The sequence below is a fragment of the Cupriavidus sp. 05N40 genome (genome assembly GCF_056397305.1).
On sequence record NZ_JBFTND010000011.1, the window covers coordinates 1 to 53,730 of the forward strand.

Here is a 53,730-nt window from a genome sequence, read left to right on the forward strand (position 1 = left end):
GAGCAGCGCGAAGACACGCAGCTGGTTCACATAGTCCGGCGGGAACAGCACGTTGACCCGGTTCGAATTGTTCGCGTCACGTTCCACCACCAGGTACTGCGCGAAGAGATCGGCGTTCTCCACGATGCCGTCACGCTCCAGCCGCATGTACGCGGCGATCAGCTCGTTGCGGATGATGGACGGGGTGACGATGGCCTGCCCTTCCCCGAACCGCGTGCCATCGTTGGCCAGCTTGTGACGCCCGAACTTGCTGGTGACGATTGAGCGCAGGTAGCGCACCACGTAGGCCGTGGTGTGCATCGTCTCGCTGTCGAGATACGAGTCGTCGGCCTGCCCGTAGGCGTTCTTCTGGTACGTCGTGATGGCGCGCTCGATGCGCAGGGTGCCATCGCCCGAGGCAAAGGTGGCGATGCCATTGTTGAGCAGCGCCTGACGCTCCTGCAACAGGAACCGCTCGCCGGCCGGCGCCGCGTCGATGCCAAGCAGCTGGCCGGTTTGCGTGGGGCGAGCCACGTCCGCCGAGATAAACACCGCCTGGCGCGCGACGAACGCCGCCGCCACTTCCCATACGGGCGAGGCCACATTGGCCTCGATGCCGCCCATGGTCATGTGCTGATCATTGCGCACCGAACCGGCCGCAACCAGCGCGCCGACCGCGCCACGAATCGCCGTGTAGACGTGGCCGTAGAGTTGCGCCATCCATGCCCAGCGCCCGGAGATGTCGCTCATCCAGTCCGCGCAGGCATTCAGTGTGGTGGAGTCGGTCCACGGTTGGCAGACGAACTCGAACTCTTCGTCACCCGCCCCCGCCAGCACCGCGTCCATGTCCGGATTGCCGGCACCTGACGCCATCGCCGTCACCGTGACGGTCAGGCCCGCCGGCGTGCGCTCGCCATTGGTCAGGCCGGCGCGGTTCATCTCCAGACGGATGTCGTTGCCGGTGGCACCCTTCCACTTACAGGTGACTGTCACGTCGGCGGTCGCCGCCACTGCCTTGGCGGGCATGTTGAGCGCCGCGTTGATGGCGTTGGCCAGCGCAGTGGCGACGGCCGCTGCTGCCATGCCACTGGCCACCGTCACCTGCAGCCGGCGGCCCGCGACATACACCGACAGGATGCCCGCCTCGGTGGCAGTGCCGGCGATCGCGAACTTGCCCGTCGCGGCCACGCCGGACGCCAGCTTGACCGGGAGCATCCAGATCTGCCCCATCGGATCGCCGAGGCGGAATTTGCGGTACATGGCGGAGAGCATGGAGCCCTCGCCCGTGATCGCATCGACGTCCGCCTGGCGCGTCGCCAGATACAGCTTGCCGGCCACCCCCGTCGCGTCGTCGCTGGCCTGCCCGATCAGCAGGCGCTTCATTGTGGCGGAGCCGCCGCCGGCCTGCGAGTTGTCGACCTCGGCGAAGAACAGCGGGACGCGGAGGTCGTTCGGAATGTTGCTGAATGGCACGGACATTACTTGCCCCCCTTACCCGTCTTGCCGGCCGGGGCCACTTCGGCCTCACTGGCTTGGCCCTGGACTTCGGCCACGCTTTCGACGGCGGCCCCCGGCTCGCCCTCGATCGTCACGTCGCCATCGTTGATGCGACGCACCCAGTAAGGAGTGCGGACCACGGCGCGCCCCTCGGGCGGCAGGTTGTCGCGGTATTGCGGATCCGGCACCACGCGCCCCTCAGCCGGGGTCACGTGGACCGTCTTGCGGTCAGCGTTCATGGTCATCCTTCGTCTAGCTCCACGCGGAGCACGGTTTCGATCCGGCCATCGGGGCCGGGCTTGTTCAGGTTGGGATCCGCCATCGGGTCGATGGCGTCGAGATTGATCGTGATGCCCTCAATAGGAGGCAGGCCCGCCAACTCCAGCTCCTCGAAGGTTTCCGGCGCACTCCCATGGCCCAGGGTCCACTCGCACCGAAACGTGAAGCGGTACAACACCCGGCCACGGTCGATCAGCAGCAGCTGGCCGCCGTCGTACATGACGCGTTCGTAGTCGTCGGACGGCTTCCAGCCGGCCAGCGCGCGCAGCAGCTCGGCGCGGATGTCATGCAGTGGATCGGCGACGGACTGACCACGCTCGTCGCCCGTCTTGAGCGCCACCACCACGTCGAACTCGTCGACGATGGCCTGGCGGATGCCGGTCTGCTCGGCGTTGTCACCGGGATCGTCGGCCGTCATCACGACATAGGCGGCCGGCATCGACAGCAGCGCGCTGTCGCGCACCACTTCGAACTCCAAGCCACCGGCCACGCGGCCGCCAAACGTCGGCGCGTAACGGCGTAGCTGGTCGATTACCGGGGAGAGTTTCATGGCAAGAAAAAGCCCCGCGCGCGGCGGGGCTGGTGAGAGGTTGTGGCGTTGTCACTTCACCCGCAGACCAGCCGCGAGCGCAGCACTCAAGAGATTCCGCACCGGCCCCGCCTGGGCTTCCAAGGCATCCGCCATGTAGTTGGCACGGGGCTGGACGCGGTACGGGCCGCTGGACTGGGCCTTGTGGTCCTTTCGCCTGGTCGCACCCCTGCGGACGCCGTAATACAGATAGGCGAAGTAGGGATCGCTCGCCGGCACGTCCTTGCCGGTCTTTGGCTCGATGCGCACCAGAAAGCCGGATCGGCTGACCTTGGCCCGGATGGACTTGGCCAGGCGCCCCGTCCGCCTGGACGGGTAGCCGCCCCCTTTGGATGCGCCCTGCTTCGTCACGCGGCCACGGGCATCTTTCACGACCAGGGCGCCCGCTTGGCGCATGGCGCGCCGAATCTGCTTCTTGTCGAAGTCGATCGAGCGATCAAATCCCTCGAAGCCTTCGACGTGCACATAAAAGCCGGACTTAGCCATGGCGCAGCTCCTCCACCTCGATCATGGTGAAGCGCTTGGCGCCGTTCATATGGGCCGCGCGCTTGACCCGGTAGACCGCGTCACCGTGTACGACTTCGTGCGCGTCGGTGAGCCCATCGAGGTAGCGGACGATCACGCGATGCGTGACGGCCGAGTCGGTGGCGGCGCTTTCCATGTACGTCGCCGCGCTGACGGGCACGACCTTGGCCCAGCGCGGCATCGTGGCCGGAAAGGTCTGCTCCACGTCGACGACGCCGACCGGCAGATCCAGCCGCCGGCGGATCTGCACCCGCCGATCCAGCTCCCCTGCGCCGGGCTCCCGCAAAATGGTGACTTCACTGAGCATCGCCCCTCCTAGAGCCCAATGCCGCAGCGGTAATCCGCCAGCAGCCAGTCGTACATGTTGAAATCGGACTCGGACAAGGTGGTGGCCGACACCTCGCGCTTGGCATACAGCTCGGCGAACAGCATGAGGATCGCCAGGCAGATGTCCTCGGGCACGGTCGCGAAGCCCACATCGAACTCGATCTGGAAGCCGGATCCCGCCGGCCACGCCTTGACGGGCCGCACCAGCAGCCCGCGCGCGACCTCCTCGGTGCGGTACGCCAGCAGCGGCACGGTCTGCCGCGCGCCGCTGGCGTCGAGATACGAGACCGACGTGACCGTCGCGGGCCCGTAGCCGCGCACCAGGATCTCGCCGAGCTGCTCGTCATCGTCGAGCAGCGCCCGATATTGCTGTGCACGCAGCGGCCGACGCAGGTAGGTTTCGGTCGCCCGCCGAACACCCGCGAGCCGAGCCTGCAGGTTGGGATCAGCGTCGATGCCGTCGATCCTCGCCTGCTCCATGGCCTGCGCCAGCGAGACCGGCTCGTCGGCAGGCTCCGTCACGGTCTCGTAACGCATGGTCAGCCCTGGGCGATCGACTCGGCGTAGGCGACCGCCTCTTTCGCGGTGTCGACCACGCCGGCCTTCTCTGCCGCGAGAGCGACGGCCTTGGGCAGCGTCACCACCTGATTGGGCGCACCGTGCTCGCAGTCCACCAGCACGCGTGCCTTGACGGGCACCGCAGCCCTGTCCGCCTTCTTGGCTGCAGCCTCCGCTGCAGCAGCCTGCTCCGCGGCGATGCGCGCCGCCTCGGCGCCGTTATCCTCGACACCGCCCACGGTACCGCCGTTGTCTTCGTTGGTTAGATCGCTCATTGCGACTCCTAAAGCTGGGTTGGTAGGGACGGCCCAGCCGGGCCATCCAGCGCGATCGCCTCGGCTTAGGTGGCCGAGTTCTGGTAGGCCTTGACGGCCAACAGGTCCATCAGGTTGCCGCCGCTGCGCGCCCAGGCCAGGAAGCCAACTTGACCTTTCGACGCATAGGCAGAATCGGCAAAGCGGAACAGCGTCACCTCGAGCGCGTCGCGGATCATGTACTTGTCGTGCTGGCCGTACGAGATCGATTTCGCGTTCGCCGCCATCGCGGGTACGTGGCTATTGAGGGTCACAGGCTTGCCGAGCAGCTCGTCGGGCGCGCCCTTGGTGATGCCGCCCTCGTAACCGGGCGTCCAGATCGGGCGACCGTTGGCGTCCTTGAGCTTGCGCACCACCTTGCGGGTGCTCTGCGCGAACATCCAGCGGGCGCCGGCCTGGTACGCCTCGTCGACCGACTCCTGCAGGTCAACCAGGTCATCGAAGCCCACCGAGGTGGTGCTGCCCGTGGCGCCGGTCTTGCCCACCGCGGCCGCCGTGATCAGGCCCGTCGGCTCGCCGGTGCCGGTACCCACCGTGAACTTGCGGTTGGCCGCGCGCGAGATGCGGGTGGCCATGCGATTGAACGCCAGCGACTCGATATTCAGCGTGCTGTCCTGCAGCAGCTGGATCGGCACCGTGATGATCTTGGAGCCGAACATGTACACGTTGAGCGGTCGCGTGCCGAAGGAAATGTCGGCCGTGCCCGCCTGGGTGTTCTCGGGGACGATTTCGCCTTCCTCGGTGGTGCCGTCCGTGGTCGGAAAGCCCATCGGGTTGCCGGTAGCCGTGCGGATGGTCTCCGCCACATCGCGCATGCCACCATAAGCCGACATCGCATCGATGAAGCGGGTTGCCACGTCGGTTTGCACGGTGTAGCCACCTTCGGCGGGCGTGGTGGTGGACATGGTGTTGCGCACCAGCTGCCATTCGTCAGACGTCAGCGCGGTCGGACCATTGCGCAGCCACTTGTCGAAGAGCGCACGTGCCTTGGCGGTTTGCGGGTCGACCGCCGCTGCCGGCGGCGCAGCACCGCCACGGCCGGGCTCTTGGCCGGTGATCTCGTTAAAGGCGTTGTCGGCCTCGATGTCCAGCAGCCGCTGGTGGTTCTCGATCTCGGCATTCACGGCCTCGATCTGCGCCAGCAGGTCATCGTATTTCTTCTGGTCATCGGTGGACCATTTGGCGTCGCCCTTGCTGGCCAGGATGTTGCGAGCGTCGCGGGCCAGTGCCGCTTTCTTCTCGCGCAGTGCTTGGATCATGTGTTCTCCAGAGATGGAAATGAAAAAGCCCGCCGTGGTTTCCCAGGGCGGGCGGTTTGGCAACGCGAGAGGCGTTACGCGGCTTCGAGCAACCGAAGTCGCCGCGCGTTGCTGGCGGCGATCTCGGCAAGGTCCGGCTCGTTGGCCGGCGGCGCAGTGAGCGCTGCCGGTGCGTTCTGGTAGGCGGCGAGGTTCCATGCCTTGGCGTCGCCGCCCGACTTCGCCGCGGGCACGACGCGGTCGACGAAGCCATGTTCTTTGGCCTCATCGGCGGTGAACCACGTTTCGGCGGCCATCCACGCGACGATCTGGGCCTCGTCTTTGCCCGTCTTGCGCTTGTAGTCGGCCACGATGGTGCCGTCGACCTTATCGAGCAGCGCAGCCATTTCCGTCATGGACGCCTTGTTGCCGATGGCCACCGCCCAGGCGTTGTGGATCATGAAGAACGCGCCCTCGCTGATCTCGACCTCGCTGGCGGCCAGGGCAACGTAGGTGGCCGCGCTGGCGGCGATCCCGTCGATGTGCGCGATGACCTTGCCCGGATAGTTGGCGATCGCGGTGGCCATGGCGCGCCCGTCCATCACATCGCCGCCGGGCGAATTGATGCGCAGATGCACCACGTCGGCCGTCATGGCGGCCAGCGCCTTGGCGAACCCATCAGCGGGCACGCCCCAGTCGCCGATCACGTCGTACAGATACAGCGTGTCGCCCTCGGCGCGAATGCCTGGGCCGGCTTTGGCTTCGTTACGCAGCAGCTGACTAAGCCGGTTCTTGAGTGCCTTCATTTGGCTTATCTCCGTTGGGTTTCGCCACAGGGGCAAAGAGCTTGTCGCCACCCACGATGGGCGGCATGTTCTCGATCGCGCGGACTTCGTTCGGCACCATCCAGCCTGGTGATTGCGTACCACCGAGCGCGGTCTTAAAGAATTCGGCACGGCTTTTCTGATCGCCACGGCGCAGGCCATCGACATTGAATTCACCGAAGTACTTGCTGGTGCGGAAGAGCTTGCGATTGACTTCCTGCTCGTTCCGATTGGTGTAGGGCTGCAGGGTGTACATGACGAAGCCGATCCCCTGCTGCTCGATCCCACTGCCCCAGTTGGTGGCCCCTTCCGGATCGCCGACCATAAAGGGCGGCACGCCGAACGAGCGGCAGATGTCGGCGTTGGACATCTTCAGCTGCTCGATGAGCTGCGCGTCGGCCATCGACATCTGGATGGTCTTGAGCGTCACGCCCTCGGTGAGCACCATGGGCGCCCCGACGTTCTGGTAGCCGCGATACTTGCGCTCAAACTCGCTGCGCATCATTTCGCGCTTGTCCGGATCCATCTTCTTGTCGGTCTGAAAGAAGAATGGCGTGTGCAGCCCCTGACTCATGAACCGCCCACGGAATTCGTCCGTGGTCAGGTTGAAACCGATTTGCTGCTTGGCCGCGTACTGGATCACCGAGAGACTTCGGCGCCCGTCAAAGCCGAAGCCGGGGAAATGCAGCACGTCGTCCTGGTCGTAGCCGCGGCGCACGCCCAGATCCTGCACGTAGTACGCGAGCCGGTCTCCCTTGCGCTCGACCAGCACATCAGCCGGATGATGCGGCACGACCTGAACCGGCGTGCCGGCGCTGTTGCGCCGCAGGGTGGCGAAGCCGTCCCCGTGGAACAGAATCGACTTGATGATGTACTCCCAGAACGTCGCGGCCGAGAAGCGCGGCGTGGGCTGCTCGTTGAAGAGCCACCACAGCGGCGTCTCCCATCGCTGCCGCCCGCCGCCGGCGGTGCGCTCGTAAAAATGCAGAGGCAGGGACGCCATGGCGCCGGCAATGAGCCGCGTGCAGGCGAACACCATCGCCACGCGCGCGGCCGTGTCTTCGGTCACGGCCTTACCCGCCGCCGAGGGTTGCCCGCCGCCGCCAAAGTACTCCATGAGCGTCGGGTCCGACGATTGAACGATGACCGACTGATTGTGAAAGGTCGGCTCCACCCGCCCCGCCGGCGGCTCGTCGGCCGGCGGGGAATCTGACGCCACGCTGGCGCCGCGCAAAAAGTCAAAGAAGCCCATATCAGTCCAAGGTGGCGTAGCCGCTCTCAATTTCGTTGGATTCCGTCACACCGACGAGTCGGCCGACAGCCATCACGCCGGCCACGATGCCGTCGATGCGCCCGGTCGCGCGCTGCTTTGACAACTTCCGGTTGCCCGCCGGGTCTTCCTCGGTGACCGCATTCGCGGCGTTCCATGTCATCACCGGATTCCCGTCGTGCGCCAGCAGCTGGTCGAGCAGAAGCCGCTCGAACTCGTCGACAGCCGGCCCCATGTCTTTGAAGCCCTGCCCGAACTTGTAGAACGGCGGCAGGCTCAGCCCCTCCTGCTCGATGAGCGCCTCGTAATCCTCGACACGCCACCGATCCGCCGCGATCTCGCGCAGATCGAACATCGCACTGACCTCGGCGAGCCGGCGCAGCACAAACAGCTTGTTGATGGCGCGGCCCGGCACCGCCTCTAGATACCCAGCATCCCGCCAGGCCAGATACGGCACGCGATCGCGCTCGGCCTTTTCGTGGAGACCATCACCCGGAAGCCAGAAGTACGGGATGATCCGCGCGATCGGGTCATCGTCGGTCGGGTCCAGCGCCACGACGAGCGAGGTCAAATCCTGCGTGCTGGAGAGGTCCAGTCCGGCGACGCCGGAGCGACCGTAGAGCGACGCAAGCGTCGGCGGCGGCTTGGGCTGGCAGGCAAACCACAGATCGGCACCAATCCACGGCGAAGCGGCCTCCGTCCATTCACAGAAGCAAAGGCGCCGCACGGTCGCCTCTTTGGACGGCATGCCGCGCGCCTGCGTCACCTGTTCGCGCAGGTACTTCATGCCCGGGATGCCATACGCGAGGCTGGGATTGGCTTTGCCCCAGCACGCCTCATCCTTGAACGGATCGTCGCCCTCATCGAGCGCACAGATGAACGCGAAGAAGCTGTCGTCGGACAACGAGCCGGCACTGACCTTGGCGCCGTAGTCGTGGTAATCCCAGCACACCGTGCGCTTGTCGGTGCCGCTATTGGTGATCATGAAGATCAGCGCCTGGCGCCGACTCTTCGTGCCGGCCCGCAGCATTTCGACGACGTGCGGACCCTTGTGTTCGTGCACCTCGTCGAGCAGCGCGATATGCGGGCGCGGCCCCGACTGGCCATCGTCGGCGCTGACCGGCCGGAAGAATGACGACGTGGGCAGATACGAGAGGTTGAATTCCCGCATGGCGCCGCCGGACTTTTCGATCCGACTGGCCAGGAGCGGCGACTGGTCGACCATGGCCACCGCATCGCGGAACAGGATCTGCGCCTGGTCCTTTTTCGTCGCCGCCGCGTAGATCTCGGCGCGCGATTCACCATCGGAGGTCAGCCCATAGAGCCCGATGCCAGCGGCCAGCGGTGACTTGCCGCTGCCCTTTGCCGTTTCGACGTAGGCGACGCGGAAACGCCGGTAACCATCGGACCCCTTCCAGCCAAACAGCGAGCCGATGATGAACGCTTGCCACGGCTGTACGTCGAACGGCTTGCCTTCGTAATCGCCACCGTTCAGGCAGAGTACATCCTCGAAGAAGCCGATGGCGCGCTGGGCCGCGGCGAGATCCCACACCAGCCCGCGAGCCGGCCCCTCCACCAGGTCGCGCAAATGCCGCGAGCACGCGGCGCGCACATGCGGCCCAGCCAGGATCTCACCGGCCACGACCGCATGCGCGTATGCGGTCGTGCGGTCATCATCCACCGAAGTACTTGCTGGCTTTTTCCCTTTCGTCACCACGGAACAACTCCCCTTGGCCGCCCGCCGGCAGCTGCACGCGCGCACGCGCCGAAGGGTTGAGGCCGAACAACGCGCCGGAGGAGCGCATGCGCTCTTCCGCTCGGTTGGCGATCTGCATCCAGACGCTGATTTGCTTGTAGCCGCTCGGCGTGGACTCGATGTAGCCCGCGTCCCGCTTCGCCGACTTGCCGCGCGCGCTGTTCTTCACCTCTTGGATCATGCCGCGGGCGTGCTTCCAGTCGGCATACGCCTGGCAGTACACGGCCAGCTCGCCCTGGTCGAGCTTGTTGATGAGGCCGAGCATGTAGAGGTCCGGCGCCAGCTCGTCCCACACTTCGCGCGCCGCATCGTCGAGCACCTCGGGACATTCGGGCGCATCCGCCACCAGTTCCCACTGCACGCCGGACTGCGTGATTTCGCTCAGCGGTTTTTTGCTTCGGTTGCCCTGGATCAGATGCACCGTCGCGGGCAACGCCTTGCGCCCGGAGTTTGAATTTCCAGCCATCGCTACCTCCCCTGTTTGCTATACCCCCCTCCCATATTTCCCGGTCGTACAAAGAAAGGGAGGCACGCGGTGTGGAAGGGGCGGCGCCAAAAGTTTTTTACCCCCCCACCCCCTCGGGAGGCACCAAAACGGGGCCTAGCCCCCTCGGTTCCAGTGGTGATTGCCGTCCAGCGGCAGGCCGTCGACACCGCAGCCCCGCAGCGTCCCGCTCTTCTCCAGCTGCTGCTTCGCGCCGTCATGACAGGGCTTGCACAGCGACTGCAGGTTCCGCTCGTCGTAGAACAACTGTTCGTCGCCACGATGCGGCGTCTTGTGGTCGACGATGGTGGCCAACGATCGGCGCCCAACCTGCGCGCAGAACGCACACCACGGGTGATCTTTCAATTGGTGGTGCCGGAGCCGAAACCATTGCTTGGTGCCGTACATGCGGCGCCAGTCTTTACGCTCCATGAACACCCCAAAAAGATTGGGCCGGTCGCAACCATGCACGACCGGCCCAACGAAAAGGCCCGCTTTCGGCGGGCCAAGGAGACACCACGACAACAGTGCGCCTGCGTGCTTACCGTTCGGAGCCCCCACTCGCCCGGAAAGCAAAAAGCCCGACCAGGTAAGAACCGGATCGGGCTTGTTTCGCTGCACGCACTGAAACCACAGCGTAGCCGAAATCTACCTAAGGAATCTCACGATTTCAAGAGCAGGTGCAAGGGTGGGTCCTTAACCCTCGGATTCTTAATGAAAAATTCGAGCGCTTTGAAAACCAGCAAATGCACGCGAAATGCCTTGGCGCGGCTCATGCCGAGTTCTTCCGCAGCGAGCCGCACGGGCATGCGCTCAATGTAGACCTTGCCGGCCAACTGGAACCACTCCAGCGGCATCTTGCGCAGCGCCTCGTGCGTGAGGTCGCACACCGGCTCCGACACCGGCACGTAGGCGCGCACCGGCATGGAACGGATCTCCTCAAGGGTGAGACAGCTTGCGCCATAGCCGTTGCGCTGGCCACCGCTCGACGCCCACTCGCCCCACGACTCCAGCCGCTCCACCACCCATGCCGGTGGCTCGTTGCCCGTACCCGATTCTGCGCGCTTTACCATCATGCCCTGCTCCAGTTTGCTCGCTTGCTCGGCGGCGGCGCGACGAGCGTTGCCAGCCTCCCGCGAGGCAGCGGCAGCGGCGGCACGCTCGCCACCTTGGCCGCGTGCACCGCCTCGTTTGCAGCGTGATTCAACCGCGCCAACTCACGCCTCCTTGCCACCTCCGCTGCGTGGACCGGCTCCCAGCCGTCCAGCTGCGCCTGCGTGATCAGCCAGCTGAGATAGCGCCACGGCGCGCGGATGCCGCCGGTCGCACACTCGCCCCGCCACTCGTCCAAAACAAGCTGGCCGAGCTTCGCGCCTAGCGGGCGCAGCCTTCGTGCAAGGTAGGCCCGCTGCTGGCCCGTCATGTCCACCGGCCACGCCAGATGCGCCTGCCACCGAACGAGGGACCTAGCCCCCTTCTCTGATTTCGGGGCCGCAGGCCCTTTCCCACCGCGCTTTGCCGGCTCGTGGCGTTCCTCTGAGAGCCGCTGCGCTTCTGACCCGGCCTGTGTTTCGCCGCCTTGGGTTTTATCGTCCTCTCGCACCGTAGGTGCGTGAGGGTCGATGGCCTTTCCATCCCTTTCGCGCCGTAGGCGAGAAGGGGTAGGGGAAGAGGCTTTTAATCCGGACTCCGGATGTGGGGCGGCTTTCGCGGTTCGGGCTGTTTTCCCGACAGCCTGTTTTCCCTTGTCCTGACTGGCTTGGCTGGCACCTGCCGGGTATGGCGAACCCTTGGCGGCTTTTTTTTGCGCGCAATTATCCGTGTCAGCGAGGAGGCAACGCAGGACCAGCTCACGATGGCCGCCCTCCTTTCGCACCAGGCCAAGGTTCACCAGCTGGTCCACGAGACGGCGAATCTGATCCCGGCTATACGCGAAGAAACGCACGCCAGGCCGCGCAAGGCGCTCGGTCCATTCCTTGATTGCCTGGTAGGAGATCGCGACAGTACGGCCCACCACACCCGTGCGGTAGTCCATGCGCGGGCGAATCCCCATGACGTAGACATTGACGGCATCCRCGCCGGCGCCGGCGAGAGCCTGCAACTCGGCGATAGTGAGCTTGATTGAAGTAGCAGACATGATGAGGTCTTACTGGCGGACTTGCGCCGCCATGGCATTGTTTGCCGCGGCTAGCGGCTTGTCGAAATCGCACAGGTCGTCCCACACGAGCGCAAGATCTGCGCTGCCGTCGTAGGTGGCGACCCAATGCTGCATGGCCTTGTCGACGCGCAACTGCGCCTCGTAGTCGGCATGCCGGATGCTGATGAGACGAAAGACGCGGCCACGACCATGCTTGATCGCAAAGACGCCGAAAGGCTCGCCACCCTTGAGGATGCGCTTTCTGATGCGCGCAAAGACAGAGAGCAACTCGCGCCGCGTGAGAGGCTTGCGCTTGCGCAACAGCGCACGCTGGCGCCCGGCCTGCGCCGAGGACAGCGAGGCCGGCAACAGATCAACCCGGGTCATTCGTCGCGCGCCCCCGGCTGCTGGACCTGCGCGGCCTCGACAGCCGTTGTCAGTTGCACCACCGCTTGCATGACGTCAAACGCCTCTTTCTTGATGCGCTCGCACTCCTTCGCATCAATGACGCCATCGCTCGCGTCTTCCATGACCACGGCCACCAACTCCGCGAATTCTTTCGAGAGGACGCCGACTTTTCGGATGATGTCCTGCGTTGCCGTAGGCCCTGCGGGAATGTCAACCGCCACCATGCCGTGCCGCAGATTCATCGCTTGCAACGGGGCGAACGGCCGCAGTACGTTGGCCTCCTGGCACAACTCCATGATGAGGCTGAATTCCTCGGCAGTGAGGAAATGAGAATAGATGTTCGGCCGCAGCTTGTTGCGCAGGACCGAAGGATCCACGTGCTTGTCCATGCGCCGACCCAGCGCCACCGCCAATCCCTCGACGCTGCCGGGGTAGCGGCGCGCCAAGTTGTACATCGACTCCAATGGATCGATGTCGGAATACTCGTAAGTCACGGTAACCCCCCGCAAAATTGATCGTGTCGCTTAAGCAGCACAATCGGATACTCTTCGTCAAAGCGCGGCGCTACGACCGCGCGCTCAGGAAGAAAACGTGTTCCAACCCAAGCCCAAATTTCTTCGCCGTTTGAATACCGTCGAGAGGCGGCGGAGTACCCCTCGACGTCATTCGGCGCGCTTCCGCGTCGCGCATGGTGCGGCCCTTAGCTTGCCAATAGCCTCAGCCATTCCTCGACAGGAATGAGCCAGAGCCGCGGCTCGACATAGAAAAGCTCTGGCCAGGCTCGCGGCCAATCGGCCCGTAAATCCTTGCGCGTGACCCGCCCCTCCGCGTGTCGCTCAATCAACACACACAGTTCGCACTTGAATCTCCCGCCCGCGCTAATCGCTTTGCGCAGGTAGCCCTCAGAGGTTCCCAGCGCGTTACAGAAGGCAGCGCGCTGCGCCCTATCGAGGCTGTTCAGGTAGGCCAGTAGCTTGTCCATGACGCCGGATATTACCATATTGTAATTTCCGAACAACACTCTTTGGTGTTTTACCTTAAAGTAATTGGTAGGGATAATTGTGGCCTATGACCATCGTTGACATCCGGCGCCAGCGCCTTCAACTCCTGATCTCGCAGAAGTACGGCACCCAGGCTGAATTCATCCGGCAGACCGGCATGAATCAGGGGGAAATTTCCGGCCTTTCGCGCGGCAGCAAGAGCTTTGGCGAGAAGAAGGCGCGACGTATTGAGGAGTTGGCGCACATCCCTCCCGGCTGGCTCGATCAGGCAACCGGGAGCGGAGACTTGCCGCTTTTTGGAAGTGCGGACTCTCCGGCAGACGCTTACAATTTCCCTTCTCTCGGGAACAACTTCGAAACCGGACCTGACATGAGGTCCCGGGCATACCCCGAGATATCATGGGTACAAGCGGGGATGTGGACAGAAATCGCGGATAACTTTGAACCTGCTACTGCGCAGGCCTATCACTACTGCCATAAGGATCTCGGGCCGCAAGGCTTCGTTTTGAGAGTCAAGGGCTACTCAATGACAGCGCCGGCGGGTCAGTCGCCGTCGTTCCCGGAAGGCATGCTGCTCTTCGTCAATCCGGACGTCGAAGCACAGCCTGGCAAGTTCGTCATCGTGCGCCGGAACGGCAACGAGGCAACGTTCAAAAAGCTGACCCTGGTCGACGGGGAGCTCTTTCTCGAGGCCCTCAATCCGGAGTGGCCCAACCGCTTTTTGCGCCTGCAAAAGGACGATCACATTTGTGGCGTCATCATGACCGCCACACTTGAGCTGTAACTCGCAGGGCACACCGTCCCTTAAGCGGCCCGCATTAGCCGCCCAGTAGAGCCGGCCGCGGAGCACCGCTTTTCACCTCAAAACGGACCTGACCAAGGGAGCTGGCCAATACCGTCTGCGCTTGGAGAATGCCTCCAGGACGTCGCACGGGCGAAAATATTACCAAACGGTGTTGACCTGTAATATTACTACTTGGTAATCTCGCCATCGACGGCACCGGCAGGTGCCCCTCGATGGAGAGTTCATGACCCGAAGGAATCGCCTCAAGACCGTGACCGCCCGCCGCGGCTTTCATGGTGGCCTACATTGGCTTACCCACGCCGCCCTGGCGGTGGCCGTCTACGCAGTCCATGCCTGCGCTCTTGAACACGACGAGCGCGCACCCACAGCCGTCAAGAGCGCTCCCAGCGCGGCTTAGGCACATGCCGCCGCTGCCTTTCTCAAAAGTCGCCCTGCTGAAGGAGTTTCGCCGCCTCAAGTGGAGCGGCGTCCCCGAGGAGGCGCTCGAACACACCCCTACCCGCCTCGCCCTGATCGCGTCTGTGAAGACGCGCCTGCGGGCCGAGGCCACGAAGCGCAGCGCCGCTCGCCGGCGCACGCGACCCGCCGACGACTTCAAGCGCCGCCAGGCCAACGACCTCGATTGAAGGACCCACCATGCTGATCGGACTCACCGGCCGCGGTGCCGGCCGGGCTTTCGCCGCCGACTATCTGGCGCGCACGCACGCCTTTGTCGCCGCCCCCTCTGTAACTGACGCTCTCGTCGACGAACTCAGCGCCCACCACGTCCTGGTGTTGGATCTCGCCGGCCCCGAAGACGCCCAAGAGTTGCGCGTGCGCGGCGGCATCGTCGTGCACCTGGTCGACCCGGCTCTGCCGAACTTCGGCCCTGACAACGGCATTGAGCTGCGACCCATCGACCGCGAAATCAACGCCGCGCTCGACATCTGCCGGGCTTGCGATGCGCTCGACGCGCTGGTCGGCGACGCTGAATTCATGGAGGGCTGAACCATGCGCAAATCCCGCAACAAGCCCTATCGACCTCGCCAGCTCCGCGTGCCGATGACAGCGGAGAACACGGCCAAGCTCGAACTGCAGTGGTACGTCCACCTGGACGGCTTTCTGCGCACGCCAACAGCCGATGGTTACAACACCGTGGTGACCATGGTTGCCACCACGGAACGCGCTGTTCACGCCCAGGGAATCGCCGAGTTTGATCCCTACATCCGCTCAGTCAAGCGCGCGCTTTGCAGCATCGTGGATCGCTGCGCCGATGGGACGGACGTCAACATCACCCAGCAGGAACGCGCCACGCTCGCTGCGGGCGCGTCATTCATCGAGGCAGCCATCAAACGCTGCCGCTACGACACGTTTGTCATGGCCCGCGCCGAGACCGCCGCAGAGCGCAGACGCCTCGGCGTGCATCTCACCACCGCCTGACCCCGCCGCCGCAAGAGGATTCCATGTCCACACACCTTCGCAATATCACCCTGCTGTCGACATTCGGCGCTGCTATTTCCGAGCGCCTTGCCAAGTCCATCGTGCCGCTGCACGACCTGCCCGATCACGAACTGGCGCGCCGCCTGGTGGAGAGCATTGGCCACAGCGACGCCGTCGATGTTGGCTTGTTCGCCATGCTCCTGCACAGCCGCGGGATGGATCGCAAAGCGCTAGCCACGCACGCGGTAGCGCCGCTGCTCAATGTCATCCGAAGCGAGATCGCCCAGCTCGAGCGCGCCGAGCTGGAGGAGCGCATTGCGCAGCCTTACGGCTACTGGCTCGACGGCGAGTGGTACGGCTACCAGCCCGACGAGAAGGAACCGTTGCGCCCCGGAGAAACGCGCACGCTTACCCCGGTCTGGACGCACAACGAAGCCGTAACCTTTGTGGGCGTCCCCGTCGACGGCCGCGATGACGTGGAACCGATGCCAGCCACCACCGAAGATGCCGCCCTGCTTCGCCCCTACCTCAAGGCAGGAGACGCGCAATGAACGCGAAGGCACGCCGCAACGCCGAGAGGTTCGGCACCAGCATTGGCGAGCGCCTTCCGGCCGATCACGGCCTGCGCCTCGCCGCCCCCTCACGCGGCGCTATCCGCTCGATCCGCCCACACACGGATGACCTTGCCGTGGACCAGCTCGCCACCGCCATGAAGGCGAAGCTCGCCGCATGCCGTAGCAAAGGCCGGGCGGGCTGGGACAACCCGCTGGAGTGCTCGGTGGAGCGACTCGCCCAGATGATGGCCGAAGCCGTATGCAAGGGCGACCCCATCGACGTGGCCAACTTCGCCGCGATGCTGCATGCCCGCGCCGCGGCGCACCAGGTCGTTGCCGAGCACGCCGCGCGTGCGCTGCTGCGGGGCAACCGCGAGGCCTGCGCCGAGGATCGCGTCAACGCTTGCCGCTATCAGGCCATCCGCGACCTCGATCACAGCGCCGAGCTGCAGGCCGCACTCCGCATTGGCGGCTCCGCCCTGGACTCCGCCACCGACCAGACCATTACCAACGAAGAGAGCGCACACGCATGACCACGTTTCTGTTTCCCGACGAAGAAGAGAGCCACGCCTACTGGTCGACGCGCGAATTCAAGGCATGGGCCGTGACGCTCACGACCGGCCCGGAGAAGAAGCCCACCGCTCGGCACGTCATGTATGTACGGGCTCGCACAGCTGAGTCAGCCAAGTCCTGCGCGCTCGAAAACAACTTCGCCGTGAAAGGCCGGATTCGCGCGCACGCGCGGCTGGCCACCTGGCGCGAGCTTGGCTGCATGAGGGCCGTCGCATGAACCAAAGGACGCCAAGAGACAGCGGGTGGCGGCATGACCGACCGCTACCAAGCGGATATCCACCCGTATCCGCGATTTACCAATGAAGTGAGTATGGAAGTAACAGCACAACGAATCATCGAATTGACCCCGCCAGGCTTGGCGAATTGGAGCGAAAAGTGAACGTCGTCACCAACATTGAACAAAAGGCAGGCACGGCGCCGGCAGTGGCGCCCAAAACGCAGCGCCTTTACCGCGTCCGCGAGGTGATGGGCCAGCTTAGCATCTCCAAGGCAACGGTCTACCGCATGGTGGCCGCTGGTACACTCCGCCTCGTAAAGATCGGCCCACGCTCGAGCGGCATCACGGCAGAGAGCATCGAGGCGCTCCTGCAGGGGTCGAAAGGCTAGCAGAATGAAGTTGGGTAGCTAGATGGGTAGCCAGAAGACATTTTTCAGAATAATCAACCCGGAAAGCCTTACCCATCATAGAACAAGATAAACCATGARAATCGCMWCCTGGAACGTCAATTCGCTCAAGGTCCGGCTGCCGCAGGTGCTGGACTGGCTGATCGAGCAGGAAAAAGCGGATACCCCCATCGACGCCCTGTGCCTGCAGGAGCTGAAGATGCCGGACGACAAGTATCCGCTGGCCGAACTGGAGAGCGCGGGTTTTCACAGCGTCTTCACCGGCCAGAAGACCTATAACGGCGTGGCGATCCTGGCGCGCAACGTGACCATGGCCACGCCCGCCGACGTGGTGCGCAATATCCCCGGCTTCGAGGACGCCCAGCAGCGCGTGGTGGCCGCGACCTATGGCGACGTGCGCCTGGTGTGCGCGTATTTCCCCAACGGCCAGGCCCCCGACTCCGACAAGTTCACCTACAAGCTGAACTGGCTGCAGGCCATGACCGCATGGCTGCGCGGGGAGATGGCGAAGTACCCGAAGCTTGCGCTGCTGGGCGACTTCAACATCGCGCCCGAGGACCGCGACGTGCACGACCCGGCGAAGTGGGAAGGCCAGAACCTGGTCTCCCCGCCCGAGCGGGAAGCCTTCCGGGCGCTGGAAGCACTCGGCCTGACCGATGCCTTCCGCATGTTCGAGCAGCCGGAAAAGAGCTTTTCCTGGTGGGATTACCGCATGTTCGCCTTCCGCCGCAACGCCGGCTTGCGCATCGACCACATCCTGCTGTCGCCGGCCTTGCGCGAATCGTGCAGCGCCTGCGTGATCGACCGGGTGCCGCGCACCTGGGAGCAGCCGTCCGACCACACGCCGGTGGTGGCCACGCTGGGCTGAGGGGGCAACCCCGGGGCGCCTTTCCGGATAGCGGGGCCGGCGGAAGGATTCAGGCTATCGGGGAAGCCACCGGCTCGCGTGAAGGCGCCCGCGCGGCTACACTTGCGACCATGAAACCGGCCACCTTCCGCCACCGCAATCTTCCCCACCTGCTGCTGCAGGCCCGTGAAACGCTGATGGCGGGCTTCCGGCCCATCCTGCGCCAGCACGGCCTGACCGAGCAGCAATGGCGCGTGGTGCGCACGCTCAACGAGCAAGGCGAGATGGAGCCGAACCAGCTCGCCGATGCCTGCCTCATCCTCAGCCCGAGCCTGACGCGGATGCTGTCGAGCATGGAGGAAGCGGGCCTGATCCTGCGCTCGCGCTCCACCACGGACCAGCGCCGCCAGCAGATCTCGCTGACGGACAAGTGCCGCGCCCTGATCGCCGAGATGGAGCCACTGATCGACCGCCGCTACGAGGAACTCGAACGCATGATCGGCGCCGAGCGGCTGGGCAAGGTCTACGGTGCGATCGACGAACTGCTGGAGAGCTTCAGCGACCAGGACCCGCGCGCATGAGCATCGCGGCCCCGGAGGGAAGGCTGGCACGCCTGCTGCCGGCGTGGCGCCACCGCGTAAGCACCGCCTCCCTGCGCGCCGACCTGGTGGCCGGCCTGCTGGGCGCCGTGCTGGTGCTGCCGCAGGGCGTGGCCTTCGCCACGCTGGCCGGCCTGCCACCGCAGTACGGCATCTACGCGGCGGTCATCCCCTGCATCGTCGCGGCCCTGTTCGGCTCGAGCTGGCAYGTGATGTCCGGSCCGACCAAYGCCAAYTCGCTGGCRYTGTTYGCCATGCTGAGYCCGGTSGCATTTGCCGGCAGCCCGGCGTATATCAATCTCGCCCTGGCCGTGACCATCATGGTTGGCGTCCTGCAGCTGGCCGTGGGCACGCTGCGGCTGGGCACGCTGGCCAACTTCATCTCACCTTCGGTGCTGCTCGGCTTTACCTGCGGCGCGGCGACGCTGATCGGCCTCTATGCACTCAAGGACCTGTTCGGCCTGGCCGTGCCCACGGGCACCAGCGCCTTCGGCGTGGTGCGCTTCCTGTTCGACAACGCCGCCACCATCAACTGGAGCGCGTTCACCGTGGCCATGGTGACGCTGGCCGTCACGGTCGCCGTGAAGCGGGTCTGGCGCCGCCTGCCCTTCATGCTGCTAGGCCTGCTGGCGGGCTACGCGGTCGCGCTGCTGCTCAACATGCCGGACTGGAGCCAGGGCGCGCGCCATGTCAATGTGGTGGGGCCGATCCCGTCGGCAATCCCGTCCTTCCATCTTCCCGGCATCGACTGGCATGCCATCCCCGACCTGCTGGGCATTGCCGCCGCGCTGACCATCGTCGCGCTCGGGCAGTCGATCTCGATCGCCAAGGCGGTGGCACTGCGCTCCGGCCAGCATATCGACGCCAACCGCGAATTCATCGGCCAGGGCTTGTCGAATATCGCCGGCGGCCTGTTCTCCGCCTATATCTCCTGCGGCTCGCTCAACCGCTCGATGCCCAACTACGAGGCCGGCGCCCAAACCCCGCTGGCAGGCGTGTTCTCGGCCTTGCTGCTGGTGGTGCTGGTGAGCGCCAGCGCGCCGCTGCTCGCGCAGATTCCGCTGGCGGCGATCTCCGCCATGCTGCTGCTGGTCGCATGGGGCCTGTTCGATTTCGCCCGCCTGCGGCGCATTGCCAGCCTGAGCCGCGCCGAGTTCGCCATCGCCATCAGTACCTTTGCCGCCACGCTCGCCATCCGCCTGGAAATGGCGGTCCTGCTCGGCACCATCCTGTCGCTGGTGGCCTACCTGTACCGCACCTCGCGGCCCGCCGTGCGCAGCCTGGTGCCTGACGCGGATGATCCCGACCGCCGCTTCACCCCGCTCGACGAACTGCGTCGCCCGCAGCCGGAGTGCCCGCAGCTCAAGCTGCTGCGCATGGAAGGCGCGATCTACTTCGGCGCCGTCCAGTACGTCACCGACAGGTTGCACCATGCGCGCACCGCGCATCCCGGCCAGGTCCACCTGCTGGCCATGACCAAGAGCATGAACTTCATCGACCTTGCTGGCGCCGAGATGTGGGAGAGCGAGCTCACCGAGCGGCGGGCCGCCGGCGGCGACCTGTATTTCCACCGTCCGCGCACGCAGGTGCTACAGACCTGGGACCAGACCGGATTCGCGGCCAAGCTGGGCGAGGAACATATCTTCTCCACCAAGCGGCAGGCCCTGCACACCATCATCGCGCGGCTGGATCCGGCGGTGTGCCGTGAATGCCGCGCGCGCGTCTTCGAAGAATGCGCAAGCCGCCCGGGCGGGTCGCTTACCCAGGGGAGAGCCGGCATGAACCGCGAGGACACACCAGAACCAGCGCGGGAACGCGCAGCTTGACGACGATCGGGGATGGAAAGAGAAACGCCGGAGAGAACCCGGCGCCAGGCGGCTAGAAGCCGCAAACACGTGAAGCGGGCGCCCGGGATCGGACCGATGACCGGCCCGGACTGAAACCCGCTTCAGAGCGGCGCCACATGGGCGCGCTTGACTACCACCGGCTGGGCAGCGCCCTGCTCGATCAGCACCACCGCGGCACGTTCGATGGTCTCGCGCCCGGCGCGGAAAGCCTCTTCCAGCGACAGCACCTGGTCGGCGCTGAAGCCTTCCCACAGCGCCTCGCGCGTCACCACGCAAGTCACCGGTTGGCCATCGACCATGGCGTGAAATAGCAAGCCTTCATTGTTGATATCGTAACGCTCTTGCTCTTGGAATTTGATATCCATCGGTAAAGCCCTCCATTGCAAGTGATAATCCATCCTAACATGGGTCGGCCCGACTCGTCCGCAAAGGCCTACGCTTAGCGCGCCCCCAAGCAAGACTGAAGAGCCCGCGAGGAGTTCCCGTGCCATGCGCGGGCCTCTTTGGCCAGCGTTGCCCGCTCACGTCGCGCCGAATCGATCGCATGAAGGCCGCATGCGGTCCGCACGCAGGAAAAGATCACCAAACATTTGACAAACTCAAAAACGATGATAGAATCTTTTTCTTCGTTGGGGCGTTAGCTCAGTTGGTAGAGCAGCGGACTCTTAATCCGTAGGTCGAGTGTTCGAGTCACTCACGCCCCACCAGCGAATTCAAAAAGCCGGAAGCAGAAATGCTCCCGGCTTTTTTCATTTGTCGATACAACCCGGTGGATCAAACTCGGCGGATACGACTCGGCGGACACCCACCCGGCGGATGCTGCCCGCGTGGTCCGTCCATCCGGTGATGGCCACCCGTATTGATATCGCATCAATGTGACACCTGTCATCGGCACCATCGGCCGCCAGGGCATCCGTGCACGCCATCCTCCCGAAGAGCCATTCCGAAGGGCAAAAAAAAGCCCGCGCATCAGCGCAGGCTCGGGAAGGGTCAGGGGCGTTCGGGGAACGTCCCGGTGACAAGTTTGAATACATTGGAGACATGGCGCTGCCCCACTCGAGTGGGGTCGCGCGCACCCGGCAATCCGGCGTGTGTCGCGCCGCGCCTGCGGCACAGGCTCAGGCCGCCTCGCCCGCGCGCTCGAACAGCGTGCGCGCCAGGCTGCGGTGCCGCGCGAGCACGCGCGGCAACTCGACGCTCAGCAGCTCTCCGCCGCGCACCACGACCCTTCCGTTGATCACACTGGTGGCGACATTGCCGGGCGTGCAGAACACCAGCGCCGCCACCGGATCGTGGCCCGCGCCCGCATAGGCCACCGCATCCATGTCGAAGGACACGAAATCGGCCGACATGCCTGGCGCCAGCGCGCCGATATCGTCGCGGCCCAGTACCCGCGCGCCGCCCAGCGTGGCGATCTCCAGCGCTTCGCGCGCGCCCATGGCCGCCGGCCCGTAGCCTACCCGCTGCAACAGCATSGCCTGGCGYGCCTCGCCCAGCATGTGCGCGCCGTCGTTSGASGCGCTGCCGTCCACRCCCAGSCCCACYGGCACSCCSGCGTCGCGCATCKYCCGSAYCGGSGCRATGCCCGASGCCAGCCGCATRTTSGAGCACGGGCAATGGGCCACGCCGGTGCCGGTCCGCGCGAACAGTGCGATGCCCTCGTCGTCGAGCTTCACGCAGTGCGCGTGCCACACGTCGGCGCCGACCCAGCCGAGCTCCTCGGCGTACTGCGCGGGAGTCAGGCCGAACTTCTCGTGCGAGTAGGCGATGTCGTTGTCGTTCTCGGCCAGATGGGTATGCATCGACACGCCATAGCTGCGCGCCAGCAGCGCCGACTCGCGCATCAGGTCGCGCGAGACGGAAAACGGCGAGCACGGCGCCACCACCACGCGCAGCATGGCGTGGCGCGAGGCATCGTGATATTGCTCGATCAGCCGCCGGCTGTCGGCGAGAATGGCGCGCTCATCCTCCACCACCGAATCGGGCGGCAGGCCACCCTGGCTGCGGCCCACGCTCATCGAGCCGCGCGCGGCATGGAAGCGCATGCCCATCTCGCCCGCGGCGGCGATCGAGTCATCCAGGCGCGCGCCATTGGGGTAGAGGTAGAGATGGTCGCTGGTCGTGGTGCAGCCCGACAGCATCAGCCCGGCCATCGCGGTGCGCGTCGAGACGTCGATCATCTCCGGCGTCAGGTGCGACCAGAGCATGTAGAGATTGCTGAGCCAGGCGAACAGCTCGGCATCCTGCGCCGCCGGTACGGCGCGGGTCAGGCTCTGGTACATGTGGTGGTGCGTGTTGACGAGGCCGGGCGTCACGACGTGGCCACGCATGTCGAGCACCTCGGCGCGCCCCTGGTCGATCAGCTGGCGATACTGCGGCGGCAGGTCCGCGCTGGCGCCCACCCATGCGATCGCCGGGCCTTGCGCCACCAGCGCGCCGTCCGCAATCTCGCGGCGCTGAGCGTCCATGGTGACGAGCACATCGGCGTGGAGCAGGATCAGGGTCATGGCGCAATCTCCGGTTCGGGAACAAGGCAGGCCCGCGCAGTCTACGGCGCGCGCCGCGCCCGGCAAAGCATCGAATTTCGCCCACGCTGTGCGCAAAAAGAGCACAGCGCCGGCCGCGCCCGGGAAGGCACCAGAAAATGCCTGAAGGCGCTAGCGCGCAGCGTCGAACACGGCCGCCAGGCCCGCGCCGATGCAGTCCGCCATCAGGCCGGCTGCCGCGCCGAGCGGATTGCGCGCGCGCGCCACCAGCCGCAAGGTCTGGCGCGGCAGGTTGCCATCGCGCAAGGGCAGCCATGCCAGCGCGCCGCGTGCCCGCTCGTCCAGCACATCGAGCGGGTTGAGCAAGGCGATGCCGGCGCCGAGCATGACCAGGCTGCGCATCAGCGCCGTCGACGTGGTCTCCGTCACCGGCGACACCGCCAGCCCCGCGCGCGCGAAGCCCTCGTCGAGAATGCCGCGCAGCGACATCGACGGCGCCGGCAGGATCACGGGCCAGGCCAGGCATTCGGCCAGTAGCGCCGACGGCTGCGCCGCCAGCGCGTGGCCGGGCTGCACCACCACCCCGATCGGCCAGTCGCTGCCGGCGAGGATGCGGAACGCCGCCACATCCGGCATGTCGTAGCCCAGGCCGAGATCGGCATCGCCACGCTCGACGGCGCCGACGATCTCCGCCACCGGAAGATCGAGCAAGCGCACCAGGATGCCCGGATATTGCTGGCGAAAGCCATGCACCAGCGATGGCATCAGCGAACCGGCCAGGCCCGCCGTGGTGGCAACCGTGACTTCGCCCTGGCGCACGCCCTTGACGGCCTCGATCCGGCTGCGAAGCAGTTCGTGTTCGCGCAGCGTCTGCCTTACGTGCGCCAGCACCATCTCTCCCAGCGGCGTGAGCCGCAGGCGCTTGTTGATGCGTTCGAACAGGGGCGCGCCCAGCTCGGCCTCCAGGTCCAGGATCTGCCGGTTGATCGCGCTTGGCGCCACATGCAGGTGCAGCGCGGCCTGGCGGATCGAGCCGCGGCTCACCACCTCGTCAAGGTAGCGCAGGACTCTGGCGTGCATGCAGGACTCTCCGGTCTGGATCTGGGCGGGAAGGCGGGAACGAGCGCATTGTAGCCGCTGGCCCTCCCGCTCCCCGGCATCGCCGGCAGGGCGCCCCCCCCACTCCGTCGGCGTTGCGCTGACACGTTTGTCGGACAGCGCCCGCATGCCAGGGGCGGCTGCGCACGGGACAATGGCTGCGCATCCCGGCGGCATGGAGTACGCTGCCTTGAAGGATACGGATGCCGGCGCCGGCCGCCGGCGCAAAGGTGCGGCCCGCTCCGCCCGATCGACTCCTGCGGCGCCCGGTGCGCCGACCGCCATGACCGCCAAGACCAGCAAGCCGAAATCCGCCCACGGGGCCGGTGCGAAGCACAACGCAAAGCCGGCTGCCAAGGCGCTGCGCAAGACAGCGCGGAAACCCGCGGCCAAGCCCGCCAAGCCCCGGCCTCCCGCCGCCGACAAGCGCGAAGACGTCTTGCTGCGCTGCCGGAACCTGAAGATGGCGCGCTCCGCCCACGCTTACGTGCGGGGCAACACGCGCAAGTTCTACGAATGGCTGGAAGCCAAGCAGCCGCACACGCTGCCCGAAGGCCCCGCGATCTGGATCTGCGGCGACTGCCACGTCGGCAACCTCGGCCCGGTCGCGGACATCCAGGGCGACGTCGCCATCCAGATCCGCGATCTCGACCAGACCGTGATCGGCAACCCGGCGCACGACCTGATCCGCCTGGCGCTGTCGCTGGCCACCGCCGCGCGCGGCTCCGACCTGCCCGGCGTGATCACCGCGCGCATGCTGGAGAGCCTGGTGGTCGGATACGAGAGCGCCTTCGACAATCCGGACGCCGCGGCCGGATTGGTATCGCGCCGGCCCGCCGCGGTGCGCACCGTGATGCGCCTGGCGCTCGGGCGCAAGTGGAAGCATCTCGCACGCGAGCGCCTGCAGGACACCACGCCGGCCATCCCGCTCGGCAAACGGTTCTGGCCGCTCGCAAAGGACGAGCGCGAAGCGATCCGCGCACTGTTCGAACGGCGCGAGATCGCGCACCTCGCCACGCTGCTGACCTCGCGCGACGAGGGCGCGCGCGTGGAGATGGTAGACGCGGCCTACTGGGTCAAGGGCTGCAGTTCGCTGGGACGCTTGCGCTACGCCGTGCTGCTGTCGGTAGGCAGCCAGGACAGCCCGAGCCCCGAAGTCTGCCTCATCGATATCAAGGAAGCCGTGAAGGCAGCGGCACCGAGCTACCCGAAGGTCAGCATGCCGCGCGGCAACGGCGAGCGCGTGGCCGAAGGCGCGCGACATCTGTCGCCTGCGCTGGGCGACCGCATCGCCTGTTCGACCCTGCTCGACAGATCGGTCTTCATGCGCGAACTGCTGCCGCAGGATCTCAAGCTGGAGATCGACACCCTGCCACAGGAAGAGGCCAGCCGCGTGGCGATGTACCTGGGCGAGGTGGTAGGCAACGCCCACGCGCGGCAGATGGACCTCTCCACCCAGCGCGCCTGGCTGGCCGAACTCGCACGTAACCGCTCGAAGCAACTCGATGCGCCATCATGGTTGTGGACCAGCGTGCTGGATCTGATCGCCAGCCACGAGGTGGGCTACCTCGAGCATTGCCGCATGTTCGCACTCGATCAGGCCACGCGCGCCTGAGCACGCGCGTCGCCGCCGTCGACGAGCCGCGCGCCGGGACACGGCGAGGCCAGGCGGGGCGATCCGCAACTGCGCCTGCAATGAGACCCGAGACAAAAAATCATCGAACGTTTGACAAACTCAAAAACGATGATAGAATCTCTTTCTTCGTTGGGGCGTTAGCTCAGTTGGTAGAGCAGCGGACTCTTAATCCGTAGGTCGAGTGTTCGAGTCACTCACGCCCCACCAGCGAATTCAAAAAGCCGGAAGCAGAAATGCTTCCGGCTTTTTTCATTTCCACCCCTGGCATTGTTTCGAGCCCCTCCCTTCGCTCCTCGCTCGCACATTTCCCCATTCTTCCTTGTTCGCATCGCCCGCCAGGCGCATGCGCCTCGCATGCCGGATGCCCGGATGGCAAGCTGATACCGGGTTGATACCGATTCCGCCGGCCACGCTTTCACGGTTGAATTGCGCCTGAAGCACATCGCGGAACATGGTTCCGCATTACGGAACCATTCCGGTCGCTTCGCAAAACCCGTGGCAGCTTGCGCCCGCTGCCCGGGACCTCGCGGCAAGCCGGCAGGGCAGCAAACAAAAACGACGGGACAGCCGGCGCAGACCGCCACGCCCGCACCCTGGCCGGACCGCAAGCAGACCTAGAATCTTCGGAGCCTCTCTTGAAAGCAGTCTTGAAAGTCAGTAGCGCAGCTTGTCTGGTCCTCGTTGGCCTGTGCCAGGGCGCCTTTGCACAAACCTACCCCACCAAGCCGATCCGCCTGATTGTTCCGTTCGCCGCGGGCGGCACCACCGACATCGTGGCACGCTCGGTAGCCGACGGCATCGGGCGCGAGCTCGGCCAGCCGGTGGTCGTGGAAAACCGTGGCGGCGGCGGTGGCGTGATCGGCGCCGACGCGCTGGCCAAGTCCGCACCGGACGGCTACACGCTGGGCATCGCCACGGTCAGCACCATGGCGACCAACCCGGCCACCAACGCCCGCAACCCCTACGATCCGCTCAAGGACTTCGCGCCGATCACCAACCTGGTCAACGTGCCGAACGTGYTGACGGTCAATCCGAAGGTGCCGGCCAAGACCCTGCAGGAATTCGTCGCGCTGGTGAAGGCCAATCCCGGCAAGTACAGCTACGCCTCGGCAGGCAAGGGCAGCATCTCGCATCTGGACGGCGAGCTGTTCAAGTTCCTGACCAAGACGGACATGGTCCACGTTCCCTATCGTGGATCGGGCCCTGCCCTGAACGATACGCTGGCGGGCCAGGTCAGCGGCCAGTTTGACAACCTGCCGTCCTCGATGCCCCATATCCAGGCTGGCAAGCTGCGTGCCCTGGCGGTGGCCGCGCCCAAGCGCGTGGAAGGCCTGCCTGAAGTGCCGACCTTCGCCGAAGCCGGCATGAAGGACATGAACAATATGGCCTGGTACGGCCTGGTGGCGCCCGCCAACACGCCTGCGGCCATCGTCGCCAAGGTGCATGACGCCGCCGTGAAGACCCTGCAGGATCCCAACGTCAAGCGCCGCCTGGCTGAAAGCGGGGCCTACCCCGACGGCAATACGCCGCAGCAATATGCCGCCCAGATCAAGCGTGAACTGGAACTGCGCAAGAAGATCGCGCACGACCAGAACATCACGCTCGAGTAAGCACCGGGCGAATCCGGCCATCCCCGGCCGGATTCGCTGCATGCCCGCTCTGCGCCCGGGCCCGTGCGGGCCCGCGAGGTGGCCTTTCCGCCGCCTCCGCCGCCCTGCCACGCCCGCCCTCCCTGYCATACCTGTCCGCGCTTGATCTAGCGCACGATTCCTGCCTGTATTCGATGTTTCAATACAGGGGGAAGAAAGATTGACTTCGCAGGGTCCTCCCGAGTCGGTAAAGTAGCCGGGTCAGACAAGCAGTTCTACGGCCATGCCCCCTGCCCGTGGCCAATACTCACGAGGATGAAAATGCGCAACAAGACCGTATCCGCCCTGATCATTGCAGCCATGACCGCCTTTGGCGGCGCGCAACTGGCGCATGCCCAGAAGAACTACACCGATGGCGGCGACCTGTATGGCGGCAGCCATACCAACAAGGTGGACCCCAACAAGAGCGCCGCCAAGTCGGGCAAGTTCGACCCCTATACCGATGGCGCCAAGAAGTCGACCAAGTCCAGCCTGAACGCGGACGGCACCAAGGGCGCCAAGAAGAAGGCCGATCCCTACACCGATGGCGCCAAGTCCGGCAAGTTCGATCCGTACTCGGATGGTGCCAAGTCGGGCAAGCCCGATCCCTACACCGACGGCGCGAACGCCGCGCCCAAGCAGTAAGCCTGCCTGCCCGCCTCCGGCGGGCATTGCCGCGGTTGGTGCGCTAGCGCACCGTCCGCGCGCGCTGCCGGCAGCAGCATCGGTACAGCACACCGCAACTGCAACGCCCGCTTGAAACGCCGCCATGCGGAAGACGCCGCACGGGGAAACGCGGGATATATCCCGGCATGAAACAGATAGCCGCCGACAGCCTCGGGCGCTGCGCGGCTTCATGCTTCCGGTACCGCCTTTCATTGCTTGCCAGTTATTGCACCCATCTCCTTTCGGAGACCATCATGCTAGACGTGCTGATACTCATGGCTTCCTCCCTGGTGCTGGCGGTACTGATCTTCAAGGGATAGGAATACTTCGGGAAATTCCCGGCCCCGCGGGGCCGGCGGCAGATGGGGAAGGCACGGAGGCGGCGCGCGCATCTTCCCGCCGGATCACGCTGCTGCCCGCGTGCCGACGCCACCCATGGTGCCTTCCTCGCGGAAGCGGGCGTGCCATGCCAGCGCTTCTTCGATCAGGTGCGGCGTATGCCCGCCGCGCCGTCCGGCACGCGTCACATAGTCCTGCAGCAAATCGCGGTAGAGCGGATCGGCGCAGTTGGCGATGATCTGCCGGGCCCGTTCGCGCGGCGCCAGGCCGCGCAGGTCGGCAAGGCCGTGCTCGGTCACGATGATGTCGACATCATGCTCGGTGTGGTCGACATGCGAGACCATGGGCACGATGCTCGAGATCGCACCGGCCTTGGCCACGGACTTGGTGACGAACACCGAGATATGCGCGTTGCGCGCAAAATCGCCCGAGCCGCCGATACCGTTCATCATATGCGTGCCACCCACATGGGTGGAATTCACGTTGCCGTAGATGTCGCACTCCAGCGCCGTGTTGATGGTGATCAGGCCGAGCCGGCGCAGCACCTCCGGATGGTTGCTGATCTCCTGCGGGCGCAGGATCACGCGCGCCTTGTAGCGCTCCAGGTCCGCCAGGAAGCGCGCATAGACGGGGCTGCTCAAGGTGACCGACGATGCCGAAGCAAAGCTCAGCCGCCCGGCGTCCAGCAGTTCGATGGTGCTGTCCTGCAGCACTTCCGAATACATCTTCAGGTCGCGGAACGGCGAATCGATCAGGCCGTGCAGCACCGCGTTGGCAATGGTGCCGATGCCGGCCTGCAGCGGCTGCAGCGCCGGCGCCAGCCGGCCCGCGCGAACTTCATGCAGGAGGAAATCGTTCAGGTGCCCCGCGATCTGCCGGGTTTCCTGGTCGRGCGGCAAGGCGTTGGACGGGCTGTCGTCCTTCTGCGTGATCACGATCGCCGCGATCCTGGCCGGGTCCACCGGGATATACGGCAGGCCGATGCGCTGCTCGGCCGCGATCAGCGGGATCGGCTGGCGGTACGGGCGCGGCGTGGGCAGGTAGATGTCGTGTAGGCCTTCCAGCCCGGCCGGCATATTGAGATTGATCTCGACGATGACCTTGCTGGCCAGCATGGCAAAGCTGGCCGAATTGCCCACCGAAGTGGTCGGCACGATGCCGCCGGTTTCGGTGATGGCGACGGCTTCCACCACCGCCACGTCCACCGGCGCGATCTGGCGGCCGCGCAGCTGCTCCACGGTCTCCGACAGATGCTGGTCGATGAACATCACTTCGCCCGCATTGATCTTGCGCCGCAGCGTCGGATCGACCTGGAACGGCAGGCGCCGCGCCAGGACATTGGCCTCGGACAGGATCTTGTCGGTGTCGTTGCCCAGCGAAGCGCCGGTCATCAGCGTGATGCGAAGCGGCTCGGTTTGCGCGCGCCGGGCCAGCGCTTCGGGCACGGCCTTGCAGTCGCCCGCGCGGGTGAAGCCGCTCATGCCGACGGTCATGCCATCGCGGATCATCGCTGCCGCGGCTTGCGCCGGCATGACCTTGCCGAGGAGGCTGTCCAGCCGGATTCGTTCCTTGTACATCTTATGTCTCCATGAAACCTGTCCCGGCAGATTGCGGCGTGGCACTAGCCGCGGCAGGACCTGGCGCCCTGCCCTGCTAGCGTCTCCTACCGGCCGGTAAGGTGCAGATAAGCAGTGTAGCCAGAGCAGACATATTCCATCACCGATATAAAATCATGAAAACCAGTCGCAAAATTCATAGAACCTCCAGCGCCGCCGGACCTTGTCCGATCATCGCGCATGTGCCTCGCACTTGGCGCGCGGCCCGCTTCTTTATGCTCTACAGTAGTTAGCAAGCTCATGCCGCCCCGCAGATGGCGCCGCCAGAATGGCGCCGCGCGGGATACCGCCGGCATGGACCTGCCAAAACTCAAGCCGTCTGGGGGAGACACCATGCTGGCGGAAAGCGAAACGCGACTGGCCCAGTTGCTGGCCGACCTGATGCAATTCGCCCAGGGCCGCCTGCCCGGCGAGATGTTCGTCAAGGTGGAGCCCTTCCTGCGGCACTACTACGACCTGACCGACACCGAAGACCTGCTGCAGCGCGACGTGGCCGATCTCTACGGCGCGGTGATGGCGCACTGGCAGACCGCGCAGCGCTTCGTGCCCGGCAATGCCCGGCTGCGGGTGTACAACCCCAACCTGGAGCAGCACGGCTGGCACTCCGACCACTCGGTGGTCGAAATCGTCAACGACGACATGCCCTTCCTGGTGGACTCGGTCACCATGGAGATCAACCGGCTCGGGCTGGCCCTGCATTCGGCCATCCATCCGGTATTCCTGATCTGGCGCAGCGCCGACGGCACCATTGCCAGGGTCGGCCTCGGCGGCGAAGGCGACGCCGGCGACCTCGCCGCCGGCAACGGCGCCGCCTCCGGCCCGCGCCTGGAATCCTTCATTCATTTCGAGGTAGACCGCTGCGGCGACGCCGCCACGCAGGAAGCCCTGCGCAGCGGCATCGCGCGCGTGCTGGGCGATGTGCGTGCCGCGGTGGAGGACTGGCCCGGCATGGCGGCCACCGCGCGCACCACCGTGGAGATGCTGGCGCAGGGCCCCGAAGGCAGGCAGCCGGAGACGCAGGAGGCATGCGCCTTCCTGCAATGGATGCTGGACGATCACTTCACCTTCCTCGGGCAGCGCGACTACGAACTGATCACCCGGGACGACCGCTTCTACCTGCGCGGCGTGGCCGGCTCCGGCGCCGGCATCCTGCGCGAGAGCCTGCGCCCCGAAGAAGCCGGCGCGCTCACCGAACTGCCCGCGGCCGCCAGCAGCGTGATCGAAGGCAGCTCGCCGATCTTCGTCACCAAGGCCAATTCGCGCGCCACCGTGCACAGGCCCGGCTACCTCGACTACGTCGGCGTCAAGCTCAGCGACGCCAGCGGCAAGATCACCGGCGAGCGCCGCTTCATCGGCCTGTACACCTCCAGCGCCTACATGACCTCCAGCGCGGAGATCCCGCTGGTGCGCCGCAAGTTCGCCAATATCCTGGCGCGCGCGGGCTTCCTGACCAAGGGCCATCTCTACAAGTCGCTGGTGACCATCCTCGAGCAATACCCGCGCGACGAGCTGTTCCAGGCCGACGAAGACGAGCTGTTCGACATCTCCCTGGGCATCCTGCGCCTGCAGGAACACCAGCGCATCCGCCTGTTCGTGCGCCGCGACCGCTTCGACCGCTTCGTCTCCTGCCTGGTGTTCGTGCCGCGCGACAAGTACAACACCGACCTGCGCCAGCGCATCCAGAAGCTGCTGATGACCGCCTTCCACGGCAATAGCTGCGAGTTCACGCCCCAGCTGTCGGAGTCGCCGCTGGCGCGCATCCAGCTGATCGTGCGCGGCGAGCCGGGCACCATGCCCGAGGTCAACCCGGACGAACTGGAGGCGCGCATCGTGCAGGCCGCGCGCCGCTGGCAGGACGACCTCGCCGCGGCCTTGCTGGACAGCAACGGCGAAGAACAGGGCAACCGGCTGCTGCGCCGCTACGGCGACTCGTTCCCGGCCGGCTACCGCGAGGACTACCCAGCCCGCACCGCGGTGCGCGACATCGAACTGATGGAAGCCGCCCAGGCCAGCGGCAGCGTGGCAATGAACCTGTACCGGCCGATCGAGGCCGCGCCCGGCGCGTTCCGCTTCAAGGTCTACCGCGCGCGCGAGCCCATCGCGCTGTCGCTCAGCCTGCCGATGCTCGAACACCTCGGCGTGCGCGTGGACGAAGAGCGCCCCTATCTGGTGGAGCCGAGCGGCGCGTCGCCGGTGTGGGTCCACGACTTCGGGCTCGAGATGGCCGACGGCGTCGCCGCCGGCGTCGACCTGGGCGCGGACATCGCGCGCATCAAGGCGCTGTTCGAGGACGCCTTCGCGCGTGCATGGAGCGGCGAGATCGAGAACGACGATTTCAACCGCCTGGTGCTGCGCGCCGAACTCGCCGCGCGCGACGTGACCATCCTGCGCGCCTATGCGCGTTACCTGCGCCAGGTCGGCTCGACCTTCAGCGACGCCTATATCGAGCGTGCCCTGACCGGCAATCCGGCGATCGCCGCACAACTGGTGGAACTGTTCGTGGCGCGCTTCGACCCCGCCACGGAAACCGGCCGGGCGGCGCGCTGCGAGAAGCTGCTGCACGCCATCGGCGCCGCGCTGGACCAGGTGCCGAACCTGGACGAAGATCGCATCCTGCGGCTGTTCCTCGGCGTGATCAACGCCACGGTGCGCACCAACTACTTCCGCCATGGCGCCGACGGTGGTCCGCGCCCCTGCCTGTCGTTCAAGTTCGACCCGTCCAGGGTGCCAGGCCTGCCGGAGCCGCGCCCGATGTTCGAGATCTGGATCTACTCGCCGCGCGTCGAGGGTGTGCACCTGCGCGGCGGCCCGGTGGCCCGTGGCGGCCTGCGCTGGTCTGACCGGCGCGAGGACTTCCGCACCGAGGTACTGGGCCTGATGAAGGCCCAGATGGTCAAGAACACGGTGATCGTGCCGGTGGGCAGCAAGGGCGGCTTCGTGGTCAAGCGCCCGCCGCTYGCCACCGACCGCGACGCGGTGCTGCAGGAAGGCGTTGCCTGCTACCAGACCTTCCTGCGCGGCCTGCTCGATGTGACCGACAACCGCGTCGCCGGCACGCTGGTGCCGCCGCCCGAAGTGGTGCGCGAGGACGGCGACGATCCCTACCTGGTGGTGGCCGCCGACAAGGGCACCGCGAGCTTCTCCGACTACGCCAACGCCATCTCCGCCGAGTATGGCTTCTGGCTGGGCGATGCGTTCGCCTCGGGCGGCTCGGTCGGCTATGACCACAAGAAGATGGCCATCACCGCGCGCGGCGCCTGGGAATCCGTCAAGCGCCATTTCCGCGAGATGGGCGTCGATATCCAGTCCACCGATTTCACCGTGGCCGGCGTCGGCGACATGTCCGGCGACGTGTTCGGCAACGGCATGCTGTTGTCGCCGCATATCAAGCTGGTGGCGGCGTTCGACCATCGCCATATCTTCCTCGATCCCTCGCCCGACCCGGCCGTCAGCCTGCGCGAGCGCCAGCGCATGTTCGCGCTGCCGCGCTCGAGCTGGGCCGATTACGACATGAGCCTGGTCTCCGCCGGCGGCGGCCTGTTCCCGCGCACGGCAAAGACCATCGCGCTCACGCCCGAGGTCCAGGCCTGCCTCGGCATCAGCGCCACGGCGCTGTCGCCGGCCGAGCTGGTGCACGCGATCCTGCTGGCGCCGGTCGACCTGCTCTACAACGGCGGCATCGGCACCTACGTCAAGTCCAGCCACGAGACCCACCTGCAGGTGGGCGACCGCGCCAACGATCCCGTGCGCGTCAACGGCGCCGAGCTGCGCTGCAAGGTGGTGGGCGAAGGCGGCAACCTCGGCTTCACCCAGCTCGGCCGCATCGAGTTCGCCCTGAACGGCGGGCGCATCAACACCGATGCCATCGACAACTCCGCCGGCGTGGACTGCTCGGACCACGAGGTCAATATCAAGATCCTGCTGGGGCTGGTGGTAGCCGATGGCGAGATGACCGAGAAGCAGCGCAACAAGCTGCTGGCGGAAATGACCGACGAGGTCGGCCTGCTGGTGCTGGAGGACAATTACTACCAGACCCAGGCGCTGTCGGTGGCCGGCCGCTGCGCCGCCGCGCTGCTCGACCAGGAAGCGCGCCTGATCCGCTGGCTCGAACGCGCCGGGCGCCTCAAGCGCGCGCTGGAATTCCTGCCCACGGATGACGAAGTGGTGGAGCGCAAGGCAGCCGGACTGGGGCTGACATCGCCCGAACGCGCCGTGCTGCTGGCTTACAGCAAGATGTGGCTGTACGAGGAACTGCTGGCCTCGGCCCTGCCCGAGGATCCGCTGGTGGCGAGCCTGCTGCCCGCGTATTTCCCGCAGCCGCTGCGCGCGCGGCATGGCGAAGCCATGCTGCGCCACCCGCTGCGGCGCGAGATCCTGTCCACGCACCTGACCAACACCCTGGTCAACCGCATCGGCGCCACCTTCGTGCACCGAATTCTGGAAGAAACCGACGCGCGCCCCGCGGACATCGTGCGTGCCTGCCTCATTGCGCGCGATGTCTTCGGCCTGGATCCGCTGTGGGCCGAGATCGATGCGCTCGACAACCGCGTCGACGATGAGGTGCAGGCGCGCATGTTCGCTGCCGTTGGCCGACTCCTGGAGCTCGCCAGCCTGTGGTTCCTGCGCCACCCGCAAGCCACCCGTGTGGGCGGCGGCGAAAGCGCCGGCTACGCCCAGGCCGCCGCCTGGCTCACGCCGCAATTGCCGGCGCTGCTGGCCGCGCCGGAAGCGGYGGCGCTGGCCGAACGGCGCCAGGGCCTGAGCCAGGCCGGCGTGGACGACGCACTGGCATTGCGCGTGGCCGCCGGAGAAATCTCCGCCGCGGCGCTGGATATTGCGGACGTGGCTGCCACCACGCAACGCGACCTGGCGCTGGTGGCCGCCGTCTATTTCGCGCTCGATACGGAATTCAGTTTCGGCTGGCTGCGCGAGCGCGCCCAGGCCCTGCCAGCCGACAGCCACTGGGACCTGCTGGCGCGCACCACCGCGCTGGAAGACCTGGGCCGCCTCAAGCGCGCGCTGACCGTAAGCGTGCTGGCGCAACCGATCGAACTGGATACCGTGGAGAAGCTGGTCGAAGCATGGCGCAGCGGGCGGCAGGGGCAGATCGAGCGCTTCTCGCGCATGCTGGCGGACCAGCGCGCGTCGGGCGCGGCCGGCTTGTCGATGCTGTCCGTGGCCATACGCGAGATCGGATTGCTCGAGCGCAGCCAGGCTGGCGTCTGCTAGGCGACAGGAGATCACGGCACGCGGTGGCGAGCACGGGGGCTGGATAAGGGAACTGGAGCGATGCGCCGGCGTCCGGGGACCACGGTCGCCATCAGGCCATCAGGGAATCAGGCAATCGCCACCGCGGAGGCGCCAACCGGATACGCGATGAACAGATCCCTCAAGGCGGCGATCGTTGCGGCGATCGCCGTTGCCGCCACCAGCTATGCCAGCCCGTACTGGACGCTCTACCAGATGCGCACCGCCATCGAGACGCGCGACGCCGACAAATTCTCACGTTACGTGGACTATCCTGCCCTGCGCGAGAGCCTGAAGGGGCAGCTGACCGCCTCGCTGCAGCAGAAGCTCGGCAACGCGCCTGTGCTGCGCGATACGCCGCTGGCCGGCATCGGCCAGGCCATCGGCCTTGCCGTCATCAACACCATGATCGACACGATGGTGTCGCCGGCCGGCGTGATGGCGCTGATGGCCGGCGAAAAACCAGCCGCCGCGCCGCCGCGCGCCGCGCCCTCCGCATCCGCGCCCGCTCCGCAACCAGGCGAGACGGGCAAGCAGGAAAAGCCGGATGCCGCCAAGGATGCGCTCAGGTACGCGCTGTCCTACCGCGGCCTGAACGCCGTCGAGGCATCGGCCACCAAGGACAACGGCGAACGCATCGTCATCGGCCTGACGCGCACGGGGCCCTGGACCTGGAAATGGAGCAGCATCGCGCTGCCGGAATTCGCCAAGCCCGGGCCCTAGGCTTCAGCGGCCCCATTTCGCCTCGAGCAATACCGCCGCCTTGATCGCCGCGACGGTGTCTTCCTCGGTCTTGAAATCGCCCAGCAGGCGCTTGGACTTGCCGCTCAGCACGGCCGCCTGCAACGCCTTTCCGGAGGCTCCGGACGTACCCGGGCTCCAGCAATAGCGTGCAGTCCAGGTGCCGTCCTGCAGGCGCTCGGCCACCCAGATGACGCGAAAATCCTCGAACACAACCCCGAAAGGTTCGTCTTCGTCCATCACACATACCTCCACTGCTCGCGATCGCTCCCCTCGGACACCGTGGCCTGCGCATGCGGCCGGTGCCGGCGTCGCCCGGACGGAATCGGCTCCGGCGCGGGCAATGCGTCGCCGTCATGCGGYGAACTGTTCGTGCAGGGCCACAGCGCCCCCGGTTTTCGCGTGATGCTAGCACGCGGCGCGGGCCTTCTGCCACCGCGCCGGCCGCCTGCGGACAACCGTTGCGACGCCTCTCAGGCCGCCGGGATATCGTGCGTGCCGCGTGCCAGGAGATCGTCCGGGCCGTCGCCCAGCACGCGTGGGCGGCGAGGCTGCAGCTCCAGCCCTAGACGGATCAGCAGCTCGAACGCGTCGGCCAGCAGATGCTGCTGGCGCGGCAGGAGGCTGGCATAGGGCATGTCATAGATAGACTGGTGAGCACCGCGCGTGCCCTTCAGGCCGCGGTCGCGCGCCATATCGGACAGGAGCGCGGCAAAGCCGTGCAAGTCTTCGGCGGCCAGGGCTGAATTGAGCACTGCCGCCAGCACGTTGGGCGGCGAAGAACCCCAGCCCATGGCGTCGGAGTTGGCCGCACCGTCTTCGGAAGCATCGAATGAGTTCATACCCGCATTAACGACCGCGAGACGCCGCCATGTAGGCCATGACGCAAAACTTCTGGCGACTGGTGCGCCGGCGCTCAATCCGCCGCATAGGCAACATGGTCCACCGTCGCGTCGATCAGGCGGCATGCGCGCGCCTGGGCCCGGTCCGCCACCTCCAGCAGCCCGCCTTGTTCATGCCCCACCCACGATTGCAGCGGCGAGGGGTTGCGCACCTCGCCCTTGCCCTCGCGCACGATCGAAGCGCTCACAAGGCAATCGCGCTCCTGCTGCTGCACCGAAATCAGGACCACGTAGCCGCGATAGTGCAGCGTTCTCGATTCACTCATGATGTCTCCCCCGTTGCAGCCATCGTAGCATGCCGCAGCGCAGCGACGACACCCCGCACAGGGAGGCTCCGGCTCAGGCACGCTCCTGCGGCCGGTCGTGCGGACGCCGGCCCATGCGCCAGACATTGGGCGGATCGCCATGGGCGGCATTCTGGAACATCCACGCGCCGCACACCGTACAGCGCCAGGGCCGGTCAACCCAGCGCGAATTGATCTCCATGCCCAGCGCGCCCGCGCCGGACGCGGCCAGGTTTTCATGCGGCTGCACGGAGACCGGCGCGCCGACGAGCAGATGGCAGGGATCGCAAGCCTGCATGCATTACTCCAACAAGGCCGTTTCCGGCCGGATCACGAATCGCCGCCAAAGGGATCGGCTTCGGCCCGGGCCGGGAGTTCCGCCAGGTCGAATTCGTCGCGCGCCTTGTCCACCACGGCGCGGATGCCCTTCTCGTACCCCGCGGCGTTGCCGAATCCCTTCATGTCCCAGTTGCGCCCGCGCGCATCGCGCGCGTGCGGCTGCGGCGCGGGCACGCGGATCTTCGCGCCGTCCTCGATGATGTCGTCGATGCGCTGGATGCGCCGGCTCACCTCATCTTGCAAGGCGCGCGCGGCGCGCTCGCGTTTGGCCATTGTCCACTCCTGTCACTGCGCCTGGGAAAAAAATCGGGGAAACGCGGGAAAACGTGGAAAACGTGGAAAACGTAAAAACACGTGGAAAAACGCAAAACCCGCGTAAGCGCCAGGGCACAAACGTCTCATCGACAAGACAATGAAGCGGCCTGGCGCCAGAGTTGATTGTAGAGTCAGCGCCTTGCCACTACAAACCCGATCGGCCCGCATGCGTGGCCGGGCAATGGCGCAGCCCGCCCGCGCACGGCCTCACAACAAGGTACGCAATGGCGTGGCGGCGTCGGCGATGCGGGCCCTGTCCAGCACTTTTCCCGCGGCGATCAGGCGGCGGCAGGCGGCAATATCGCGGCCACCATTCACGCTGGCGACGGCTTCGAGCTTGTCGTCTTCGCCGAACGCCAGGACGCTGAACGACGTGCCGGCCGGGTTACCGCGCACCGTGATGGTTTGGCGAGCGCCGAAGACGCCGAGCGTCTGCAGATTGCAGTCGTATTGATCGGACCATAGCCACGGCGTTTCGGCGTAGCTTGCCTCGCCCCCCAGCATGTTCGCCGCGGCGACGGCCGGCTGGTTTTCCGCGACCTGCCAGGACTCGATGCGAATGTGCCGGCCCAGCAGCGGATTGAAGTGGTTCGTCACCTCGCCCGCCGCAAAGATCGAGGGATCGCTGGTGCGGCATTGCGCGTCGACCAGCACGCCATTGTCGGCGGCAAGCCCCGCGGCCTGCGCCAGTTCCAGGTTCGGCACCACGCCGATGCCGACCACGACCGCATCTGCCTCGATCTCGCCGCGATCGGTTTCGACCATAGCCGTGCCGCGCGCCCCGCACCGGATGCCAAGCGCCTGCGTTGCCACGCGCATCTCCACCCCGCGCGCCGCATGCAGGGCAAGCATGAAGGCGCTCACCTGCGGCGGCATCGAGCGCTGCAGCAAGCGGCCGGCCGGCTCGACCAGCGTTACCTTGCAGCCGCGCGACACGGCCGCCGCGGCCACTTCGAGTCCGATGAAGCCGCCGCCCAGGACGACAATCCGCCGCCCCGCCGCCAGCGCCGCGCGCAATCCGCGCGCGTCCGCAACCGTGCGCACGTAGTGCACCGGCGCATCGCCGGCCACGGGGCCGGAAAAACGCCTGACGCGCGACCCCGTCGCCAGCAGCAGGCGCGCGTAGCCGATCCGCGAGCCGTCGTCGAGCCGCACTTCGCGCGCGGCGCGGTCGATCGCCTGCACACGCACGCCGAGCCGCATTTCGATGCGCTGCTGCACATACCAGTCCGCCGCACGGATGAAGGCCCGCTGCTCGCCAGCGTCGCTGGTCAGCGCATCCTTGGACAACAACGGGCGGTCATACGGCAGTTCCGGCTCGTCGCCGAGCATCAGCACGCGCACGCCGGGCGAGATCTGCCGCAACGACTCCGCCGCGCGCCGCGCCGCGTGCCCGGCGCCCACGATCACCATCGCTTCATTCGACATGGATCTCGACGCTCCCCTCGTTGACGCGCACCGGGTAGGTGCGCACCGCTTCGGTGATCGGCGCGCAGCGCGGCGCACCGGTACGGATGTCGACCAGGCCCTGGTGCAGCGGGCACTCGACGCAATCCCCATCGACGAAGCCCTCCGACAGCCGCGCGTGGCCGTGCGTGCAGAGGTCATGGATGGCGAACAGGCCCTGCGCCAGGCGGAACACGGCGACAGGCTGCTGCCCCGCCACTACGGCAACGGGTTCGCCTTCGACGAAATCGTCGGGAGAGCCGACGGCATACCACTGGGTCATTGAATGTCTCCCTCAGGATGAATACACAGAGTGAATACACGGAGCCCGCATGCAGGCTCCGGGATGGCGGCGGGCCCTCGCTTCCCGGCCCGCCAGCTCAGATCGGATAGATGATCGAGTTGGGGATCATCTCGCTGTCGAACACGCACAGCCGCGATTCGAACTTCAGCCCCGCGCCGGTCAGGCGGATCACATCGATATAGCGGCCTACGTTGAACACCGTCGACAAGCCGTCCGGCTTGGTGCGGAACACCGCATAGTTGGCCTCCGACTCGATCCGCTGCGCGTCAGCCTTGAGGATGCGCGGCATGCCGACGACGTGCCGCTGGTAGTACGGATCATGGAAGATGGTCTCGGTGGCCCCATAGATACGATCCTTGAGCATGCCGCGGCTCTCGAACGACAGCGTGGCCAGCGGCAGGCCTCGCTCGTGGTTCTCGCGCGGCTGGAGCTTGTACACGCAATCCTCGGTAAAGAACTCCGGCCAGGCTTCCCACGTATTGCTGTCGAGGGCCGCGGCGTAGTCCGCATAGAGCGCCAGTACCTTGGCATAGGTTTCGAAGTCGAGCATGGTTCAGGCCTCCATCACGCGGCGCCAGTAGTCGTACATGCCGCGGATCAGCGTTTCGGTCACCATGTGCTCCGTATCTCCGATCTCCCGGCCGCCCAGTTCCGCCAATGTGTGCTGCTGCGGCTTCTGCTCGAAGCCCTCCTGCGAGAACTCGATGACCTCGCCGTCGTCGGCCGACACAAAGCCGGCGGGACCGAACAGGTTGGCTTGCCGCAGGCGGCGGCGCGTCATCTCGGCGTCGTCGTGCTCGAAACCGAAATGGGTCCAGACGAAGTTGAATGCGCCGTGCCCGGCGGGCTGAATATGCCGCGTGGATACCGAGTTGACCTGTTGCTGCACGATCAGGCTGGGAAACAGGGTCATCATGACCGCCGTCGGCGCGCCCCACCATGCTTCATGCACGACGTCGAGGAAGCGGTCGTCGTGCAGGCTCATCTGCTCCTTGAAACTCGACACGCCCGCCGTGACGTCGCTCTTGCCGGCGCTGCCGCGCGTGGAGATCATCGCGGCATGCCGGAAATGCTCGTCCATTTTCAGCTGGGACCGGTTGTCGGCGCGCCAGAGCCCGAACGTGACGAACCACGTGTGCAGCAGCCCGGGGTGGTAGGGATCCTTGATGTTCTCCTGCATCAGCTTCCAGTTGCCCGGAATCCGCTGGCGGCTGTACCCGAGGATGGTCAGCTTGCGGCCATCGAAGACGCGATCGAAGTACGCGAGGATCGTCGGGCCGAGATACGCCTCCAGCGTGGGCATGTCGTGATCGAACGAGGCGAAGATCACCCCGTTGCGGCGCGCCACGCTGAGCCTGGTCAGGCCGTGCTGCTTCGGATCGAAGTCGGGCGGCATGCCACCGTTGACCTTGCCGTCGAGCCGCACCCCGCGCCGGAACGGCACGCCGACCAGGTTGCCCTTCAGATCGTAGTTCCACTGGTGATACGGGCACGTGAAGTCCTTCCGGTTGCCGAACTTCTCGCGACAGAACTGCACGCCGCGATGCGCGCAGACGTTCTCCACCACATGGACTTCGCCGTCCGCGGTGCGGCTCACTATCACCGACCTCTCGCCGATCACCGTGCGCTTGAAGTCGCCCGCCGCCGGGATCTCGGCCTCGAGCCCGACATAGCACCAGTGGCCCGAGTAAAAAAAGCGCTCGAGTTCGCGCTGGTAGATGGCGTCGTCGGTATAGGCCTGGAACGGCACGCGGCTCGAGCCGTCGTCCTGCCATCCCGCCTTGCTGAATACGAGAGGTTGCTCGCTCATCGCTTTGTCTCCATGGTGGGGTCGCGTTGTTTGTGGGTATCTTGCCGCCGCTGGTAATATTAATAAATGGAAGAAAGGTGATATGCGATATCACCTGCAGTGATAAGACTGAAACACACCCACCCACCCACACCCCAACACACACCCATGGACCTGCGGGAAATCGACCTGAACCTGCTGGTGGTCTTCAACGAACTGCTGCAGGCGCGCCGGGTATCGGCGGTGGCGGATTCGCTCGGCACCTCCCAGCCCGCCATCAGCAATGCCCTGAACCGCCTGCGCAAGCTGCTGGGCGACGAACTGTTCCTGCGCACGTCCAGGGGCATGGTGCCCACGCCCTATGCGGAGAGCCTGGCCGGACCGATCAGCGACGCGCTCGCCGCCATCCACCAGACGCTCAATGCAAGGACCACGTTCAATCCCGCCTCGAGCACGCGCGCGTTCACGCTGGCGATGACCGACATCGGCGAGATCTATTTCCTGCCCGAACTGATGAAGACGCTGTCCGCTGTCGCGCCCGGCGTCACCATCAGCACCGTGCGCAATCACACGGTCAATCTGCGCGAGGAAATGGAAAGCGGCCGAGTCGACCTGGCGATCGGCTTCCTGCCGGACCTGAAGGCCGGCTTCTTCCAGCGGCGCCTGTTCCGGCAGCGCTATGTCTGCCTGTTCCGCCGAGGTCATCCGCTCGCGCGCGAAGGCATGTCGCTGCGCGCGTTCAGCCACGCGGAGCACGTGGCCATCGTGGCCGACGGGACCGGCCACGGCGTGGTCGACGAAGTCATCCAGCGCGCGGGGGTGGCGCGCAAGCTGCGCCTGCGCGTACCGCACTTCGTCGCGCTCGGCCATATCCTGCAGACGAGCGATATGGTGGCGGTGGTGCCCGAAGCCTACGCGAACCGCACCTTGCAGCCGTTCGGGCTGGAAACCGCGCCCAGCCCGGTCAAGATCCCGGACATCGTGATCAATGTGCTATGGCATGCGAAGAACAATCGCGAGCCGGGAAACCAGTGGCTGCGGCAACTGATCTTCGACGGGTTCTCGCGATAGCGTGGGGGGGGCGGGCCGTCGCGTCGCGGCACTACGTCCGGCCCGRCTTCATGCGCGCCAGCACCGCCGCAAGCGTGCGCGCGCCGGCGTGGATCTTCGCGGCATCGACCGAGGCGAACCCCAGGACCAGGCCCGGCGGCGCGGGCCGCTCGACCGCGTAGTACGACATCGGACGCACTTCGAGGCCGGCTTCGGCGGCCAGCCGCGCCACCATCGCGTCATCGGTGCCGGGCGGAAGGAACGCGGGCGCATCGAGGCCCGCCAGGATCGCGGGCAGATGCAGCGCGCCATGCAGGTGGCGGTCGGCCGCGATGCGCAGCGCCTGCGCGCGTTCGCCGTACAGCAAGCGCATGCGCCGCATGTGCCGCCCGAAATGCCCGTCCGCGATAAACGCGTGGAGCGTGGCCTGCGGCTCCAAGGGAATATGCCGCGCGGTCAGCGACAGCGCACGCGCAAACGGCGCGACGAGGTGATCGGGCAGCACCGCATAGGCGATGCGCAACGCCGGAAACAGGAGCTTGCTGAAGGTGCCGCAGTAGATCACGGAGCCGGCCTGGTCGAGGCTCTTCAATGCCGCCAGCGGCGGGCCTTCGAAACGGTACTCGCTGTCGTAGTCGTCTTCGATGACGATCGCTCCGGCCGCGCCTGCCCAGGCGAGCAGCGCCAGGCGCCGCTCGAGCGCGAGCGGCGGCCCGAGCGGCGCCTGCCGGCCCGCGGTCACATAGGCCATGCGGGCACCAGGCGCGCTTGCCCGGCCGGCGGCGACATCCAGGCCGCCCGCGTCGACCGGTATGCCGGCCACGGCCGCGCCCGCAGCCTCCAGCACCATGCGCGCGCCGGGATATCCCGGGTCCTCCATCCACACCGCGTCGCCGGGGTCGAGCAGCAGCCGGGCGGCGAGGTCGAGCACCTGCTGGACGCTGCCCACCATCAGGATATTGTCGGCGGTACAGGCAATCCCCCGGGCAACGCGCAGATTGTCGGCGATGGCCTCGCGCAGCGGCCGATAGCCCTGTGCTTCGCCATCGCCCAGCAGCGCACCGTGCCCCTGGCGCGCGCGTTTGGCGGCAATGCGCGCCCAGATCTCGGACGGAAAAGCGCGGAGATCGGGTTGACTCAGCCGGAACGCGGGCGCCTGCAGCGCACGCCCCTCCACGCGAAACGGGCTGCGCGCAAGCCGTTCGCCGCGCATCGACAATGCGGCGGGCAGCGGCGCGGACGATGCCGGCGCACCGGCACCGCCCGAGCGGCGGCGCAGGTCGTCCGCGCGCACGGCCGGCGCCGGGCGCCGCTCGGGCAGCTCGGCCGCAACGAAGCTGCCCCTGCCGACCCGGGCCGACAGATAGCCCTCTGCGGCCAACTGCGCGAACACGCCGATCACCGTGCCGCGCGACACGCCGTAGCGGCTCGCGATGTCACGCGTGGGCGGCAGCCGCGCACCGGGTGCGAGCCTGCCCGCCAGGATCGCGCTGCTGATCTCGGTGTACAGCCAGCGCTGCAGCGACGCACCCTCGGGACGCGCCGCGATTGCCAGCTCGATGTCTTTCGCGTGTCGCAAGAGCTCCCCCCTTGGTTTGAATTGGTACAGTTAAAAATCCCGAGAATGGATCTTTCTCCAGACCAATATCACTCCTATGCTCCTGCAGCAAGACCCATCCCTGGAGCATCTCCATGACCCAAAGCGTATTCCTGGCTGGCGCCACGGGCGTCATCGGCACCGTACTCGCGCCACTGCTGCTCGAAGCCGGATACATCGTCCATGGCAGCACGCGGCGCGCGGACCGCGCCAAGGCACTTGAAGCGGCCGGTGTGATCCCGGTGATCGTCGATGTCTTCGACGCGGCGGCGCTGAGCGCAGCGTTCAAGCGCATCCGCCCCGCCGGCGTGATCCACCAGCTCACCGACCTGCCGCGCGGTCTCGATCCATCGCAGATGGCGCAGGCCGTGGTCAACAACGCGCGCATCCGCGATGAAGGCACCCGCAACCTCGTGGCGGCGGCCAGGGCAGCCGGCAGCAGCAGCCTGGTCGCGCAAAGCATTGCGTGGGCCTACCGGCCCGGCACCCGCCCCTGCGGCGAAGACCATCCGCTCGACACCGACGCGCAAGGCAACCGGCGCATCAGCGTGCGCGGCGTCGCAGCGCTCGAAAAGCACGTGCTGGAGGCGTCCGGCCTCACCGGCACGGTGCTGCGCTACGGCCAGCTCTACGGGCCCGGCACGGGCGCCGGAGAACCATGGGGTACCAGTCCGCTACACGTCGCAGCGGCGGCCAGCGCGGCGCTGCTGGCGCTGCGGCAGTCGCCGGGCGGCATCTTCAACATCACCGAAGACAACCCGGAAGTCAGCAACGACAAGGCCAGGCGCGTGCTGGGCTGGTCCCCCGAACAGTGCGCCCCGTCGAGGCACTGACCGGCACGCTCCGCCGCGGCGAAAGAAGGGTTACACCCGATTCCGCCCACTAGATGCTGCGAAGCACAATGAACTGATGCCGGGTGTCAGCCAATCCCGGCACGCTGTTGACGCCACCGGGCTTGCGAGGGCCCGGCGGCTTTTCTTTTCCGGTGCGCTGGCACGCAGGCGCCCGTTCCAGGCTTGTTAGCCACCTGTGCTGGTGCCGTTGTCGGGTGCGGCCTACTATCGCTCTTGCCAGGTATCGCCTACAACGGCAGTACCGCACTGGGAGACTGCCATGGATTCAAAGCCGCAACGCAACGTACATGTCATCCCGCATGCCGACGGATGGGACGTGGTCCATGAGGGGGCAAAGGGCGAAAGAGCGCACTTCCTCAGCCAGGAAGAAGCCGTGGATGCGGCCACCGAGATCGCAAAGCGAGACAAAGTGGAATTGCTGGTACACGGCCAGGACGGCCAGATCCGCATGCGCAACAGCTACGGCCACGACCCCAGGAGCGTCAGGGGGTGATCCTGTCCCGGCTGCCGGCATTTCACAATCGAGCACGACGATGACGATCGCTTGACGGTCGCCTGACGATCGCCTGACGATCGCCCTATGCGCCGTTGGCCAGCCCGCGGGCGTCCAGCAGCCAGACACAGGCGGCTCCCGGGACGATCTCAGGGATTGCCGGCCTTGACGCTGCCAGCCAGGTCGCCGGCACCGGGATCTGCCCGGCCTTCGTCGATCAGCTTCTCGGCGTAGTCGCGCGCGTGGTGCCACGCTTCGCCTTCGGAGAAGTACTGCCCGGGCACGCGTTCATGCTCGAATATCTTCACCGCGGTGCCATCGGGCGCTTTCGCGCAGATCGTCACTTCGCCCTGCCATGGCCCGCCGATTCCCAGCGACGTCGCGGCCGCGTCATACCAGTGATCCCTGTAGTAAGTGAAGCCTTGGAGATCCATTGCCTTCTCCGGTCGTTCAAGACCATCGTAGCATGTGCAAACGGTATCGGAGACTCGCTTCGGGCAGCCAGCGGCATGAAGCTCCACCCCGCAGATCGCAAGTCCACCAAAGCGGAACGCGTTCGCGCCGCGCCGAGGGCGGGCCACGATCTCTCTGCATCCGGCATACCGAGCCCCAGGGCTGCGCACACTCCATCCAACGCATCCGACGTGCATGCCGGATATTCGCGACCGGACATCGAGCCCTGCAGGTGGCAGGCGCGCATGCCGACCGTGCGACCACCGAGGGCTAATCAAGCAGCGCGACGTCCCGGTTTCCAAGGTCCGCCTTCACCTTCCTGCCGCGTGATATTGGATGTCATCCAAATAAGCCGCTGGAAATCGCTGCCCTGCGCAGAAAAGAAAAAACCCGCTAGACGTTAATCTAGCGGGTTTTTTTGATACTGGTCGGGGCGAGAGGATTTGAACCTCCGACCACCTGCACCCCATTTCTATACGCAAACATTACGGATCAATGGGTTAGGCGATTTCGTCTAACTATCTGCTTAAATTTTTGGCATGACGGCATGCGGCTTTCCGGGTGGAATCCGGGGCAAGTTAGACGGATTTCGCTCGATTTTCGGCAGACGAGCCCGAGTTTGCGATCGCCGGCCTGTGGCGCGACTGGGTCGAAGAAGGCGGCAGCCAGCTGTTCAGCTTCACCATGCTGACCATCTATTCGGACAAGCACCCGCTGATGAACCGCTTCCACGCCCCTGGCAAGGAAAAACGGATGATCGTGATTGTGCCCCGCTCGGAGTGGGATGACTGGCTGACCTGCCGATATCCGGAGCGGGAGCGCAGCTTCATGCGGCCCTACCCGCCGGAGCTGATGGTTGCGGAGGCGGCGCCGCGGGCGTAGCCCCCCAACTTGTAACGTGGTGTAACATTGCGGCACCCCTTGCGCACGCCCATGACAACCACCAAAATACCCCCGCAACTTACCACTGTGGTAAATTACTGGCCAGAGCAACCCACGGTTGCGCCGGTTACCGATGCGCAGCGTGCCCTTGGACACACCCCCATCTACAAGCTCGCGGCCTTACAAGAGTCAATTAAGTCACCTAGAGATCTTGTTTTGGCCACTCGAAAATGCAGAGAGGACGTGGCTGCAGAGCTTTTGTGGACGGTAACAGACGTTCATCGGGAGTTACTTGGACTAGTCTCTGGTGAGTATGTGAACTCCGCCTGGTGTCAGACTGGCTCGAAGTGGTGGTGTCCCTGCGACGCATACGTCGTGAAGCAATGCGAGACTGGAAACGAGGGGCAGTATAAAGACGTTTATCTAAAATTTGGCCTGGGTCCAACCGGTAAACTATTGCTAGTCGTGTCATGTCATCCAGCAATTTATTAGGACAAACATGAAACAGCACGAATGCCCCGCGTGTGGCGAACACGCCCTTCGAGAACTGCGGCAGCACGCGTCGTTTGAGTTTGAGGGCAAGGCGCTCGCATACTGCAGCCTTGCAACTGAGTGCCAAACCTGCGGCCTCGAATTCGTCGATGATGAGCAGTCGAAGACGAATAAGCGAGCGGTGGTTGCCGCACGATCTGCGGCCCTTCGAATTCCGTCGACTCTAGCACTCAGAAATTGGCGGAAAAAATGGGGGCTTAACCAGCGGCAAGCGGGAGAGTTGCTAGGCGTCGGACCGACAGCATTCTCGAAGTACGAGAACGATGATCTTGTTCCCTCCGCCCCAACAGCCCGACTTTTGTATCTTGTCACTCAGAGTGACATTGCTGTACAGAAGTTAGCGGCCCGCTATGAAATTGACTTACCTGTCGAAGGCCTGGAGGCAAGCGCCAGTGTGTCGCACCAGCCGGTTGCTGCTGAGGAAAAGACTAGTGATCGCATCCGCCACCTAGCTCAACCAACAGCGCAGAACCGCGGAGAATCAAGTCAACGCTCTGTGTGGAGCGCACAGTTCCGTAAGCAGCGAGTCTCTGTCACACGTAGGAAATTGTATGAAATTACGCCTGAAGGAATTAGCCTTTGATAAGGTAAGCGTCGAACTTTCTGATGAGTTTGACCGCGAGGCGTATGAGGGCGGACGTCATCGAGCACCTCTCGCCAATGACTTCGAAGGCGCGGACATTCACTTTGGATTCAGCGCGCGCATTCTTGAAATGGAAGATGCGGGGAAGGGTTTCGACGAGCATCATATCCCGATCGATGTCGACTTGCTGATTGAGGGGAAACCGAAAAGCGAGAGTCAGTTCCCATATCAATTTTCAATTCAGGCATCCGGTCTCTTTGTGCTATTTGAAGCGGATGAGACCTCAGAAGACGAGAAGATTCGCTTCGCTCAGGAGCGCGGCGTACGCCCCCTCCTAGCTGCAATCAGAGAAATGCTTGCGAGCATCACATCGCGATCATATTGGGGAAGCATCTTGATTCCGGAGGTCAACCTTTCCATGATGGTCCGGAAAGCGTTTGATCTAGAAAGATCAAACACCGATGGGCATAGAGTCCGAGAGATCGCTGACGACACAACTAGCCGAACCGTTGCCTGATGATGACGATGACCGCCCTCCTGGCAAGCGAAAAAGTGCCGCCACGGCAATCCATCACGGCACCACGCTCTCAAGGGCAACCCAACTTAGTGCGCCAGCTGTAGTGTCGCTCTCAGCGAGTCATAGGCGCGCTCGCAGGCCTGCCCTGCGATCCGGGCGGCGTCAGCGTACCCAGCCAGGATTCCCGCGCGCTGGTCAGCCCGGCTGAGCACGTCGGCAAGCACTCCGAGGGGATAGTCGGCTGCCGAGCCTGCGCCGGCAGCGGCGGAATTGCCGGTGGCGCGACTGGCGGCGAGTAGCTCGGCGACCCGCTGGCGCACGCGGCTAGAAACATCGTTGGCAGCAGCAGCGTCAGCGCGCGCGCTCTCCAGATCCTTCGTCGCAGCATTGGCAATCTCCGTTTGTGCCGCGGTGCGGCGTTGTTCCTCGATGCGCGCGTCGTCCACTGCCTTGACCTGGGCGCGTGCCGCATCAAGACGCACCTCCGCCAGCTCAGCGCGCGCCGTGTCGCGCTCGCCTCTGTAGACCCAGACCGCCCCGCCGGCCAGCGCCAGCGCGATCGCCGCTACGGCACATAGGACTTTCGTTTGCACGCTCATGCCAGCACCCCGCCCGCCTGGACATACACTCCGCGCAGATAGTCGAGCGAGTGCTCGTTCTGGCCATAACCCGCGCCCGGCAGGCTGGCCCAGATGTTCCGCACGCGCGACACTGCCTCGTCGAAGCGGCCGGTAGCGATCAGCTGCAGCGCCAGGCGCTCGCGAATCTGCTGCACGGCGATGCGATCCTGCGACGCCGGGCTGAAGTCCCGCAAGCCTAGCAGCTTCTTGTACGGATCGAAGTACCGCGCCAGCAGCTGGTACCTGCCGGCCGCCGTCGAGGACAGCCCTGGACGGATCTGCACCAGGCGGCGCGGGTGATCCCCGTAGCTGCTGAACAGCATCGGCGCCGCCGGCGTGCTGCCCACCAGCACGTTGTAGCCGTTGTCGGACTTGGCCAGCAGCCTGCGGCCCAGCTCGGACACGGCGAGGGTGTCGAGGAATGGCCTGATGTTCGGAGTGTCCATGTCAGCCATGCTTTCCCCCCGCTACTGCGTCGCGCACGTCATCGACCACCTCGGCCAGATCCTTGTCGCGCCGACGCTCAATGAAGTTGAACAGCCAACGTACCACCGCCCAGCCCGGCAGCCCGCAGCCGAAGACGAGGCCGAACAGCGCCACCAGGCCAATGTAGTCGCCAGTCCAGGCATGCAGGCCAAAGTGCTGGACCACCGCCGCCCCGCCGCCGACGCTCGACACCACGGTCGAGATGAGGGCGACGGCCCATTCCGCCGTGCTGCGCGGGCGCATCATGATCATGACGACGATGGTCGCCAGGCCACTCGCGCCTGCGGCCACGCCGGCGGTGCCACCGATGGCCTTGAATGCGGCGGCGCCCGYCGCGCCCGCTGCGGCACTGCCGCTGATTGGTTCGGACATATGGATCCCCGGAAATGAAAAAAACCGCCCTAACAGCGGAATGAAGAAAGCGATTGAAGGCTAGTTAGAATTGCGATGTAACGGGCCCGGATCAACCGCAGACAAATGGATGGGAGATATGGAGTGAACGAGCACAAAAAATCCACACCGAAGTTGCACTCCGAGAGGATTACGGTAACCAAGGCGGAAGCGGCTGAGCGGCAGCTCGTGATGGCAATCGATTTGYGGTTTCACGATAGAGACATCCTCGCGGTCCACACCCTTGCGTCAGCGGCCTACCACATCCTGCGCAAGCTGAACAAACATCGGCAAACGGGGTTCGTAGGTGCCCGCGACGCGCTGGTGTCACTCGGGAAATCCAAAGCCGAGCAAACCGAAATTGCGGACGTACTGAACCACCCGGCGAATTATCTAAAGCACGCCGACCGTGACGCGGACGAGTTGCTTGACTACAACCCCGACATGACTTTTCTTCTCTTGGTCGAGTGCTCTCAATCCCTTCAGTCATTGAACGGGCGCCATCCGCCTGAATGCAACGCTGTAATGATGTGGCTAGCTATTGCCTATATAAAGGTCTTCAACAAACGCCACCCCATCTTTGTTGCGACTGAGGGCCCCGTTGAGGAACTCACAAGGGACGGCATTCCCCCAAAGCTGGAAATGCTCGAACTGGCCCGAACCGCAGGGCGAAAGGAAGAAGCTACGCCCACACCCGATATGGCGTCCCCGGCACAGGGGTAACAACGAATCCGGCCAGCGCTGCCTGCTCGCCGACGGTCAGTGGCCGCTCCAGCCGCAGATTCACATGCCAGCCGGGCAGCGCCGTCGGCGGCGTGACCACGTTGCCCTCGGCATCCCACTCGCCACCCTCGTAGATCCTGCCGATGGTCGACAGGTTGACGCCCTCGGCCGGGACGCGGCGCGGCTCGTCGTCCTCGTCCTCGATCTCGATCGTCAGGCCAGCTGCCAGCAGCGCGGCTCGCGTGGTGTCGCGGTCGGGGCCGCGCAGGTAGTAGTCGTGGAACATGGGCACCTCAGATGGACAAGGACGGCAGGGCAGCATCGGCCCCCGGCGTTGGCAGGATGGTGAGTCGACGCATACACGAGCCGAGCGCGTCATCAAACTTCCCGAGCACCAACCGGGACAGGCCCGGCACAGGCGTGTAGGCGATCGACGAAGTGGCCGCACCGTTGACGGACATCGCCACATCGGTAGCACTCAGACGCATTGCGACCTTTGCAAACGAGCCGGCTGCAGGGAGCACCGGGAAATAGCTCAGGCCCGGACCATCGACGCCTGCCGTACGCGGCTGGAAAGTCAGGCGACCATTGGTGTTGTTCACGAATAGCCCAGCTCGATTTGCCGAAGTTCCAGCGTCGAACTGGAAGAGCCCCGGCCATTTCCCGCTGACTAGCGGAGGCACGATGAATTCAGCAATGACCGTGCAACTGGCAGGGTTGATGCCGACCGCCGAGAGAACGGTGCTGATCGCACTGTCGGCGGCGCGCGTCGTGGCGACGCCAGCTGTCGCTATCGGGGACCCCACGGACGCGGCCTGCTCCAATAGGAGCAAGCCAATCCTCAGCGTGAAATCAACGGCGAGCCCGCTGGAATATGTGAACACGGTACCATGACGCACGAAGCCAATGTCCGAGCGATTCGTCACGCGCACGGTCCCCTGCCCGGCCTGTCCAACGGTCCCCGTTGTAGGGACGGTGAACAGCGGGCCGTCGACGGTCCCTAGGAACGATCCGCCCGAGTTGTGCTGATAGAGCCCGTACTTGACGCCGATTCCACTGAGAGAGCCCGCGATCAACCGCATGAAGCCGGATACTGCCCAGGACTGGCCGTTGATGGCCGCAGCGTTCGCGTTGTCCGGATAGAACGCGCCGATTGTGTCGCCTGTGGTCCCTTGCCAACGGATGTCGATGCACGCCATACCATCCTCGACAACCGTGCCAAGGATCGTTCGCGTCAGGCCCAACAGGCCAGCAGTGTTCCAGTTGGTCGGCAGCGTTCCGGGCGAGCCAGCCACGGCACCGGCCATGGTGTTATTGCGAATCGCGTTCGTCCGCTGCTCTTCCATCAACAGCCCGCGCGCGGCAAGCGTGATCGGGTCATAGTCGAAGCGCGGGGCGTTGGCGGCCGACTGCACCAGCAAGCCGCCGGCGCTGAAACTCCAGCCGGCCGACGCGCGAGTGAAAGCGACGACATCAGAGAGGGGTGCGTTACCGAGCATGGTGCCGTTCCAGATCTTGTAGAGCTGATTCACGAAGTCGAGGGACATCGAGCCCTCGGCGTTCAACTGTGCGAGCCCCTGTGCCGCGCGACGCTGCATCATCTGCACCGCCGCGCGCTCTCGCTGCGCCTGAGACATCCTCGCCATGGGTCAGGGCTTCACCGGCCAGACGGTGTCGCGCGGGAAGCCGGCCTGCGCCGTCAGCGCGCGCAGGGCCTTGCGGTACTGGCTCAGCGCCTTCAGCAGCGTCTCGTCCGCCGGCTCCAGCTCGCCGAGCACGAAGCCATCCATCAGCGGCGCGATCCGGCCATCCGCCTCGACCAGCAGGGCATCGCGCTGGGCGCGCGCGGCGGCGGCCAGCTGCTCCGTCTCGAGCGCAACGTCGAGAGTCCATTCCTCGTCCACCCACTTGTGCGCGGGCGACGGCGGCGGCCCGTCGGTCAGGAACGGCGGTAGATCGCCCAGGCCGGAATACTCGGCGCCCAGCTGGAACAGCGAGCCGTCGGCCGTGCGATACAGCGGCACGGCGCGATAGTCGGGCGCCAGCGTCCAACTGCCTTCCGGCCAGTTCTGCGGCGCGTGGCCGGCGGCGTCACGGTAGATCGGTACCGCGCGCTCGGTGCGCGCCGGCGGCGGGGTCGGCGTAGCCCAGCCCGACACGATCGGATCGTCTTTGTCGAGAGGGTTCTCGTCGGCCAGGCCGTTGCACAGGAACTCGCCCGTGGCGGGGTGATAGTTGAAGATTTCCATGGGTTCCTCAGTACTTGATGCAGGCCAGCAGGCCAACGTTGCGCGGCCGGATTTCGCTGCCGGCACCCACAAACCCCTGCACGCCGCCGGAGAGCGCCGAGCCAACAGAGCCGGAAGCGGTAGTGCCGACAGCTGCGGTGCGGAACGTCGCGCTGAGCACGGCGRTGCCGTACAGAGGCGACACGCCTGCGCCGCTCGCATACAGCGGGTAGACGCCACTACCGTCCATCGCGAGCGGCAACAGATGGTTGTGGTCGCGCAGCTGCATGTCCTGCCAGCTGCCGAACGTGCGGCCCGAGTCGGCACCGCGGCCATCGTCCCACCCGCGCAGGAACTCGCCCCGCAGCTCGGGGAGGTTGAAGGTGGTCGAGCCGTCCCCGGCGCCGAACGTCGTGCCGATCTCCGCGAACAGGTCCGCGAAGGTGTTGCGCGACACGGCACCACCGTTCGCCTTCAGGAAGCCCGAGGGCGCCGCGCTCTTCGAATGGAAGACGATCGAGCCGGGCAGTAGGTGCCCGAAGTTCTGCACGCCCAACAGCCCGATGGTCACCCAAGCGGTGTTCCCGGCGTTGCGCATGCGCATGAGGCCCGCGCCCGTGTCCGCCCAGAACTGGTAGGGATAGGTCGTTGTGGGCGCCGACGAGCCGGACTGTTGCGACGCCTGCGCTTGTAGCGCGCCATTCAGGTCGGCGCGAAACGACGCCCCGGCCTGGTTGTCGATCACCAGATCGTTTTGAGACATGTGGCCCTCTCGAAGTTAGTAGCCGACGGCATCCCAGTCGAACCGCCGGGAGACTGCCGCGCCTGCGCTGCTGAAGAAGTTGACTGTGAAGCCGCTCGCGCTCTTCCCCGTCACGGTGAAGTAATCGCCCTGCGCCATGTTCTGAGCCGTGATGCCCAGCACCGGGACCACGCGGAAGGGCTTGCTGAAGGTGATGTTCTGCGGCCCGGCCGCCGACATGACATCGCGCCCGGCGTCGCGCCGATCAGG

Annotated in this window: 65 protein-coding genes, 2 tRNA genes and 1 pseudogene (1 of these 68 only partly in view); 27 read left to right on the forward strand and 41 right to left on the reverse strand. The window is 65.7% G+C overall.

The window, feature by feature from the left end:
- The 18 genes from AC1DO7_RS04225 to AC1DO7_RS04310 all read right to left on the reverse strand — a co-directional run.
- Positions 1 to 1,458, reverse strand: a 1,458-nt coding sequence (locus AC1DO7_RS04225) for a phage tail sheath subtilisin-like domain-containing protein (RefSeq protein WP_477115826.1), incomplete at its 3' end; no start/stop codon positions are given.
- A complete protein-coding gene (locus AC1DO7_RS04230) occupies positions 1,458 to 1,715 on the reverse strand; it encodes a DUF2635 domain-containing protein (protein ID WP_441616195.1) in 258 nt (85 codons plus the stop codon). The genes AC1DO7_RS04230 and AC1DO7_RS04225, both read right to left, overlap by 1 nt.
- 2 nt (positions 1,716 to 1,717) lie before the next feature.
- Positions 1,718 to 2,305: a phage tail terminator protein gene (locus tag AC1DO7_RS04235; protein WP_441616196.1), complete on the reverse strand. Its 588-nt coding sequence runs from the start codon at positions 2,303 to 2,305 to the stop codon at positions 1,718 to 1,720.
- 51 nt (positions 2,306 to 2,356) lie between these two features.
- Entirely contained in the window at positions 2,357 to 2,830 is a 474-nt protein-coding gene (locus tag AC1DO7_RS04240; protein WP_441616198.1) for an HK97 gp10 family phage protein, read from the reverse strand.
- Positions 2,823 to 3,176 carry a phage head closure protein gene (locus AC1DO7_RS04245; protein WP_441616200.1) on the reverse strand — a complete coding sequence of 118 codons (354 nt, stop codon included), beginning with the start codon at positions 3,174 to 3,176 and terminating at the stop codon, positions 2,823 to 2,825. Before AC1DO7_RS04245 ends, AC1DO7_RS04240 begins: the two co-directional genes overlap by 8 nt.
- 8 nt (positions 3,177 to 3,184) lie before the next feature.
- Complete coding sequence (locus tag AC1DO7_RS04250; RefSeq protein ID WP_441616202.1) at positions 3,185 to 3,733, reverse strand: head-tail connector protein; 549 nt, start codon at positions 3,731 to 3,733, stop codon at positions 3,185 to 3,187.
- A 2-nt stretch (positions 3,734 to 3,735) separates the two neighbouring features.
- Positions 3,736 to 4,029, reverse strand: coding sequence for a hypothetical protein (locus AC1DO7_RS04255; RefSeq protein ID WP_441616204.1), 294 nt, complete (start codon positions 4,027 to 4,029; stop codon positions 3,736 to 3,738).
- Positions 4,030 to 4,094: 65 nt separating this feature from the next.
- Positions 4,095 to 5,327, reverse strand: coding sequence for a phage major capsid protein (locus AC1DO7_RS04260; RefSeq protein ID WP_441616206.1), 1,233 nt, complete (start codon positions 5,325 to 5,327; stop codon positions 4,095 to 4,097).
- A 74-nt stretch (positions 5,328 to 5,401) separates the two neighbouring features.
- Entirely contained in the window at positions 5,402 to 6,112 is a 711-nt protein-coding gene (locus AC1DO7_RS04265) for a head maturation protease, ClpP-related (RefSeq protein ID WP_441616208.1), read from the reverse strand.
- A complete protein-coding gene (locus AC1DO7_RS04270; protein WP_441616210.1) occupies positions 6,087 to 7,382 on the reverse strand; it encodes a phage portal protein in 1,296 nt (431 codons plus the stop codon). Before AC1DO7_RS04270 ends, AC1DO7_RS04265 begins: the two co-directional genes overlap by 26 nt.
- Position 7,383: 1 nt before the next feature.
- Positions 7,384 to 9,117, reverse strand: coding sequence for a terminase large subunit (locus AC1DO7_RS04275; RefSeq protein WP_441616212.1), 1,734 nt, complete (start codon positions 9,115 to 9,117; stop codon positions 7,384 to 7,386).
- Complete coding sequence (locus AC1DO7_RS04280; protein WP_441616214.1) at positions 9,074 to 9,622, reverse strand: P27 family phage terminase small subunit; 549 nt, start codon at positions 9,620 to 9,622, stop codon at positions 9,074 to 9,076. Before AC1DO7_RS04280 ends, AC1DO7_RS04275 begins: the two co-directional genes overlap by 44 nt.
- Positions 9,623 to 9,757: 135 nt before the next feature.
- Positions 9,758 to 10,072, reverse strand: a complete 315-nt coding sequence (locus tag AC1DO7_RS04285; RefSeq protein ID WP_441616216.1) for an HNH endonuclease — start codon at positions 10,070 to 10,072, stop codon at positions 9,758 to 9,760.
- Between the two features lie 230 nt (positions 10,073 to 10,302).
- Positions 10,303 to 10,716 carry a hypothetical protein gene (locus AC1DO7_RS04290; RefSeq protein WP_441616218.1) on the reverse strand — a complete coding sequence of 138 codons (414 nt, stop codon included), beginning with the start codon at positions 10,714 to 10,716 and terminating at the stop codon, positions 10,303 to 10,305.
- Positions 10,713 to 11,777, reverse strand: a complete 1,065-nt coding sequence (locus AC1DO7_RS04295) for a hypothetical protein (RefSeq protein ID WP_477115827.1) — start codon at positions 11,775 to 11,777, stop codon at positions 10,713 to 10,715. Before AC1DO7_RS04295 ends, AC1DO7_RS04290 begins: the two co-directional genes overlap by 4 nt.
- 9 nt (positions 11,778 to 11,786) lie before the next feature.
- Positions 11,787 to 12,164, reverse strand: coding sequence for a hypothetical protein (locus tag AC1DO7_RS04300; protein ID WP_441616222.1), 378 nt, complete (start codon positions 12,162 to 12,164; stop codon positions 11,787 to 11,789).
- Positions 12,161 to 12,679 carry a phage regulatory CII family protein gene (locus tag AC1DO7_RS04305; RefSeq protein WP_477115828.1) on the reverse strand — a complete coding sequence of 173 codons (519 nt, stop codon included), beginning with the start codon at positions 12,677 to 12,679 and terminating at the stop codon, positions 12,161 to 12,163. The genes AC1DO7_RS04300 and AC1DO7_RS04305 overlap by 4 nt, the downstream gene beginning before the upstream one ends.
- Before the next feature lie 206 nt (positions 12,680 to 12,885).
- Positions 12,886 to 13,167, reverse strand: coding sequence for a Cro/Cl family transcriptional regulator (locus AC1DO7_RS04310; protein WP_441616226.1), 282 nt, complete (start codon positions 13,165 to 13,167; stop codon positions 12,886 to 12,888).
- Between the two features lie 86 nt (positions 13,168 to 13,253).
- On the opposite strand from AC1DO7_RS04310, the gene AC1DO7_RS04315 reads away from it, so the two are divergent.
- The 12 genes from AC1DO7_RS04315 (at position 13,254) to AC1DO7_RS04370 (ending at position 20,433) form a co-directional block, all read left to right on the forward strand.
- Positions 13,254 to 13,970, forward strand: coding sequence for a LexA family protein (locus tag AC1DO7_RS04315; RefSeq protein ID WP_441616228.1), 717 nt, complete (start codon positions 13,254 to 13,256; stop codon positions 13,968 to 13,970).
- A gap of 422 nt (positions 13,971 to 14,392) precedes the next feature.
- The gene (locus tag AC1DO7_RS04320; RefSeq protein WP_441616230.1) at positions 14,393 to 14,617 is read left to right on the forward strand and encodes a hypothetical protein; all 225 of its coding nucleotides are present in this window, start codon (positions 14,393 to 14,395) and stop codon (positions 14,615 to 14,617) included.
- Between the two features lie 10 nt (positions 14,618 to 14,627).
- A complete protein-coding gene (locus tag AC1DO7_RS04325) occupies positions 14,628 to 14,978 on the forward strand; it encodes a hypothetical protein (RefSeq protein WP_441616232.1) in 351 nt (116 codons plus the stop codon).
- A 3-nt stretch (positions 14,979 to 14,981) separates the two neighbouring features.
- Positions 14,982 to 15,410 (forward strand): hypothetical protein, encoded by a 429-nt coding sequence (locus AC1DO7_RS04330; RefSeq protein ID WP_441616234.1) that lies wholly within the window; start codon positions 14,982 to 14,984, stop codon positions 15,408 to 15,410.
- A 23-nt stretch (positions 15,411 to 15,433) separates the two neighbouring features.
- Positions 15,434 to 15,961: a hypothetical protein gene (locus AC1DO7_RS04335; RefSeq protein WP_441616236.1), complete on the forward strand. Its 528-nt coding sequence runs from the start codon at positions 15,434 to 15,436 to the stop codon at positions 15,959 to 15,961.
- Positions 15,958 to 16,497, forward strand: coding sequence for a hypothetical protein (locus AC1DO7_RS04340; RefSeq protein ID WP_441616238.1), 540 nt, complete (start codon positions 15,958 to 15,960; stop codon positions 16,495 to 16,497). The genes AC1DO7_RS04335 and AC1DO7_RS04340 overlap by 4 nt, the downstream gene beginning before the upstream one ends.
- Positions 16,494 to 16,754 (forward strand): hypothetical protein, encoded by a 261-nt coding sequence (locus AC1DO7_RS04345; RefSeq protein ID WP_441616240.1) that lies wholly within the window; start codon positions 16,494 to 16,496, stop codon positions 16,752 to 16,754. Before AC1DO7_RS04340 ends, AC1DO7_RS04345 begins: the two co-directional genes overlap by 4 nt.
- 33 nt (positions 16,755 to 16,787) lie before the next feature.
- Positions 16,788 to 16,916, forward strand: coding sequence for a hypothetical protein (locus tag AC1DO7_RS04350; protein ID WP_441616242.1), 129 nt, complete (start codon positions 16,788 to 16,790; stop codon positions 16,914 to 16,916).
- The gene (locus tag AC1DO7_RS04355; RefSeq protein ID WP_441616244.1) at positions 16,913 to 17,143 is read left to right on the forward strand and encodes a helix-turn-helix transcriptional regulator; all 231 of its coding nucleotides are present in this window, start codon (positions 16,913 to 16,915) and stop codon (positions 17,141 to 17,143) included. The genes AC1DO7_RS04350 and AC1DO7_RS04355 overlap by 4 nt, the downstream gene beginning before the upstream one ends.
- A 94-nt stretch (positions 17,144 to 17,237) precedes the next feature.
- A complete protein-coding gene (xth, locus tag AC1DO7_RS04360) occupies positions 17,238 to 18,029 on the forward strand; it encodes an exodeoxyribonuclease III (RefSeq protein WP_477115829.1) in 792 nt (263 codons plus the stop codon).
- Positions 18,030 to 18,139: 110 nt separating this feature from the next.
- Entirely contained in the window at positions 18,140 to 18,589 is a 450-nt protein-coding gene (hpaR, locus tag AC1DO7_RS04365; protein ID WP_441616248.1) for a homoprotocatechuate degradation operon regulator HpaR, read from the forward strand.
- Positions 18,586 to 20,433, forward strand: a complete 1,848-nt coding sequence (locus AC1DO7_RS04370; protein ID WP_441616250.1) for a SulP family inorganic anion transporter — start codon at positions 18,586 to 18,588, stop codon at positions 20,431 to 20,433. Before hpaR ends, AC1DO7_RS04370 begins: the two co-directional genes overlap by 4 nt.
- Before the next feature lie 122 nt (positions 20,434 to 20,555).
- Here AC1DO7_RS04370 and AC1DO7_RS04375 read toward each other — a convergent pair whose 3' ends face one another.
- Entirely contained in the window at positions 20,556 to 20,819 is a 264-nt protein-coding gene (locus tag AC1DO7_RS04375) for a DUF1488 family protein (protein ID WP_441616252.1), read from the reverse strand.
- Positions 20,820 to 21,085: 266 nt separating this feature from the next.
- On the opposite strand from AC1DO7_RS04375, the gene AC1DO7_RS04380 reads away from it, so the two are divergent.
- Positions 21,086 to 21,161: transfer RNA gene (locus AC1DO7_RS04380), tRNA-Lys, on the forward strand.
- Positions 21,162 to 21,572: 411 nt separating this feature from the next.
- On the opposite strand, the gene AC1DO7_RS04385 is transcribed toward AC1DO7_RS04380, so the two are convergent.
- Complete coding sequence (locus AC1DO7_RS04385; RefSeq protein WP_477115830.1) at positions 21,573 to 22,961, reverse strand: 8-oxoguanine deaminase; 1,389 nt, start codon at positions 22,959 to 22,961, stop codon at positions 21,573 to 21,575.
- Positions 22,962 to 23,111: 150 nt separating this feature from the next.
- Entirely contained in the window at positions 23,112 to 24,020 is a 909-nt protein-coding gene (locus AC1DO7_RS04390) for a LysR substrate-binding domain-containing protein (RefSeq protein ID WP_441616256.1), read from the reverse strand.
- Between the two features lie 301 nt (positions 24,021 to 24,321).
- Here AC1DO7_RS04390 and AC1DO7_RS04395 point away from each other — a divergent pair, with 301 nt between their 5' ends.
- The 5 genes from AC1DO7_RS04395 to AC1DO7_RS04415 all read left to right on the forward strand — a co-directional run bounded on the left by AC1DO7_RS04395 (position 24,322) and on the right by AC1DO7_RS04415 (position 28,288).
- Entirely contained in the window at positions 24,322 to 25,653 is a 1,332-nt protein-coding gene (locus AC1DO7_RS04395) for a DUF2252 family protein (protein ID WP_441616258.1), read from the forward strand.
- Between the two features lie 152 nt (positions 25,654 to 25,805).
- Positions 25,806 to 25,881, forward strand: a tRNA-Lys gene (locus tag AC1DO7_RS04400).
- 428 nt (positions 25,882 to 26,309) lie between these two features.
- A complete protein-coding gene (locus AC1DO7_RS04405; RefSeq protein ID WP_441616260.1) occupies positions 26,310 to 27,284 on the forward strand; it encodes a Bug family tripartite tricarboxylate transporter substrate binding protein in 975 nt (324 codons plus the stop codon).
- 300 nt (positions 27,285 to 27,584) lie between these two features.
- Positions 27,585 to 27,947 carry a hypothetical protein gene (locus tag AC1DO7_RS04410; RefSeq protein ID WP_441616262.1) on the forward strand — a complete coding sequence of 121 codons (363 nt, stop codon included), beginning with the start codon at positions 27,585 to 27,587 and terminating at the stop codon, positions 27,945 to 27,947.
- Positions 27,948 to 28,114: 167 nt separating this feature from the next.
- Positions 28,115 to 28,288 (forward strand): hypothetical protein, encoded by a 174-nt coding sequence (locus AC1DO7_RS04415; protein ID WP_441616263.1) that lies wholly within the window; start codon positions 28,115 to 28,117, stop codon positions 28,286 to 28,288.
- Between the two features lie 84 nt (positions 28,289 to 28,372).
- On the opposite strand, the gene AC1DO7_RS04420 is transcribed toward AC1DO7_RS04415, so the two are convergent.
- Positions 28,373 to 29,884: an acetyl-CoA hydrolase/transferase family protein gene (locus AC1DO7_RS04420; RefSeq protein ID WP_477115831.1), complete on the reverse strand. Its 1,512-nt coding sequence runs from the start codon at positions 29,882 to 29,884 to the stop codon at positions 28,373 to 28,375.
- Between the two features lie 372 nt (positions 29,885 to 30,256).
- On the opposite strand from AC1DO7_RS04420, the gene AC1DO7_RS04425 reads away from it, so the two are divergent.
- Positions 30,257 to 35,152 (forward strand): NAD-glutamate dehydrogenase, encoded by a 4,896-nt coding sequence (locus tag AC1DO7_RS04425; RefSeq protein WP_477115837.1) that lies wholly within the window; start codon positions 30,257 to 30,259, stop codon positions 35,150 to 35,152.
- 147 nt (positions 35,153 to 35,299) lie between these two features.
- Entirely contained in the window at positions 35,300 to 35,893 is a 594-nt protein-coding gene (locus tag AC1DO7_RS04430; RefSeq protein ID WP_441616267.1) for a DUF2939 domain-containing protein, read from the forward strand.
- A 3-nt stretch (positions 35,894 to 35,896) separates the two neighbouring features.
- On the opposite strand, the gene AC1DO7_RS04435 is transcribed toward AC1DO7_RS04430, so the two are convergent.
- From AC1DO7_RS04435 to AC1DO7_RS04475, 9 genes are all read right to left on the reverse strand, one after another.
- Complete coding sequence (locus tag AC1DO7_RS04435; protein ID WP_441616269.1) at positions 35,897 to 36,151, reverse strand: hypothetical protein; 255 nt, start codon at positions 36,149 to 36,151, stop codon at positions 35,897 to 35,899.
- Positions 36,152 to 36,384: 233 nt separating this feature from the next.
- A complete protein-coding gene (locus AC1DO7_RS04440; RefSeq protein WP_441616271.1) occupies positions 36,385 to 36,753 on the reverse strand; it encodes a hypothetical protein in 369 nt (122 codons plus the stop codon).
- A 74-nt stretch (positions 36,754 to 36,827) separates the two neighbouring features.
- Positions 36,828 to 37,079, reverse strand: coding sequence for a hypothetical protein (locus AC1DO7_RS04445; RefSeq protein ID WP_441616273.1), 252 nt, complete (start codon positions 37,077 to 37,079; stop codon positions 36,828 to 36,830).
- 73 nt (positions 37,080 to 37,152) lie between these two features.
- Positions 37,153 to 37,395 (reverse strand): hypothetical protein, encoded by a 243-nt coding sequence (locus AC1DO7_RS04450; protein WP_441616275.1) that lies wholly within the window; start codon positions 37,393 to 37,395, stop codon positions 37,153 to 37,155.
- Positions 37,396 to 37,427: 32 nt separating this feature from the next.
- On the reverse strand, positions 37,428 to 37,709 hold the full coding sequence (locus tag AC1DO7_RS04455) for a hypothetical protein (protein ID WP_441616277.1): 282 nt from the start codon (positions 37,707 to 37,709) through the stop codon (positions 37,428 to 37,430).
- A 249-nt stretch (positions 37,710 to 37,958) separates the two neighbouring features.
- Positions 37,959 to 39,179, reverse strand: a complete 1,221-nt coding sequence (gene andAa, locus AC1DO7_RS04460; RefSeq protein WP_441616279.1) for an anthranilate 1,2-dioxygenase system ferredoxin--NAD(+) reductase — start codon at positions 39,177 to 39,179, stop codon at positions 37,959 to 37,961.
- Positions 39,169 to 39,480, reverse strand: a complete 312-nt coding sequence (andAb, locus tag AC1DO7_RS04465) for an anthranilate 1,2-dioxygenase ferredoxin subunit AndAb (RefSeq protein WP_441616281.1) — start codon at positions 39,478 to 39,480, stop codon at positions 39,169 to 39,171. Before andAb ends, andAa begins: the two co-directional genes overlap by 11 nt.
- Positions 39,481 to 39,577: 97 nt before the next feature.
- Positions 39,578 to 40,051, reverse strand: coding sequence for an aromatic-ring-hydroxylating dioxygenase subunit beta (locus AC1DO7_RS04470; protein WP_441616283.1), 474 nt, complete (start codon positions 40,049 to 40,051; stop codon positions 39,578 to 39,580).
- Between the two features lie 3 nt (positions 40,052 to 40,054).
- Positions 40,055 to 41,311: an aromatic ring-hydroxylating dioxygenase subunit alpha gene (locus AC1DO7_RS04475; protein ID WP_441616285.1), complete on the reverse strand. Its 1,257-nt coding sequence runs from the start codon at positions 41,309 to 41,311 to the stop codon at positions 40,055 to 40,057.
- A 147-nt stretch (positions 41,312 to 41,458) separates the two neighbouring features.
- On the opposite strand from AC1DO7_RS04475, the gene AC1DO7_RS04480 reads away from it, so the two are divergent.
- The gene (locus AC1DO7_RS04480; RefSeq protein ID WP_441616287.1) at positions 41,459 to 42,361 is read left to right on the forward strand and encodes a LysR family transcriptional regulator; all 903 of its coding nucleotides are present in this window, start codon (positions 41,459 to 41,461) and stop codon (positions 42,359 to 42,361) included.
- A 31-nt stretch (positions 42,362 to 42,392) separates the two neighbouring features.
- Here the strand turns inward: AC1DO7_RS04480 and pdxR are convergent, their stop codons facing one another.
- Complete coding sequence (gene pdxR, locus AC1DO7_RS04485) at positions 42,393 to 43,919, reverse strand: MocR-like pyridoxine biosynthesis transcription factor PdxR (protein WP_477115832.1); 1,527 nt, start codon at positions 43,917 to 43,919, stop codon at positions 42,393 to 42,395.
- Between the two features lie 113 nt (positions 43,920 to 44,032).
- Here pdxR and AC1DO7_RS04490 point away from each other — a divergent pair, with 113 nt between their 5' ends.
- Both AC1DO7_RS04490 and AC1DO7_RS04495 read left to right on the forward strand, forming a co-directional pair.
- Positions 44,033 to 44,770, forward strand: coding sequence for an NAD-dependent epimerase/dehydratase family protein (locus AC1DO7_RS04490; protein ID WP_441616291.1), 738 nt, complete (start codon positions 44,033 to 44,035; stop codon positions 44,768 to 44,770).
- A gap of 280 nt (positions 44,771 to 45,050) precedes the next feature.
- Positions 45,051 to 45,284: a DUF2188 domain-containing protein gene (locus AC1DO7_RS04495; protein WP_441616293.1), complete on the forward strand. Its 234-nt coding sequence runs from the start codon at positions 45,051 to 45,053 to the stop codon at positions 45,282 to 45,284.
- Positions 45,285 to 45,433: 149 nt separating this feature from the next.
- Here AC1DO7_RS04495 and AC1DO7_RS04500 read toward each other — a convergent pair whose 3' ends face one another.
- Entirely contained in the window at positions 45,434 to 45,718 is a 285-nt protein-coding gene (locus AC1DO7_RS04500) for a hypothetical protein (protein ID WP_441616295.1), read from the reverse strand.
- Between the two features lie 634 nt (positions 45,719 to 46,352).
- On the opposite strand from AC1DO7_RS04500, the pseudogene AC1DO7_RS04505 reads away from it, so the two are divergent.
- The 3 genes and pseudogenes from AC1DO7_RS04505 to AC1DO7_RS04515 all read left to right on the forward strand — a co-directional run.
- Positions 46,353 to 46,619 (forward strand): annotated as a pseudogene (locus AC1DO7_RS04505) (SOS response-associated peptidase family protein); the annotation flags it as partial.
- A gap of 499 nt (positions 46,620 to 47,118) precedes the next feature.
- Positions 47,119 to 47,754 (forward strand): type II TA system antitoxin MqsA family protein, encoded by a 636-nt coding sequence (locus tag AC1DO7_RS04510; RefSeq protein ID WP_441616297.1) that lies wholly within the window; start codon positions 47,119 to 47,121, stop codon positions 47,752 to 47,754.
- On the forward strand, positions 47,723 to 48,271 hold the full coding sequence (locus tag AC1DO7_RS04515; protein ID WP_441616299.1) for a hypothetical protein: 549 nt from the start codon (positions 47,723 to 47,725) through the stop codon (positions 48,269 to 48,271). The genes AC1DO7_RS04510 and AC1DO7_RS04515 overlap by 32 nt, the downstream gene beginning before the upstream one ends.
- A gap of 86 nt (positions 48,272 to 48,357) precedes the next feature.
- On the opposite strand, the gene AC1DO7_RS04520 is transcribed toward AC1DO7_RS04515, so the two are convergent.
- Genes AC1DO7_RS04520 through AC1DO7_RS04530 form a run of 3 tightly spaced genes read right to left on the reverse strand, consistent with a single transcriptional unit; the run spans position 48,358 to position 49,749 of the window.
- Positions 48,358 to 48,870 (reverse strand): DUF2514 family protein, encoded by a 513-nt coding sequence (locus AC1DO7_RS04520; RefSeq protein WP_441616301.1) that lies wholly within the window; start codon positions 48,868 to 48,870, stop codon positions 48,358 to 48,360.
- Positions 48,867 to 49,337, reverse strand: coding sequence for a glycoside hydrolase family 24 protein (locus AC1DO7_RS04525; protein WP_441616303.1), 471 nt, complete (start codon positions 49,335 to 49,337; stop codon positions 48,867 to 48,869). Before AC1DO7_RS04525 ends, AC1DO7_RS04520 begins: the two co-directional genes overlap by 4 nt.
- Position 49,338: 1 nt before the next feature.
- A complete protein-coding gene (locus AC1DO7_RS04530; RefSeq protein WP_477115833.1) occupies positions 49,339 to 49,749 on the reverse strand; it encodes a hypothetical protein in 411 nt (136 codons plus the stop codon).
- A 123-nt stretch (positions 49,750 to 49,872) separates the two neighbouring features.
- Between AC1DO7_RS04530 and AC1DO7_RS04535 the strand changes: the two genes are divergently transcribed.
- Entirely contained in the window at positions 49,873 to 50,490 is a 618-nt protein-coding gene (locus AC1DO7_RS04535; protein WP_477115834.1) for a hypothetical protein, read from the forward strand.
- Here AC1DO7_RS04535 and AC1DO7_RS04540 read toward each other — a convergent pair.
- The 5 genes in view from AC1DO7_RS04540 to AC1DO7_RS04560 are tightly spaced (at most 15 nt apart) and all read right to left on the reverse strand, a layout consistent with a single transcriptional unit that may run on beyond the window.
- Positions 50,450 to 50,782, reverse strand: a complete 333-nt coding sequence (locus AC1DO7_RS04540) for a hypothetical protein (RefSeq protein ID WP_441616309.1) — start codon at positions 50,780 to 50,782, stop codon at positions 50,450 to 50,452. The two genes, AC1DO7_RS04535 and AC1DO7_RS04540, sit on opposite strands and share 41 nt — an antisense overlap.
- 1 nt (position 50,783) lies before the next feature.
- On the reverse strand, positions 50,784 to 52,127 hold the full coding sequence (locus AC1DO7_RS04545; protein WP_441616311.1) for a phage head spike fiber domain-containing protein: 1,344 nt from the start codon (positions 52,125 to 52,127) through the stop codon (positions 50,784 to 50,786).
- A 12-nt stretch (positions 52,128 to 52,139) separates the two neighbouring features.
- Entirely contained in the window at positions 52,140 to 52,739 is a 600-nt protein-coding gene (locus AC1DO7_RS04550; RefSeq protein ID WP_441616313.1) for a phage tail assembly chaperone, read from the reverse strand.
- A gap of 7 nt (positions 52,740 to 52,746) precedes the next feature.
- The gene (locus AC1DO7_RS04555) at positions 52,747 to 53,481 is read right to left on the reverse strand and encodes a tail fiber protein (protein WP_477115835.1); all 735 of its coding nucleotides are present in this window, start codon (positions 53,479 to 53,481) and stop codon (positions 52,747 to 52,749) included.
- 15 nt (positions 53,482 to 53,496) lie between these two features.
- Positions 53,497 to 53,730 carry the end of a phage tail protein gene (locus AC1DO7_RS04560; RefSeq protein ID WP_477115836.1) on the reverse strand. It continues 2,724 nt past the right edge of the window, so only the last 234 of its 2,958 coding nucleotides appear in the window; the start codon falls outside the window, past its right edge; the stop codon is at positions 53,497 to 53,499.

Bases quoted from the DNA above. Each gene is read 5' to 3' on its own strand.
- AC1DO7_RS04230 (WP_441616195.1), bottom strand. From the start codon at position 1,715: ATGAACGCTGACCGCAAGACGGTCCACGTGACCCCGGCTGAGGGGCGC.
- AC1DO7_RS04235 (WP_441616196.1), bottom strand. From the start codon at position 2,305: ATGAAACTCTCCCCGGTAATCGACCAGCTACGCCGTTACGCGCCGACG.
- AC1DO7_RS04240 (WP_441616198.1), bottom strand. From the start codon at position 2,830: ATGGCTAAGTCCGGCTTTTATGTGCACGTCGAAGGCTTCGAGGGATTT.
- AC1DO7_RS04245 (WP_441616200.1), bottom strand. From the start codon at position 3,176: ATGCTCAGTGAAGTCACCATTTTGCGGGAGCCCGGCGCAGGGGAGCTG.
- AC1DO7_RS04250 (WP_441616202.1), bottom strand. From the start codon at position 3,733: ATGCGTTACGAGACCGTGACGGAGCCTGCCGACGAGCCGGTCTCGCTG.
- AC1DO7_RS04255 (WP_441616204.1), bottom strand. From the start codon at position 4,029: ATGAGCGATCTAACCAACGAAGACAACGGCGGTACCGTGGGCGGTGTC.
- AC1DO7_RS04260 (WP_441616206.1), bottom strand. From the start codon at position 5,327: ATGATCCAAGCACTGCGCGAGAAGAAAGCGGCACTGGCCCGCGACGCT.
- AC1DO7_RS04265 (WP_441616208.1), bottom strand. From the start codon at position 6,112: ATGAAGGCACTCAAGAACCGGCTTAGTCAGCTGCTGCGTAACGAAGCC.
- AC1DO7_RS04270 (WP_441616210.1), bottom strand. From the start codon at position 7,382: ATGGGCTTCTTTGACTTTTTGCGCGGCGCCAGCGTGGCGTCAGATTCC.
- AC1DO7_RS04280 (WP_441616214.1), bottom strand. From the start codon at position 9,622: ATGGCTGGAAATTCAAACTCCGGGCGCAAGGCGTTGCCCGCGACGGTG.
- AC1DO7_RS04285 (WP_441616216.1), bottom strand. From the start codon at position 10,072: ATGGAGCGTAAAGACTGGCGCCGCATGTACGGCACCAAGCAATGGTTT.
- AC1DO7_RS04290 (WP_441616218.1), bottom strand. From the start codon at position 10,716: ATGATGGTAAAGCGCGCAGAATCGGGTACGGGCAACGAGCCACCGGCA.
- AC1DO7_RS04300 (WP_441616222.1), bottom strand. From the start codon at position 12,164: ATGACCCGGGTTGATCTGTTGCCGGCCTCGCTGTCCTCGGCGCAGGCC.
- AC1DO7_RS04310 (WP_441616226.1), bottom strand. From the start codon at position 13,167: ATGGACAAGCTACTGGCCTACCTGAACAGCCTCGATAGGGCGCAGCGC.
- AC1DO7_RS04315 (WP_441616228.1), top strand. From the start codon at position 13,254: ATGACCATCGTTGACATCCGGCGCCAGCGCCTTCAACTCCTGATCTCG.
- AC1DO7_RS04320 (WP_441616230.1), top strand. From the start codon at position 14,393: ATGCCGCCGCTGCCTTTCTCAAAAGTCGCCCTGCTGAAGGAGTTTCGC.
- AC1DO7_RS04325 (WP_441616232.1), top strand. From the start codon at position 14,628: ATGCTGATCGGACTCACCGGCCGCGGTGCCGGCCGGGCTTTCGCCGCC.
- AC1DO7_RS04330 (WP_441616234.1), top strand. From the start codon at position 14,982: ATGCGCAAATCCCGCAACAAGCCCTATCGACCTCGCCAGCTCCGCGTG.
- AC1DO7_RS04335 (WP_441616236.1), top strand. From the start codon at position 15,434: ATGTCCACACACCTTCGCAATATCACCCTGCTGTCGACATTCGGCGCT.
- AC1DO7_RS04340 (WP_441616238.1), top strand. From the start codon at position 15,958: ATGAACGCGAAGGCACGCCGCAACGCCGAGAGGTTCGGCACCAGCATT.
- AC1DO7_RS04345 (WP_441616240.1), top strand. From the start codon at position 16,494: ATGACCACGTTTCTGTTTCCCGACGAAGAAGAGAGCCACGCCTACTGG.
- AC1DO7_RS04350 (WP_441616242.1), top strand. From the start codon at position 16,788: ATGACCGACCGCTACCAAGCGGATATCCACCCGTATCCGCGATTTACC.
- hpaR (WP_441616248.1), top strand. From the start codon at position 18,140: ATGAAACCGGCCACCTTCCGCCACCGCAATCTTCCCCACCTGCTGCTG.
- AC1DO7_RS04375 (WP_441616252.1), bottom strand. From the start codon at position 20,819: ATGGATATCAAATTCCAAGAGCAAGAGCGTTACGATATCAACAATGAA.
- AC1DO7_RS04390 (WP_441616256.1), bottom strand. From the start codon at position 24,020: ATGCACGCCAGAGTCCTGCGCTACCTTGACGAGGTGGTGAGCCGCGGC.
- AC1DO7_RS04395 (WP_441616258.1), top strand. From the start codon at position 24,322: ATGACCGCCAAGACCAGCAAGCCGAAATCCGCCCACGGGGCCGGTGCG.
- AC1DO7_RS04410 (WP_441616262.1), top strand. From the start codon at position 27,585: ATGCGCAACAAGACCGTATCCGCCCTGATCATTGCAGCCATGACCGCC.
- AC1DO7_RS04415 (WP_441616263.1), top strand. From the start codon at position 28,115: ATGAAACAGATAGCCGCCGACAGCCTCGGGCGCTGCGCGGCTTCATGC.
- AC1DO7_RS04430 (WP_441616267.1), top strand. From the start codon at position 35,300: ATGAACAGATCCCTCAAGGCGGCGATCGTTGCGGCGATCGCCGTTGCC.
- AC1DO7_RS04435 (WP_441616269.1), bottom strand. From the start codon at position 36,151: ATGGACGAAGACGAACCTTTCGGGGTTGTGTTCGAGGATTTTCGCGTC.
- AC1DO7_RS04440 (WP_441616271.1), bottom strand. From the start codon at position 36,753: ATGAACTCATTCGATGCTTCCGAAGACGGTGCGGCCAACTCCGACGCC.
- AC1DO7_RS04445 (WP_441616273.1), bottom strand. From the start codon at position 37,079: ATGAGTGAATCGAGAACGCTGCACTATCGCGGCTACGTGGTCCTGATT.
- AC1DO7_RS04450 (WP_441616275.1), bottom strand. From the start codon at position 37,395: ATGCAGGCTTGCGATCCCTGCCATCTGCTCGTCGGCGCGCCGGTCTCC.
- AC1DO7_RS04455 (WP_441616277.1), bottom strand. From the start codon at position 37,709: ATGGCCAAACGCGAGCGCGCCGCGCGCGCCTTGCAAGATGAGGTGAGC.
- andAa (WP_441616279.1), bottom strand. From the start codon at position 39,179: ATGTCGAATGAAGCGATGGTGATCGTGGGCGCCGGGCACGCGGCGCGG.
- andAb (WP_441616281.1), bottom strand. From the start codon at position 39,480: ATGACCCAGTGGTATGCCGTCGGCTCTCCCGACGATTTCGTCGAAGGC.
- AC1DO7_RS04470 (WP_441616283.1), bottom strand. From the start codon at position 40,051: ATGCTCGACTTCGAAACCTATGCCAAGGTACTGGCGCTCTATGCGGAC.
- AC1DO7_RS04475 (WP_441616285.1), bottom strand. From the start codon at position 41,311: ATGAGCGAGCAACCTCTCGTATTCAGCAAGGCGGGATGGCAGGACGAC.
- AC1DO7_RS04480 (WP_441616287.1), top strand. From the start codon at position 41,459: ATGGACCTGCGGGAAATCGACCTGAACCTGCTGGTGGTCTTCAACGAA.
- AC1DO7_RS04490 (WP_441616291.1), top strand. From the start codon at position 44,033: ATGACCCAAAGCGTATTCCTGGCTGGCGCCACGGGCGTCATCGGCACC.
- AC1DO7_RS04495 (WP_441616293.1), top strand. From the start codon at position 45,051: ATGGATTCAAAGCCGCAACGCAACGTACATGTCATCCCGCATGCCGAC.
- AC1DO7_RS04500 (WP_441616295.1), bottom strand. From the start codon at position 45,718: ATGGATCTCCAAGGCTTCACTTACTACAGGGATCACTGGTATGACGCG.
- AC1DO7_RS04510 (WP_441616297.1), top strand. From the start codon at position 47,119: ATGAAACAGCACGAATGCCCCGCGTGTGGCGAACACGCCCTTCGAGAA.
- AC1DO7_RS04515 (WP_441616299.1), top strand. From the start codon at position 47,723: ATGAAATTACGCCTGAAGGAATTAGCCTTTGATAAGGTAAGCGTCGAA.
- AC1DO7_RS04520 (WP_441616301.1), bottom strand. From the start codon at position 48,870: ATGAGCGTGCAAACGAAAGTCCTATGTGCCGTAGCGGCGATCGCGCTG.
- AC1DO7_RS04525 (WP_441616303.1), bottom strand. From the start codon at position 49,337: ATGGACACTCCGAACATCAGGCCATTCCTCGACACCCTCGCCGTGTCC.
- AC1DO7_RS04545 (WP_441616311.1), bottom strand. From the start codon at position 52,127: ATGTCTCAGGCGCAGCGAGAGCGCGCGGCGGTGCAGATGATGCAGCGT.
- AC1DO7_RS04550 (WP_441616313.1), bottom strand. From the start codon at position 52,739: ATGGAAATCTTCAACTATCACCCCGCCACGGGCGAGTTCCTGTGCAAC.